Source organism: Pseudomonas sp. xss_4 (assembly GCF_043104125.1).
Taxonomy (GTDB): domain Bacteria; phylum Pseudomonadota; class Gammaproteobacteria; order Pseudomonadales; family Pseudomonadaceae; genus Aquipseudomonas; species Aquipseudomonas parafulva_B.
This window is the reverse complement of record NZ_JBICKJ010000045.1, coordinates 1-47,635: the sequence shown is the minus strand read 5'-3', so window position 1 is coordinate 47,635 and position 47,635 is coordinate 1. Positions and strand designations below refer to the sequence as shown.

Sequence of the window (47,635 nt, the reverse complement as noted above, 5' to 3'; positions counted from 1 at the left end):
GCGCAGCGGCCCCAACGATACGCGCTGCGAAGCTGAAACCCTAAACCGCCGCGCAACCCTTTGACCGGCCCACCAGGCTCAAGCCTCGTGACAGATACGCCCATCGACCAACGTATAGCGCACGGCACCCGGCAGGCAGTGCCCGATGAACGGGCAGTTGTCGCCACGGGAGTACCAATGCTCACCGGCCACGGTCGAGGCCTGTGGATCGAACACCACCAAGTCAGCCGCAGCGCCAACCTTCAGCTGGCCAGCCGGCAGCCGCATGGCATCAGCGGGACCACAGGTCAGGCGCGCCAGCAAGGTCGGCAGGTCGAGCAAGCCATCCTGCACCAACGTCATGGCCAACGGCAGCAACACGTCCACGCTGCTGATACCCGGCTCTGTGGCGCCGAAGGGGGCCAGCTTGGCATCGCGTTCATGAGGCTGGTGATGGCTGGAGATCGCCTGGATCACGCCGGTTTTCACCGCCTCGCGCAGGCCATCGCGATCGGCAGCGCTACGCAGTGGCGGTTGCACGTGGTACAGGCTGGAAAATTCACGCAGCGATTCGTCGGTCAGGATCAACTGGTACAACGCGACATCGGCAGTGACCGGCAAACCAAGGCTTTGCGCCTGGGCAATCAGCCGCGCGCCACGGGCGCTGGTGATCTGGGTGAAGTGGGCGCGGACGCCGGTCTGCTCCACTAGCAGCAGGTTGCGCGCCAACGCCACGGTTTCAGCAGTTTCGGGAATGCCGGGCAAACCCAGGAAGCTGGCCATGGCACCTTCATGGGCAAGGCCGCCTTGGGCCAGGTCGCGGTCCTGGGAGTGGAACACCACCGTCAGGTCGAACGTGGCGGCGTATTCCAGCGCACGGGCCAAGGTGCGGTTGTTGGGGATTTCCTTCAGGCCATTGCCGAACGCGACGCAGCCGGTGTCACGCAGGCCCACCAGTTCGGCCAACTGTTCCCCCTCCAGGCCCTTGGTCAGCGCGCCGATCGGGTAAACCTTGCTGTTGCCCGCCTCGCGGGCGCGGTCCAGGATCAGCTCGGCCACCGCCGAGGTGTCCAGGGCCGGGCGGGTCTGCGGCGGGCAGCACAGGCTGGTCACGCCACCGGCCACGGCCGCGCGGGTCTCGCTGGCGATGGTGCCTTTGCGGCTATAGCCGGGCTCGCGCAGCGACACGCCCAGGTCCACCAGGCCAGGGGCGACGACCAGGCCATCGGCCTGAAGGGTGCGGTTGGCGGTAAAGCCAACGGGCGCGGCGCCCATGGCGGCAATGCGGCCGCCCTCCAGGTGCAGGTCGGTGACCTGGTCAAGGCCGCTTTGAGGGTCGATGACCCGGGCGCCAAGAATGCTGATGCTCACTGGGCGATCTCCTGGTCGAGTTGACGTTGTACGTTTTGCCCGCTCATGGCCATGGACAGCACGGCCATGCGCACGGCGATCCCGTAGGTGACCTGGTTCAGGATCACCGAATGCTTGCCATCGGCCACGGCAGATTCGATTTCCACTCCACGGTTGATCGGACCGGGGTGCATGACGATGGCGTCCGGCTTGGCCCCTGCCAGGCGGGCAGTGGTCAGGCCGAACAGGCGGTAGAACTCGCCTTCGCTGGGCAGCAGGCCACCGGCCATGCGCTCACGCTGCAGGCGCAGCATGATCACCACGTCGACGTCCTTGAGGCCTTCGGCCAGGTCGGTGTACACCTTCACGCCATACTGCTCGATGCCGATCGGGATCAGGGTTTTCGGGCCGATCACGCGAATGTCCGGGCAGCCCAGCGCCTTGAGCGCGAGCATGTCCGAACGCGCCACGCGCGAATGAAGGATATCGCCGACGATGGCAACCGAGAGGTTCTCGAAGCCGCCCTTGTGCCGGCGAATGGTGAGCATGTCGAGCATGCCCTGGGTCGGGTGCGCATGGCGGCCGTCACCGCCGTTGATCACGGCCACCTCCGGGCACACGTGCTCGGCAATGAAGTGCGCCGCGCCTGAATCCGAGTGGCGCACCACGAACATATCGGCGGCCATGGCTTCAAGGTTGCGCAGGGTATCGAACAGCGTCTCGCCTTTGCTGGTCGAGGAGGTCGACACATTCAGGCTGATCACGTCGGCGGACAGGCGCTGGGCGGCCAGCTCGAACGTGGTCCGGGTGCGGGTGGAGTTCTCGAAGAAGACGTTGCACACCGTCTTGCCACGCAGCAGCGGCACTTTCTTCACGGCGCGGGCGCCGACTTCCAGGAAGGAATCGGCAGTGTCGAGGATTTCGGTCAGCAGTTCGCGGGGCAAACCGTCAAGCGAAAGGAAATGGCGCAGCTGGCCCTGATCATTGAGCTGCAGCGGGCGCTTGGCGTCGATTGGCGTCATCGCGGGGGACTCTTAAAGGGCGGTAGCGGGGGCGAGGTCCTGGCGCTCGAGGGCGAGCGGTGCGGGTCCGGTCAATTTTACCCGTTCATGGGCCGCCAGTGACAAGGTGGCGCCGAGCACATTCGGGCGGATGGGCAGCTCGCCTGCATCCAGGTCCAGCAGGCAGACCAGGGTGACGCTGGCCGGACGGCCGTAGTCGAACAGTTCGTTGAGGGCGGCGCGAATGGTGCGACCGCTCATCAGCACGTCGTCCACCAGCACCAGGTGCTGGCCTTCGATCTCAAATGGCAGCTCCGAGGGGCGCACCTGCGGGTGCAGGCCATTCTGGCTGAAGTCGTCTCGATAGAACGACACGTCAAGCGTACCCATGGCACTGGTGTCGTCCATGGCCTGTTGCAACGCCTGGGCCACCCACACGCCTCCGGTGCGAATGCCGATGTAGCGTGGCTCGGCGATGGCACGGCGGGCCAGATGGGCGCGAAGGTCGACAGCCATCTGCCGGATCAGCGCGGCAGGATCAGGTAGGCTCATTGCAGGTTCCTCGGAAGGGTGCGCCGGATGCATCCGGTCGCGAAGATGATCAGGTATTGGCCTCCAGCCAGCCTTGCAGCAGCAGGGCGGCGGCGATGGCGTCGACCGGGTTGTCCCGGTACGTGCCGCGCTGGCCGCCACGGGCCATGCGCTCGCCCTTGGCCTCGAACGTGGTCAGGCGTTCGTCATGGGTATGCACCGGCAGGTTGAAGCGCCCATTGAGGCGGCGGGCGAATTTTTCGGCCCGGGCGCTCATTTCGCTGGGGGTGCCGTCCATGTTCAGCGGCAGGCCGACGACGATGGCGTCAGGCTTCCATTCAGCGATCAGGCGCTCGACCTGGGCCCAGTCCGGCACGCCATTCTGGGCGCGCAACGTACAGAGTTCACGGGCCTGGCCGGTGACCGCCTGGCCGACGGCCACGCCGATCTGCTTGGTGCCATAGTCGAAACCCAGCAACAGTCGGGGTGCGGCAAGCGCGTCGGCCATCAGGCGTGGCCCGCCTGGCTGGTCAGCAGATGCAGGTTGATGCCAAGGCTCGCGGCCGCCGCTTCCAGGCGCAGCTCGCTGGTCATGGCAAACAGGATATCCGGGTCGAACGCACAGTTGAGCCAGGCGTTATCGGCCAGCTCGGCTTCGAGCTGGCCCGCTTCCCAGCCGGCATAACCCAAGGTGATCAGGCTCTTTTCCGGGCCCACGCCCTCGGCGATGGCGAACAGCACGTCCTGGGACGTGGAAAGCGAGAGGCCCTGCAGTTCCACCGTGGCCTGGTAGCTGCACTCGCTGGTATGCAGCACGAAGCCGCGGTCGGTCTGCACCGGGCCGCCTTGGTAGATAGGCACCTGCAGCGTGCTGGCCGGCGGGGTTTCGTCCGGGCGCAGTTGCTCGAGGATGTCGGCCAGGTTCAGTTCCTGCGGCTTGTTCACCACAAGCCCCATCGCGCCATGAGCATTGTGCTCGACGATGTACGTGAGGGTCTGGGCGAAGTTCGGGTCGGCCATGTGCGGCATGGCGATCAGGAACTGGTGCTTGAGGTAGCTCGGCGTGAGGTTCTTCATGGGGGATAGTGTGGCGCCACCCGGCCACCGCTGCAAGCGTGCCGGCTCAGTTGCTGGACAACCGATCACCCCTGGCGAAGCGCCAGGTACGGATGATTTCCAGCCGGTCGTACTCGGCCAGATCACCGGTGAACGGCGCGAACGGTGCGGCCAGGCGCACGATGCGCTGGGCAGCCTGGTCCAGCACGGGCTGGCCGGACGATTCAAGCACCAGCACTTCGTAGAGTGACCCGTCGCGGTTGATCGAGACCATCATGCGCAGGTTGCCGTAGATCTGCTGCCGGCGTGCCTCGTCCGGATAATTCAGGTTACCCACGCGTTCGACTTTCTTGCGCCATTCCTCTTTGTACCAGGCGCCCTTGTCGCGCATGGTCGAGGCCGCATTCAGGCGATGGATACGCGGGCGCTTGGCATATTGCTGCTGCTCATTGGCAAGCTCTGCCTCAAGGCTGGCGATCTGGCTGGACAGCTGCGAGCTGTCGAACTCGCGCACGGGCGTGCTCGGCTTGGGCTGGGGCTTGCTTTCCCGTGGCTTGGGCTCGACCTTCTGCGCCTTCGGAGCCTTGGTCGCGACCGCCGACTTCTGCGGGGGCGGCGGTACCTCGGGCCTGGCGGCAGGTGGCGGGGTGATCTTGTTGATCTTGGTGTCCTGGAAAGGCGCAAGCTCGGTGGTCTTGGGCACGGCCTTCTTGTCCAGGGTGCCGCTGCCTTGCTGGTTGTCTTGCGCCTGGAAGTCGGCCTTTTCCGGCGGCTTTTCGCTTTTGAACGTGGCCAGGGTGATGTCCATGGTGCGGCTGATCTGCGCCGGCTTGACCACGGTAAAGCCCACCCCGAGGATCAACGCCAGGTGCACCAGCGCCGCCAGAAACAGCGTGAAGCCCAGCCTGTCCACCGGGCGAACGCGGGGCGGCAACAGGTCGGCGGGGATGTCAGCGGGCAGCGTCATCAGGTATCCAGGGGCATCGTCGAGCTACAAACGGCACGCAACAGGCAGCAGAGGCACGGGGCGGGCGTACCGGTCTTGCAGCCTGTCGTTTGCGGGTGAGCATGATACCCCACGCCAGTCCGTTACCGAATGTCCGTGGTCAACGCGTCTTGAGCTGGCGATCAATGGCATCCATCAGCTGGCCGCCGATGTCGGTGCCGTAGGCGGCGTCGATTTCGCGGATGCAGGTGGGGCTGGTCACGTTGATTTCGGTGAGGTAGTCGCCAATCACGTCCAGACCGACGAACAGCAGGCCCTTCTGGCGCAATGTCGGGCCTACCTGCGCCGCGATCCAGCGGTCGCGCTCGCTCAGGGGGCGTGCTTCGCCACGACCGCCGGCTGCCAGGTTGCCACGGGTTTCGCCGCTGGCCGGAATACGGGCCAGGCAGTAGTCGATCGGCTCGCCGTCGATCATCAGGATACGCTTGTCGCCGTCCTTGATCGCCGGCAGGTAGGCCTGGGCCATGATCTGCTGAGTACCTAGCAGGGTCAGGGTTTCGAGGATCACCGACAGGTTCGGGTCGCCCGCCCGGTGACGGAAGATCGACGTGCCGCCCATGCCATCCAGGGGCTTGAGGATCACATCGCCATGCTCGGCGGCAAACGCGCGGATGATGTCCGGGCGACGGCTGACCAGGGTGGGTGGCGTACATTGCGGGAACAGCGTGGCGAACAGCTTTTCGTTGCAGTCACGCAGGCTCTGGGGGCGGTTGACCACCAGCACGCCTTCGCTTTCGGCTTGTTCGAGCAGGTAGGTGCTGTAGACGAATTCCAGGTCGAAGGGTGGGTCCTTGCGCATCAGGATCACGTCCAGTTCGGCCAGGGCGCTGTCCTGCTCCTCGCCCAGCTCGTACCAGCGGGCCGGGTCTGCGTGCACCGTCAACGGGCGCATGCGCGCACGTGCCTTGCCTTGACCTTGATACAGGTCGCGCTGCTCCATGTAGAACAGGCTCCAGCCGCGTGCCTGGGCAGCCAGCAACATGGCCAGCGAACTGTCCTTCTTGTAGGAGATGGACGCGATAGGGTCCATGACAATGCCGAGGCGAACGCTCATGGGGTGGTTCCTCTTGGCGGCGTGGCCGCGATGGATCGAAAGAAAAGTGGCTCAGGGTGGCGCCGCCAACGCCGCCGGTCAAGGGGCGCGGCAGATGGAATGGCTACCCGGACTGTGCTAAAAATGCAGCTTCAAGCCTTCGGCTACACGCCTCAAGCGAAAAGCGGCCACGGGCCCATTGGGCTTTCCTGTAGCGTGGCGCTTGCAACGTGCAGCTCAATTCCCCGGGTAGGCGTTTATGGAACAACCCCTGAAAGTGATGGTGATCGACGATTCACGCACCATTCGCCGCACGGCGCAGATGCTGCTCGGTGAGGTGGGCTGCGAGGTCATCACTGCCAGCGATGGCTTCGATGCCCTGGCCAAGATTGTCGATCACAACCCGGCCGTGATCTTCGTCGATGTCTTGATGCCGCGTCTGGACGGCTATCAGACGTGCGCGGTGATCAAGCAGAACAGCACCTTCAAGGACGTCCCGGTGATTCTGTTGTCGTCGCGCGACGGTCTGTTCGACAAGGCCCGTGGGCGTGTGGTCGGTTCTGATCAGTTTCTGACCAAACCGTTTACCAAGGAAGAACTGATCGAGGCGATACAGGCCCATGTACCTGGGTTTGCCACCGCTCAACAAACAGCACCCTGACCGCGCCCTGCCATGGCACGGTCTTTCGAATCCTGATGGGGAACCCGTATGGCCCGCGTTCTGATTGTCGACGACTCGCCGACAGAGATGTATCGATTGACCCAATGGCTGGAAAACCACGGGCACGAGGTACTCAAGGCCAACAACGGCGCCGATGGCGTGGCCCTTGCCCGGCAGGAGAAGCCCGATGCAGTGCTCATGGATATCGTGATGCCAGGCATGAACGGCTTCCAGGCCACTCGCCAGCTCAGCAAGGACCCGGAGACCAAGGGCATTCCGGTCATCGTGGTGACCACCAAGGATCAGGAAACCGACCGCATCTGGGCGACGCGCCAGGGCGCACGTGACTTCCTGACCAAACCTGTGGAAGAAGACGCACTGGTGCACAAGCTCCAAGAGGTGCTGGGGGCTTGACCACACGCCCGCAAGGAGCGTCGCTGACCGCCTTCGAACTGTTGCTGGATATCGATCGGCGCTGCCGCCTGCTGGTAGCCGACCAACCGGCTTCGGGTGACAGGTTGCGGCAGTGGAGCGGCATCGGTTTTCGTGTAGCCGGGCAATGGTTCGTCGCCCCCATGGGCGAGGTGGCCGAAGTGCTGCGTGAGCCCCGCAGTAGTCGAGTACCTGGGGTGCAACCCTGGGTATGCGGGGTGGCCAATCTGCGTGGCCGGTTGCTGCCCGTGATGGACCTGGGCCGTTTCCTCGGCCTGGGCAGTGCTGTGCCCGGCAAGCAACGGCGCGTCCTGGTGCTTGATCACGAGGCGCTTTTCGTTGGCCTGCTGGTGGACGAAGTGGTAGGCCTGCAGCACTTTGCAATCGACAGCCTGCAACCCGCGCTGCCGGTGACCGATGCTGCCGGGCCCTTCGTTCAGGGGCGCTTTGAACGCGACCACGACTACTGGGCGATTTTCAGCCCCTTTGCCCTGGCCCAGGCACCGGGCTTTCTCGATGTGGCGTTATAGGACCTTGCAACCGTGAACCAGCCTGCTCCCCCCGTCACCGCCACTACCGTGAGCCCCCGCACCCGCAGCATTGCGCAGATCACCGTGCTGTTCCTGATCCTGATCCTCTCGATCATTCTGCTGTTCGCCAATTTCGCCTACCTCAACACCCAGTCCAACTACGACAAGCAATACATCGGCCATGCCGGCGAGCTGCGCGTGTTGTCCCAGCGCATCGCCAAGAACGCCACTGAAGCGGCTGCCGGCAAGGGCGTAGCCTTCAGGCTGCTGTCCGATGCACGCAACGACTTCGAGCGTCGCTGGGGCTACCTGCGCGAAGGCGACAAGGCCACCGGGCTGCCCGCGGCGCCAGCCTCGGTACGCGAAGAGATGGAAGCGGTGCGCGATGACTGGGAGAGCCTGCGCAAGAGCACCGACACCATCCTGGCCAGCGAACAGACCGTGCTGTCCTTGCACCAGGTGGCGGCCACCCTGGCCGAAACCGTCCCGCAGTTGCAGGTCGAATACGAAAAGGTGGTCGAAATCCTGCTGCAAAGTGGCGCCCCGGCCAGCCAGGTTGCCGTGGCACAGCGCCAGCTGCTGCTGGCCGAACGTATCCTGGGGTCGGTCAACACCGTACTGGCCGGCGATGCGGCGGCGGCGCAGGCCGCCGATGCCTTCGGCCGCGATGCTGGCCGTTTCGGCCAGGTGCTCGAGGGCATGCTCAAGGGCGATGCTGCCATTGGCGTGACCCGTGTCGAAGACGCCGATGCCAGGGCGCGGCTGGCGGAAATCGCCGAGCTGTTCCAGTTCGTGGCCGGCTCGGTCGATGAAATTCTCGAGACCTCGCCGGAGCTGTTCCGGGTGCGGGAGGCGGCCGGCAGCATTTTCAGCCTGTCGCAGACCTTGCTCGAGGAAGCCTCGCACCTGGCCAACGGCTTCGAGAACCTGGCCAGCGGGCGCACGCTCGATACCGTTGGGGGGTATGCACTGGGCTTGTTGGCACTGGCCTCGATCATCCTCATCGGCCTGGTCATGGTGCGCACCACCAACCGTCAATTGCGTGAGACCGCCGAAAAGAACGAACGCAACCAGCAGGCGATCATGCGCCTGCTCGATGAAATCGAAGAGTTGGCAGATGGCGACCTGACGGTGACCGTCTCGGTGACCGAAGACTTCACCGGTGCCATCGCCGACTCCATCAACTACTCCGTCGACCAATTGCGCGACCTGGTCGCCACCATCAACCACAGCGCAGTACAGGTCGCCTCGGCGGTGCAGGACACGCAGAATACGGCCCGCCAGTTGGCCAAGGCGTCCGAGCAGCAGGCCGAACAGATCAGCGAAGCCTCCGAGGCAGTCGGGGACATGGTCGAGTCGATCGACCGTGTTTCGGCCCATGCCTACGAATCGGCCAAGGTCGCCGAGCGGTCCGTGGCCATTGCCAACAAGGGCAATGAGGTGGTGCACAACACCATCGACGGCATGAACAACATTCGCGAGCAGATCCAGGACACCGCCAAGCGCATCAAGCGCCTGGGCGAATCGTCCCAGGAAATCGGCGATATCGTCAGCCTGATCGACGACATCGCCGACCAGACCAACATCCTGGCCTTGAACGCCGCTATCCAGGCCTCCCTGGCGGGTGAGGCAGGGCGCGGGTTCGCCGTGGTCGCGGACGAGGTCCAGCGCCTGGCCGAGCGCTCGTCCTCCGCTACACGGCAGATCGAAGCCCTTGTGCGGACCATTCAGGCCGACACCAACGAAGCGGTCATCTCCATGGAACAGACCACGGCCGAAGTCGTGCGAGGCGCCAGGCTGGCCCAGGACGCCGGCGTGGCGCTGGCCGAGATCGAAGGCGTTTCGCAGAACCTTGCCGACCTTATCCACAGCATTTCCGACGCGGCCCAGCTGCAAACCTCCTCGGCGGGGCAGATCTCACACACCATGGCCGTCATCCAGCAGATCACCGCCCAGACGTCCGCAGGTTCCGGCGCCACCGCCGACAGTATTCGTCACCTGGCGCGCATGGCCAGCGAGATGCGTCGCTCAGTTTCCGGATTCACCCTGCCGGCACCTGCCGAGCCCCATTGAGAAATGCCCATGTCCACGCCCATGCCCGGCTCCATTGCTGGCCCTGCTCGCCACGATACCGTGGGCTTGGCCTGGACCAAGGCTGCCCTGCTCGATTGCCTGGGGCAGGGGCGCCAGGCGCTGGAACGCTTTGCCGGCGAGCCTGAAGACCTGTCGCTACTCACCTTCGTGGCGGACAACCTGCACCAGGTCCACGGTTGCCTGGTGATGCTGGAGTTGCCTGGGGCCACGCGCCTTGCCCAGGAGCTGGAAATGCTCGTGACCGACCTGGCCAGCGGTAAGGTCACCCCGCGAGGCGACTGCTTAGGCGCGCTGTTCAGGGGCCTGGAGCTGTTGCCTTCGTACCTTGAACGTCTGCGCGGCGCTCGCCATGACCTGCCACTGGTGATGTTGCCGCTCCTCAACCAGCTGCGTGCTTGCCGAGGCGCGGAACCGGTGGTTCATGGCCGCCTGCTCGGCAGTGCAGGCCAGCGTCTGGCAGGTGCCGAGGACCTGGCGAACCTTGACGTGTCGCTGGGCAACTGGCGCGAGCAGTTGCAGGCCGGGGAGGGCCGCGATGCGCTAAGGTCGGTGGTGGCGGCATTGTGTGACGACCTCATGCGCATCAAGGACCGCCTGGACCAGTTCGTGCGCAGCGACCGGCAGCACAATGAACAACTGGAGGTGTTGCTCGCTCCTCTGCGCCACGTGGCCGACACCCTGGCTGTGCTGGGTTTCCAGCAGCCGCGTCGGGTCATCATCGATCAAGTGATGACGCTGCAAGGGCTGGCCCAGGGCGATCGGGCCGTGGATGACGCGGTGTTGATGGATGTGGCGGGGGCATTGCTGTATGTGGAGGCCACGCTCAACGGCATGGTCGGGCCGCTCGAAGAAGGGGGAGAGGCAGGCCTGCCGGGCGCCGATGTCGCCGAGATTCGCCTGGTCGTGCTGCGAGAGTCGCTGAACGTGTTGCAGCAAGCCAAGGACCTGTTGGGCGATTGCCTGGAGTCGGGTTGGCCCCGTCAACACCTGCAGGCCTTGCCAGGTTTGCTCCAGCAGGTGCGCGGCGCCCTTGCCATGCTGATGCTGCCGGCAGCTGCCGAGGTGTTCGCGCGCTGCACGGCGTTTGTCCAGGGCTGGGTACAACAGGCGCAGGCCGACCCCTCCTCCGAGGAGCTGACGCTGCTGGCCGAAGCCTTGAGCGCTGGCGAATGCTACCTGCAATGGCGCGTGGCCGACCCGCTGGCCGACGCCCAGCGCTTCATCGTCATGGCCCGCGAGCGCCTGGGGGCGTTGGGCGTCCACTGTTCCACCGCACAAGAGCATGCCGACCTGGAGGACGGGGACGGCCTTCAGGACGAGTTGCGTGGCGTATTCATCGAAGAAGCCCAAACACTGCTTCAGGACATTGAGCGGCACTGGCTGAACTGGCGTGCCGACCACCAGCAGCAGGACGCGCTGATCGACGTGCACCGGGCGTTGCATACGCTCAAGGGCGCAGCCCGCCTGGTGCATGCCCAGGCGTTGGCAGAGCTGGCTTGGGCCGCCGAGCACCTGCTCAACCGCGTGCTTGCCGGCCGCAACGTGCTTGGCGCAGACGGGCAGATAGCGCTTGAGCAAGCGTTCGCGCAACTGCCCGAGGTGCTCGCCGACTTCGCCGCAGGGCACCTGCCGCACGTGAGCGCAGTACAGCAATTGGTGGGCCGCCTGCATGCCCTTGCCGAGCGCGATTTGCCAGCCGCGGCCAACGCGCAGGGGCTCGACCCGCAGTTGCTGGACATCTTCCGTTCCGAGGCGCAAGGCCACCTGGCCAGCCTCGATACGTTCCTGGCACATGCCCAGCACGGCGTCCCTGTGGACGACGCCCTGCAGCGGGCCTTGCACACCCTCAAGGGCAGTGCGGCCATGGCCGGGGTCTTGCCCATGGCCGAACTTGCCACCGTATTCGATCGGCTGGTGCGTGAGTACAAGGCGCACGACCTGCTGCTCGACGAAACGGAGCTGCGCTGGCTCACGGCCGCCGCGTCGATGTTCGGGCAGGGCCTGGCGCAATTATCCACCACCCCGTTCGCCCCCCTGCCCGGCGCGGCCCAGCTGATCGAGCAGGTTGAGTTGGCCCTGGATACGCGTATTGCCGCCCTGGGTGGCGATGCGCATGCCTCGACCGGCAACGCCCGCGACCCGCAACAGGTCGCCACGTTCCTGTCACAGGCCATGGACCGTCTGCTGGATGCCGAGACGTTGCTGGCCGACTGGCAGCGGCACCCGGCCCAACGGGGGGCCTTGGACACGCTGCTCGATGACATGACCGAACTTGCCCATGCCGCCCATTCAGCCGATCTGTGGCAGGTCGATGAGGTGTGCGAAGCCTTGCTGGACCTGTACGGTGCCGTGGAGGAGGGCAGTCTGCCTGCCGATGGGCAGTTCTTCACCCATGCCCAGCACGCCCACGAAGCGCTGCTGGACATGCTCGACGAGCTGGCTGCTGGCCAGGACGTCGCCCCGCGTACGGCACTGGTGACCCGTCTGCGCGACCTGCAAGGGCAAGGGCTGGCTCCGGATGCCACCGGGCGCGTGGGCCTCGACAGTGTCACACCGCTGCACCCGGACATGGACGTGCAGCTGATCGACACACCGACCCCTGACGTAGCCCTCGATCCGGCGCCAGTACAGCCGTCCCAGGCTCCGGAAAGCGCTGGGGAAGAGCTGATGGAGGTCTTTCTCGAAGAAAGCTCGGACATCGTCGAGAGCGCTGCGGCGGCCCTGGCGCGGTGGCAGGCCGACCCACGCAGCACGGTGGAGGTGGACAACCTGATGCGCGACCTGCACACCCTCAAAGGGGTGGCACGCATGGTCGAAATCGGCCCCATCGGTGACCTGGCCCATGAGCTGGAATTTTTGTACGAGTTGCTCGCGGCAGGGCGCCTGCCACCGAGCGGGGCCTTGTTCTCGCTGTTGCAGAACTGCCACGACCGCCTGGCGCACATGCTCGATGCCGTGCGCCTGGGGCAACCGCTGCACGCTGCCACGGCGCTGATCGATTACATCCGCAACTTCAGCAGCGCAGGGCTGACCGACAGCGCGGCCGGCACCAGCCCGGTCGAAACTGCCGCCAGCGAAGGGCCGGCAGTAACCCCTGAGCGCGTACCGGGGGACATGGTCAAGGTCGATGCCGAATTGCTGGACGACCTGGGCAACCTGGCCGGTGAGCATTCGATCATCCGTGGGCGTATCGAGCAGCAGGTCAACGACGCCCAGTTCACGCTCAACGAAATGGAAACCACGCTCGAGCGCATGCGTGACCAACTGCTACGCCTGGATATCGAAACCCAGGGCCGGATTTCCAGCCGCCAGCAGATCGAAGGCGATGTCTATGAAGATTTCGACCCACTGGAAATGGACCGCCACTCGCAGTTGCAGCAGTTGTCGCGGGCCCTGTTCGAGTCGGCCTCGGACCTGCTGGACCTGAAGGAGACCATGGCCCAGCGCGCCCAGGAAGCCTACGGCCTGCTCCAGCAGCAGGCGCGGGTCAACAGCCAACTGCAGGAAGGCCTGACGGCAACGTTAATGGTGCCCTTCGAACGCCTGGTGCCGCGCTTGCAGCGCGTGGTGCGGCAGGTGGCGAGCGAGCTGGGCAAGCAGGTCGAGCTGGTGGTGGGCAACGCCGAGGGGGAGCTGGATCGCAGCGTGCTGGAACGCATGGTGGCGCCCCTTGAACACATGTTGCGCAATGCCGTCGACCATGGCCTGGAAAGCCGCGAAGCCCGATTGGCCGCGGGCAAGCCCGAGCAGGGCACGATCCACCTGAACCTGCTGCACGAGGGGGCGGACATCGTCATCGAGATGACCGACGACGGCGCCGGCGTGCCGCTGCACGCTGTCCGGCTCAAGGCCATCAAGCGCGGCCTGCTGGACCCGCAGGCGCAGCTGAGCGACCACGAGATACTGCAGTTCATCCTCAGGCCGGGCTTTTCCACGGCCGAAAAGATCACGCAGATCTCAGGGCGGGGCCTGGGCATGGACGTCGTCCACGAAGAGGTCAAGCAGTTGGGCGGCTCGATGACCATCGAGTCGGCCCAGGGCAAGGGGGCGCGTTTCCAGATTCGCCTGCCGTTCACGGTGTCGATCAACCGCGCACTGATGGTGCACCTGGGCGATGAGCAGTACGCGATCCCGCTCAACACCATTGAAGGCATCGTGCGGGTACCGCCCGCTGAACTGGCGGCCTGCTACGAGCAGGAGCCGCCGCGCTACGCCTACGCAGGCCATCAGTACCAGCTGCGCTACCTGGGCGAGCTGGTGCAGGGCGCCCCGCGTCCCACGCTGCTGGGCCAGAGCGTGCCATTGCCCTTGCTGCTGGTGCACTCGCAGGAGCAGTCGTTCGCCATCCAGGTCGACAGCTTGTCGCCCAGCCGGGAGATCGTGGTCAAAAGCCTGGGCCCGCAGTTCGCGGCCGTTGCCGGCCTGTCGGGTGCAACGTTGCTGGGGGATGGGCGAGTGGTGCTGATTCTGGACCTTCTGGGGCAGTTGCGCGGCCAGCAACGGCGGCTTGCTCGTTTGCCTGGAGGCACGCCACGTGGGTTGCTGCCGGCAGCGACCCCGGATCGCACCTTGCTGGTGATGGTGGTGGATGACTCGGTCACGGTGCGCAAGGTCACCAGCCGGCTGTTGGAGCGCCATGGCATGAGCGTGATCACCGCCAAGGACGGGGTCGATGCCATGGCAGTGCTCGAAGGGCATCGGCCCGATGTGTTGCTGCTGGATATCGAAATGCCGCGCATGGACGGTTTCGAAGTGGCGACCCGCATTCGCCAGGACGCCCGCCTCAAGGACCTGCCCATCATCATGATCACCTCGCGTACGGGGCAGAAGCACCGCGACCGAGCCATGGCCATCGGGGTCAACGAATACCTCGGCAAGCCTTATCAGGAGTCGGTATTGCTGCACAGCATCCTCCAGTGGAGCCAGTCCCATGCTTGAACTGATAGCCGGGCAGCGCAGCAGCCTCACCGGGCTGTTGCTGCCCTTGGGCGACCGTACGTTGGTGCTGCCCAATGTGGCCGTGGCCGAACTCAGTGGGCTGCGCAATGTGGCGTGCCAGCGCGGTGACCTGCCCTGGCACCTGGGCTGGGTCGATTGGCGCCAACAGCGCTTGCCCCTGATCGGTTTCGAAGCGGCCTGCGACAGCCATACGCCCTGTGGCGAACGGGCCCGCGTGGTGGTGCTCAACGCATTGGGCGACACGGGCTTGCGTTACCTGGCCTTGCTGCTGCAAGGCATACCGCGCTCGTGCAAGCTCGACAGCCAGCTCAACTACGTCGACGTGGCATTGGCACCCCTTGAGTTGGCCGCTGTCCAGGTAGGGGATCAGGTGGCGCGCGTACCTGACCTGGTGGGGCTCGAGCGCCTGGTCAGGGACGCGCAACGTAGCGGCAGGCTGCAAGCGTCGGGTTAGAGCGTACGGTCGCCGTGCGTCGATTGTCGTGGCTGAAACTAGAGGGGTTTCGAAAGGTCTTTAAGTACATGTATTACGGTGAACGCTTCAATGCCTGGACCCACTTGGTGGGTGCGTTGCTGGCAGGCCTCGGTGCCCTCTGGCTGATCGTCGGGGCCATTTTGCAGGGAGACCCCTGGAAGATCGTCAGTTTCTCCATCTACGGCGGCACGCTGTTGTTGCTGTACAGCATTTCGACGCTGTATCACAGCACGCGCGGGCGGGCGAAGGTGATCATGCGCAAGCTCGATCACCTCTCTATTTACCTACTGATTGCCGGCAGCTACACGCCCTTCTGCCTGATCAGCCTGCGCGGGCCTTGGGGCTGGAGCCTATTCGGCATCGTCTGGGGGCTGGCAGTACTGGGCATGCTGCAGGAAATCAAGCCGCGCTCCGAAGCACGGGTCTTGTCCATCGTGATCTATGCCGTGATGGGCTGGATCGTGCTGGTCGCGGTCAACCCGCTGCTGCAGGCGCTGGGTACCACCGGTTTTGCCTGGCTGGCCGCAGGGGGCGTGTTCTACACCGTGGGCATCATCTTTTTCGCATTCGACCGGCGTTTTCGTCACTGGCATGGCATCTGGCACTTGTTCGTGATTGCCGGCAGCCTGATGCATTTCGTGGCGGTGTCGCACTACGTGCGCTGATCACCCCAGCCTGCGAGCACCGCCCGTGCGCCTGGGAAGGCTTAGAAATCACCCCAGAGCTGTTGTGCCACTGCAAGGGCCACCACGGGGGCGGTTTCGGTGCGCAATACCCGCGGGCCCAGGCGCGCCGCATGAAAGCCCGCTGCCTTGGCCTGCTCGACCTCGGGTTCGCTCAAGCCGCCTTCCGGGCCAATCAGGAACGCCAGGCTTGCCGGTTTGGCATGGCTGACCAGCGGTTCGGCTACCGGGTGCAACACCAGCTTGAGCTGCGCCTGGGTGGCGGCCAGCCACTCAGCCAGGGTGATGGGCGGGTGGATGAGCGGCAGGCTGGAGCGGCCACACTGTTCGCAGGCGCTGATCGCCACTTGCCGCCAGTGGGCCAGGCGCTTGTCGGCGCGCTCGTCCTTCAGGCGCACCTCGCACCGCTCGCTGACGATCGGGGTGATCTCATTGGCGCCCAGCTCGGTGGCTTTCTGGATGGCCCAGTCCATACGCTCGCCCCGCGACAGCCCTTGGCCCAGGTGCACCTGCAGCGGTGAGTCGGCTTGGCCAGCGAATGCCTGGTCCAGGCTCACGCGCACAGCTTTCTTGCCCACCTCCAGCAACTGCCCACGGTATTCCTGGCCGCTGCCGTCGAACAGCTGCACGGGGTCACCCGCCGCCATGCGCAATACGCGGCCGATGTAGTGGGCCTGTGCCTCGGGCAGCTCGTGTTCGCCAAGGCTCAGGGGGGCGTCGATGAAGAAGCGGGACAGTCTCATGGGTAAGCTCTGAAAAGGTAAGGACGACCGGAAGGCCCACGCCGGCATGACGCATGCAGCGCAGGTTCCGGAGCGGTCGCAGGCATGGCCTTTGACTCGCTATCAGCCCGGATCGCGAAAATCCGGGTGGAAGGTGCTGGGCACCGTCACGCGGGTGCTGTCGCGGGTGGCGATGTCGATGCCTTCGCTGGCCACTTCGGCCAGGAAGTCGATCTGTTCGGGCGTGATGATATACGGTGGCAGGAAATACACCACACTGCCCAGCGGGCGCAGCAGCGCGCCACGGGTCAGGGCATGCTCGAACACTTTGAGGCCGCGTCGCGCCTGCCAGGGGTAGGGCACCTTGCCGGCCTTGTCCTGGACCATTTCGATGGCCAGGACCATGCCGGTCTGGCGAATCTCGGCCACGTGGGCATGGTCGGCCAGATGCGCAGTGGCGCTGGCCATGCGCGTAGCCAGCGCCTTGTTGGCCTCGATCACGTTGTCTTGCTCGAAGATGTCGAGGGTGGCCAAGGCGGCCGCGCACGCCAGCGGGTTGCCGGTGTAGCTGTGCGAATGCAAGAACGCGCGCAACGTGCGGTAGTCGTCATAGAACGCCTGGTACACCTTGTCGGTGGTCAGGCAGGCAGCCAGGGGCAGATACCCCCCGGTCAGGGCCTTGGACAGGCACAGGAAGTCCGGGCGAATACCTGCCTGCTCGCAGGCGAACATGGTGCCCGTGCGACCGAAGCCAACCGCGATCTCGTCATGGATCAGGTGCACGTCGTAGCGATCGCAGGCTTCGCGCAAGAGCTTGAGATAGACCGGATGGTACATGCGCATGCCGCCGGCGCCCTGGATCAACGGCTCGATGATGACCGCGCTGATCGAGGCATGATGCTCGGCCAAGGTCTGCTCCATGACCTGGAACAGGGTGCGTGAATGCGCCTCCCAGCTGACGCCCTCCGGGCGCAGATAGCAATCGGGGCTCGGGACTTTTAGGGTGTCGAGCAGCAACGCCTTGTAGGTTTCGGTGAACAACGGGACGTCACCGACGGACATGGCGGCGATGGTTTCCCCGTGATAGCTGTTGGTCAGGGTGACGAACCGCTTCTTGTCCGGCTTGCCGACGTTCTGCCAGTAGTGAAAGCTCATCTTCAGCGCCACTTCGATGCAGGACGAGCCATTGTCGGCGTAGAACACCCGGTCGAGCCCGGCTGGCGTCATGGCCACCAGGCGTTCGGACAGCTCGATGACAGGCTGGTGGCTGAAGCCTGCCAGAATCACGTGCTCAAGCTGGTCGACCTGCTCCTTGATGCGCTCATTGATACGCGGGTTGGCATGGCCGAACACGTTTACCCACCAGCTGCTCACAGCATCCAGGTAGCGCCGGCCTTCGAAATCCTCGAGCCACACCCCTTCACCGCGCTTGATCGGTATCAGCGGTAGTTGCTCGTGGTCTTTCATCTGGGTGCAGGGGTGCCAGAGGACCTTGAGGTCGCGCTGCATCCACTGATCATTGAGGCCCATGAGCACTTCTCCTGGCTTGGCGGCGTGGGGGCGTAAGCCTAAGCAATGGCACGGGTGAGAACAACCCGCCAGAAAATGTCATTTAGCCAGACCACTTGATGTCACTCCACTGGCAGCCCTGGCAGCGGTGACGTATTCTACCGCCTCTCTCGGGGCATCCCGCCTCTCTCTGTTTTTCTGCAACCTTTGACTCGGAGTTCGCCAACATGGCTGCTGCTTGGGTGCGCCTGTGCGCGTTGGTATTGATTGGTGTTTCCAGCGGTGCCGCGCTGGCGAGTGACAAGACGCCCACGGCAATCGTCGTGGGCGGCGGCATGGCGGGCCTTACCGCAGCCTATGAGCTGCAGAACAAGGGCTGGCAGGTGACCCTGCTCGAAGCCAAGACAGGCATGGGCGGCCGCTCGGGCCTGGCCACCAGCGAATGGATCGGCAATACCAAGGCGCAGCCGGTACTCAACCAGTACGTTGATCGCTTCAAGCTCGACACGCTGCCGGCGCCCGAATTCGTGCGCACCCCTGGGTACCTGATCGATGGCGAGTACTTCAGTGCCGCAGACCTGGCCCTCAAGCAGCCGGCCACGGCCGAAGCTCTCAAGCGCTACGAGAAAACCCTGGACGACCTGGCCCGTTCGATCGACGATCCGCTCAACCCCCAGGCGACCAGCACCCTGTTCGCTCTGGACCAGATCAACGTGTCCTCCTGGCTGGACAAGTTGCAGTTACCTGCCACGGCCCGTCAGTTGGTCAACCAGCAGATCCGCAGCCGCTACGACGAACCGTCGCGCCTGTCGCTGCTGTATTTCGCCCAGCAGAACCGCGTCTACCGTGACGTGAGCGACCGTGACCTGCGTGCAGCGCGGCTGCCCGGCGGCAGCCCGGTGCTGGCGCAGGCGTTCGTCAAGCAACTGAAGACCATCAAGACCGGCTCGCCGGTGAGTGCAATCGTTCAGGACAAGGACGGCGTTACCGTGAAAGTCGGCAGCGTGGGCTACCGCGCCGATTACGTGGTGATGGCCGTGCCCCTGCGTGCACTGGCCAAGATCCAGATGACGCCTGGCCTGGATAATCAGCATGTGGCGGCGCTCAAGGGCACCAACTACGGTTGGCGCGACCAGGTGATGCTCAAGTTCAAGAAACCGGTCTGGGAAAGCCGGGCGCGTATGTCGGGTGAGATCTTCAGCAATACGGGCCTTGGCATGTTGTGGATCGAACCGGCCCTCAAGGGCGGTGCCAACGTGGTGATCAACCTTTCCGGCGACAACGCCCGCCTGCTGCAGGCCTTTGGTGACAAGCAGATGGTCGACCAGGTGCTCATTCGCCTGCATACCTTCTACCCTCAGGCCCGTGGCGCTTTCACCGGTTATGAAGTCAAGCGCTACAGCGCCGATGCCGGCACTGGAGGTGCCTACCTGGCCTATGGACCTGGCCAGATCAGCAAGTACTGGCGCCTTTGGGAGCGCCCGGTACAACGCATCGCCTTTGCCGGTGAGCACACCGATGCCTTGTACCCAGGCACCCTTGAAGGCGCACTGCGCAGCGGTCAACGGGCTGCCGGCCAAGTGCAGGACCTGCTGGCCGGCAAGTCGTTCGACCCGGTCAAGGCCGTGCCAGTGGCAGCGACCGCCGCTGCAGGCGCGGCAGCGGCCAAGAGCAAGGGCAATTTCTTCACCAACCTGTTCGGCGGCGGCGCGTCCGACAAGGACAAGGCAGTCGACCAAGCGCCGGCCAAGCCTGAGACCCAATCGGCCGATGCGACGGGCCAGAAAAAACCAGGCTTCTTCGCTCGCCTGTTCGGTGCCAAGGAAACCCCGGCGCCAGCGCCTCAACCGGCGGCCAAGGCAGCTGAAGTAGCCCCTGTGGCGCCACCCGCAGCGCAACCGGCGGCGCAAGCCCCGGCACAGGCACCGGCCAGCCCGGCGCCCGTCGTCAAGGCAGCGCCCACCAAGGCGGCAACCACCAAGGCTGCCCCGGTCAAGCAGGCGCCGGCCCACAAGCCAGCGGCCAAACCGGTGCACAAGCCAGCGCACAAGCCTGCCGACAGCAAAAAAGCTGCTACCAAGCCGGCGCCAGCCAAGAAGCCTGCAACCGATAGCCAGGCCAAGGCGAGCTGATACTGCAGGTCTGTCGGGCACTGCCCGGCAGGCCTGTCAGAAGGGCTCAGCCACTTGACTGAGCCCTGTGTCATGCGCGTTGCTCGAAGCACTCGCTGCCCGTTATCGGCGTTAACGTTTCCTTAATAGCCCGTAGCGAAACTTGCTATCGGATTTGTCGATAATCCAAAGCAAGTTTTTCCGCTTTTATTCGATACGTTTGACGCTAGTCTTTGCATAGCTTTCACGGGGAAGAACGCCAACATGCAAGTGCGCAATTCATCTTCACGCTACGGCGCTGTCAGCATCTTCATGCACTGGGGCGTGGCGCTGACCGTCTTCAGCCTTTTCGGCCTCGGGCTGTGGATGGTCGGGCTCGACTACTATGACCCATGGCGCAAGGCCGGCCCGGACCTGCATAAAAGCATCGGTCTGGTGCTGCTGGCGGTGATGCTGTTGCGCGTGCTGTGGCGCTTTGTGAGCCCCCCACCGCCGGCACTGGCCAGTTATGGCCCGCTCACCCGCTTGGGTGCCAAGCTGGGGCATCTGGCGCTGTACCTGGGATTGTTCGCCGTAATGATCGCCGGTTACCTGATATCCACCGCCGACGGCGTAGGTATCCCGGTGTTTGGCCTGTTCGAGGTGCCCGCCCTGGTCAGCAATCTGCCAGACCAGGCGGACCTGGCCGGCGTCATTCACCTGTGGCTGGCGTGGGGTGTGGTGGTTTTTGCGGGGTTGCACGCCCTGGCCGCACTCAAGCACCATTTCATCGACCGTGACGCGACCCTCATGCGCATGCTGGGCCGCAAAGCTTGACGCTCAACCTCAATCGCAAAGGAAGGAAGTAACGATGTTGAAAAAGACTTTTGCCGCTCTGGCGCTCGGTACTGCTCTGTTCTCCGCTGGCCAGGCCATGGCAGCCGAGTACAAGATCGACAAGGAAGGCCAGCACGCTTTCGTGGACTGGAAGATCAGCCACCTGGGCTACAGCTTCATTCACGGTACGTTCAAGGACTTTGACGGTAACTTCACTTGGGACAGTGCCAAGCCTGAAGCCAGCAAGATCAGCGTCGACCTGAAAACCGCCAGCCTGTGGTCGAACCACGCCGAGCGTGACAAGCACATTGCCAGCGCCGACTTCCTGGACGTGAAGAAGTACCCGGATGCCAAGTTCGTATCCACCAGCGTCAAGTCCACGGGTGACAAGACCGCTGACGTGACCGGTGACCTGACCCTGCACGGCGTGACCAAGCCGGTGACGTTCAAGGCTACCTTCAATGGTGAGGGCAAGGACCCGTGGGGCGGTGAGCGCGCTGGCTTCAACGCCACCACCACCTTGAACCTGAACGACTTCGGCATCAAAGGCCCAGGCCCAACCTCGCAAACGCTGGATCTGGACATCAGCGTCGAGGGCGTGAAGCAGAAGTAATAAACGCCAGCCGAATGAAAAACGGGGCCGCTAGCGGCCCCGTTTTCGTTTACGACCCCTTGCGGGTCAGCAGTGCTGGGCGTTCGCCCCGCGGACGGCTTGGCAGATCGTCCAGTTGCTCGGGAGTCGGATAACGATCCAGCTTGGATTCCTTGCGGATGATCACAGGCTGATGCTGTGGCTGGCGCGTGTTACCCACGGCCGGTTCCTGGCGGGCAGCGGCGTCACGCGGTGGGCGACCACCACGTGCGGCGCCGTCACGGCGGGCAGCGCCGCCATTATTGCCGCGAGGCGGGCGTTTTTCGCCACCGCCAGTACGGGGTTGACCGTTGTTGCGGCCTTGACCACCGGCATTGGTACGCGGCGTACCCCCTTGCGGTTGACCGCCATTACCGGCTGGGCGACGGTTGCGGCCCTGGCCCTTGCCATTCTGGTAGGGGCTTACGTAGTCGGCACGGTTACCGAAGTTGTCCACATCGTCATCCAGAAACTCTTCCGGGTCGCGGTTGGGCTGCATGACCGGAGGGGTAGCGTTACTGGCCTGCTGCTGACGAGGCTTTTTGTTACGTGGCTTGCGCGGCTGTTGCTGCCTGTCGCCGGCCTTTTCCTTGTCAGCGGGTTTGTCCGCAGCCTGCTGGCGGGTCTTGCCCTTGTCCTTGCCCTTGCCCTTGTCCTTGCGGCCACCGTTGGCGTCTTTGCCACCCTCGCCACGGGCCTGCTGACCACGACCGCCGCGGCCATTGGTTTGCTGGCGTTCGCGTACTTCGGGCTTCTCGGCCTCGACCTGGCTGGCATCGAAGCCCATCAGGTCGCCGTCCGCGATTTTCTGACGGGTCACACGCTCGATGCTCTTGAGCAGTTTTTCCTCGTCAGGTGCCACCAGGGAGATGGCCTCGCCCGAGCGACCGGCGCGACCAGTACGGCCAATGCGGTGCACGTAGTCTTCTTCGACGTTGGGCAGCTCGAAGTTGACGACGTGGGGCAGTTGGTCGATGTCCAGCCCGCGAGCGGCGATGTCGGTGGCGACCAGAACGCGAATGTTGTTGGCCTTGAAATCAGCCAGGGCCTTGGTGCGCGCGTTCTGGCTCTTGTTGCCGTGGATGGCGGCGGCAGTCAGGCCGTGCTTTTCCAGATACTCGGCCAGGCGGTTGGCGCCGTGCTTGGTGCGGGTGAAGACCAGCACTTGCTCCCACGCACCCAGGGTGATCAGGTGCGCCAACAGAGCACGCTTGTGGCTGGCCGGCAGGCGGTAGACACGCTGCTCGATGCGCTCGACGGTGGTGTTGGGCGGGGTGACCTCGATGCGCTCCGGGTTGTGCAGGAGCTTGTCGGCAAGGTCGGTGATGTCTTTGGAGAACGTGGCCGAGAACAGCAGGTTCTGGCGTTTGGCCGGCAGGCGGGCCAGCACTTTCTTGACGTCGTGGATGAAGCCCATGTCGAGCATGCGGTCAGCTTCATCCAGGACCAGAATTTCTACATGGGCCAGGTCAACCTTGCCTTGACCGGCCAGATCGAGCAGGCGGCCAGGGCAGGCAACCAGGACGTCGACGCCCTTGGCAATGGCCTGCACCTGCGGGTTCATGCCGACGCCGCCGAAGACGCACGCACTGACCAGCGGCAGGTCGCGGGCGTACAGCTTGAAGCTGTCGTGCACCTGGGCCGCGAGTTCGCGGGTCGGGGTCAGTACCAGGACGCGTGGCTGGCGTGGGCCATGGCGCTGGGATTTGTCAGGGTGACCGGCCGGGAACAGACGTTCGAGAATCGGCAGGGCGAAGCCGCCGGTCTTACCGGTACCGGTTTGTGCGGCGACCATCAGGTCGCGGCCTTGCAACACGGCGGGAATTGCCCGCTGTTGCACGGGGGTCGGCTGGGTATAGCCCGCGGCTTCAATGGCGCGGACAAGAGCCTCGGAGAGACCGAGGGAAGCAAAGGACATGGGCAATCCTGTTCTCGTGTGGGCTGGGCCCGTAGGGATGTTCTGCCTGGCGCGACGGGCATCGGCAAGATGCGATCGCGTCCGGTCCAGCTGGGCGTTCACTGCACATCCGGGAAACGGAGGGCTGACGCCTGAGTGCGTCGATGCCGATCGGGATGCCTGTTGCGAGGCCGAGCGTCCGGGCGTGAGCCGGGCGGGAAGGCCCGAGTATAACAGAGCTAGCGCGCTGTGCTGCTTTCCTGCTGCTCAACGGCGTTCGCAGCGGTCTCAGGGTCGTGTGTGTAATGGTCCATGATGGCCGCATAGGCCGGTTCCTGCTTGAAGCGCCGCAGTTCCTCGGCAAAGGCCTGGGCCAGTGCCTCGCGCCCGGGCTTGCGGGCCAGGCCCAGGTATTGGGGCTGACGGCTGACGACAAGCGGCAAGGCCTCGATCTGTTGCTCCAGGCCCAAGAGCCGGATGACATGCAGGCCGACCCTGCGGTCGGTGATCGCTAGGTCTATACGCCCCAGCGCCAGCTTGCCGATGTTCGCTTCATGGGTCGGCGCCGCTTCGCGCTTGAAGAACTCAGCCTCATTGAAAGCCGCACTGTAGTTGTAGCCTGGCGAGGTGCCGACGGTCAGGCCGGCCAGCTCATCCAGGTTCGATACCTCATGCCGGCGTGCCTTGGTCTGGAACAGGATCAACTCGGCCGTGGACATGGGTTCTGGGACATACAGCAGATAAGGATGGCGGGACTCGACCTGGAAGACATCCATGATGCCGTCGGCCTGCCCTTGCTCGATCATCGCCAGGCAACGTTTGAAGGGCATGAATTGCCATTGGACCTCGTACCCCAGGCGACGCAGCACCTCTGTCGTGACCTCGTAGTCGATGCCTCGCGGCTGACCGTTTTGCTCGTAGACATAGGGTGCCCAGTCATCGCTTACCAGGCGCAAGCGCTCGCCCAGCGCGAACGGGCTGAGGCAAAAGAGCAGCAGGATCCAGATCAGACGGGCGGAGATTGGCATGCCCGGAGATTACGCGCTCGGCCAGGTCAAGACCAGTGCCGGATTGGGTGGAGCAGCGCGCCGCAGGTGGGGCCTGCGACACGTGCGAATGAACCAGGCGCCGGTCAGAAACCAGCACGTGGTTCATCAGGCTTCAACGAGAGGGTTGGAGGTTGTTCCAGATCGCCATGCTCGGTTCTGCCTGGTTCAAGGTGTAGAAGTGCAGGCTCGGTGCGCCGCCTTGCAGCAGCTCCTCGCACATGCGGGTGATGACTTCTTCCCCGAAGGCCTGGATGCTGGCCGTATCGTCCGCATAGGCTTCGAGCTGTTTGCGAATCCAGCGTGGAATTTCGGCGCCACAGGCGTCGGAAAAACGCGCCAGCTTGCTGTAGTTGGTGATCGGCATGATGCCGGGCACCACTGGAATGTCCACGCCCAGCTTCTGGGCCCGCTCGACGAAGTAGAAGTAGCTGTCGGCGTTGAAGAAGTACTGGGTGATGGCGCTGTCGGCACCGGCCTTGACCTTGTGCGCGAAATTGGCCAGGTCGGCTTCGAAGTTGCGTGCCTGCGGGTGCATCTCGGGGTAGGCGGCGACTTCGAGGTGGAAGTGGTCACCCGTTTCCTGACGGATGAACTCGACCAGGTCGCTGGCATAACGCATCTCGCCACTGGCCATGCCCATGCCCGAAGGCAGGTCACCGCGCAGTGCGACGATGCGCTTGATGCCGACTTGCTTGTACTCGGCCAGCAGCGCGCGCAACTCGGCCTTGGTATCGCCCACGCACGAGAGGTGGGGCGCAGCCGGCACCTGCACCTGGCTCTCCAGTTGCAACACGGTGTTGAGCGTGCGGTCGCGGGTGGAACCACCAGCGCCATAGGTGCAGGAGAAGAAATCAGGGTTGCAGGCGGCCAACTGGCGCGCCACGCCCATCAGCTTTTCATGACCTGCGTCGGTTTTGGTCGGGAAGAACTCGAAACTGTAGCGGCGTTCCTGTGACATCACTCGTTCCTCTAACAGCAAGCCCAAAGCTGCAAGCTGCAAGTAGAAGCCAGGTCGGTGATGGCCGACCTGGCCTGGCATCGTTCACGTTTCTTTCAGGCGTGTACTCCAAGCGGCAATGCCACGGTCTGGCACTGCCTGGCGCTTGAAGTGTGCCAATCAGTAACGGTAAGCGTCAGGCTTGAACGGGCCTTCAACGGTTACGCCGATGTAGTCGGCCTGCTGTTTGGTCAACTGGGTAACCACGCCGCCAAAACCGCGGACCATTTCCAGGGCTACTTCTTCGTCGAGCTTCTTGGGCAGCACTTCGACCGTCAGGCGCTCGGCTTTCTTCTCGGCCGACAGGTCGGCGTACTTCTGCTCGAACAGGAAGATCTGTGCCAGGACCTGGTTGGCGAAGGAGCCGTCCATGATGCGGCTTGGGTGGCCAGTGGCATTGCCCAGGTTGACCAGGCGGCCTTCGGCCAGCAGGATCAGGTAGTCGTCGTTCTGAGGATCGAAGCTGCCAGCACCAGTGCGGTGAATCTTGTGCACCTGCGGCTTGACCTCTTCCCATGCCCAGTTCTTGCGCATGAAAGCGGTATCGATTTCGTTGTCGAAGTGGCCGATGTTGCAGACAACGGCACGCTTTTTCAGGGCCTTGAGCATGTTGGCGTCGCAGACGTTGACGTTACCGGTGGTGGTGACGATCAGGTCGATCTTGCCCAGCAGCGCCTTGTCGACACTGGCCTCGGTGCCATCGTTCAGGCCATCGAGGAAGGGCGAAACCACTTCGAAACCGTCCATGCAGGCCTGCATCGCGCAGATGGGGTCGACTTCGGTGACCTTGACGATCATGCCTTCCTGACGCAGCGACTGAGCCGAGCCCTTGCCCACGTCACCGTAGCCGATGACCAGAGCCTGCTTGCCCGACAGCAGGTGGTCGGTACCGCGCTTGATGGCATCGTTCAGGCTGTGACGGCAGCCGTACTTGTTGTCGTTCTTGCTCTTGGTGACCGAGTCGTTGACGTTGATGGCCGGAACCTTCAGCTCGCCCTTGGCCAGCATGTCCAGCAGGCGGTGCACGCCGGTGGTGGTTTCTTCGGTCACGCCGTGGACGCGCTCGAGCACCTGTGGGTATTTCTTGTGCAGCAGCTCGGTCAGGTCGCCACCGTCATCCAGGACCATGTTGGCATCCCAGGGCTGGCCGTCCTTGAGGATGGTCTGTTCCAGGCACCATTCGTATTCCTGCTCGGTTTCACCCTTCCAGGCGAAGACCGGGATACCGGCGGCTGCGATGGAGGCGGCGGCCTGGTCCTGGGTGGAGAAGATGTTGCACGACGACCAGCGCACTTCGGCCCCCAGGGCGACCAGGGTCTCGATCAGCACGGCAGTCTGGATGGTCATGTGGATGCAGCCCAGGATCTTGGCACCCTTGAGCGGTTGCTCGGCCTGGTACTTGCGGCGCAGGCCCATCAGCGCAGGCATTTCCGATTCGGCGATGATGGTTTCGCGACGGCCCCAGGCGGCCAGGGAGATGTCGGCAACTTTGAAATCGGTAAAACCAGCAGGCATGTTTGCAGCGCTCATCAGAGCCTCCATTCGTAGTGTGCGAATGGGCGCCGTTGTGCGTTGAGCGTCCGCGGGAGCGGACAACGCCCCATCCGAGCCTGACAGGTCGAGCCTGCTGCAGCGCCCCTCGGACAGGTGGCGGGCATGGCGCCGCTGTGGACGGCCATGTAAAACGGCCACGATTATAGCCGGGTGCGGCACCATCCCCAAGGTTTTCTGTCGATTAATCGAGACGATAGTCGATGTTGGGTGGAGTGACGCTGGCCGCTCTGCCATCATCGTTTTACGCAAGCCAGGATGCTCAGGAGTCCCGATGAACTTCCATACCCGCAAGTGGGTGAAACCCGAAGACCTCAACCCCAACGGCACGCTGTTCGGTGGCAGCCTGCTGCGCTGGATCGACGAGGAAGCGGCCATCTATGCCATCGTGCAGCTGGGCAACCAGCGCGTGGTGACCAAGTACATGTCGGAAATCAACTTCGTCAGTGCCTCGCGCAAAGGCGACATCATCGAGCTGGGCATCACGGCCACCGAGTTCGGCCGCACCTCGATCACGCTGCGCTGCGAAGTGCGCAACAAGATCACGCGCAAGAGCATCCTGACCGTCGAACGCATGGTCTTCGTGAACCTGGGCGAGGACGGCCTGCCTGCACCGCACGGGCGTACCGAGATCAAGTACGTGCAGGACCAGTTCCCCGACTCTGCCGTGGAGTGACGGTCTGGGGCTGCAGGGTGCAGCCCCGCTTCTTTCAGGGTTGTGCGCTGACCCTGCGCACCACCTTGCCGATGCTCAGGCCCTGGACCAGGATCGAGGACAGCACCACGATGTAGGTGATCGACAGCAGCAGGTCACGCTCTTCACCCAATGGCAACGACAGCGCCAGGGCTACCGATACCCCACCTCGCAGGCCACCCCAGGTCAGCACCCGCACCGTGCCCTTGGGCACCGCACGCCAACGCCGCAGCAACACGATGGCCGGCGCCACGGTCAGCAGGCGCGACAGCAGCACGGCCAGCGCCAGCACACTGCCGGCGGCCATGTGCAGCCAGTTGAACGGCAGCAACAGCAGTTCGAGGCCGATCAACGCGAACAGCAGCGCGTTGAGCATGTCGTCGATCAACTCCCAGAAACCGTCCATGTAGCGACGGGTCATGTCGTTCATCGCCAGGTTGCGGCCCAGGTTGCCGATGATCAGGCCCGCCACCACCATCGCGATGGGGGCCGAGACGTGCAGCTCGTAGCACATCGCCGAGCCACCGATCACCAGTGCCAGGGTCAGCATGACCTCGACCTGGTACTGCTCCACGCTCTTGATCATGCGGTAGGTGGCGTAGCCGATCACACCGCCGAACAGCACGCCGCCGATGGCTTCGCGAGCGAACAGCAGCGCGGTGTCGGCGATGCTCGGGGTTTCACCGAGCTGGATGATGCCCAGCAGCACGGTGAAGACCACAACGGCAGTACCGTCGTTGAACAAAGACTCGCCGACGATGGTGGTCTTCAGGGGTTTTGGAGCGTTGGCCGTACGCAGGGCGCCCAATACTGCAATCGGGTCGGTCGGCGAGATAAGCGCGCCGAACAGCAGGCAGTAGATCAGCGGCACCTGCCAGCCGAACATCGCGAACACCCAGTGCGACAGGTAGCCGATGACCACGGTGGCGATCAGCACGCCCACGGTGGCCAGCAGGCCGATGGGCCAGCGGTAGCTGCGCAGGTCGGACAAGTTCACGTGCAAGGCACCGGCGAACAGCAGGAACGCCAGCATCCAGTGCATCAGCAGGTCATTGAAGTCGATCTGGTTCATCAGGGCTTCGACGCGGGCTTCCAGGCCCGGAAAGCCGATCAGGCTCAATGCCTGCAGCATGAGCGAAAACAGCAAGGCCGTGACCATCACGCCGATCGCAGGGGGCAGGCCGATGAATCGATAGTTCACATACGTGAGCAGGGTGGTGAGGCAGATAAACGCGGCAACTAATTCAAGCATCCCGATTCCTGTAACAGTGGCTTCCAAGTCGTCACCCGAATGACTCGGGCAGCTCTTTGATGACCTGACGAGGGGTTCGGGGCACAGGGTTTGACCGAATTTGCCGTAAACGTTCCCGTTCGAGCCCTCCTAAAGGCGGTGGGCGGGCTGCAACACAGGGACGCAAGGCCGCCTTGTGATTGACGCGTTCACCTGGCCAGGGCTTATAGTCTGCGTCCGGTAACCCATTGAGGACCCACCGCGTGTTGGCCACGTCTCTGGTGCTGATCGCTGCCTTGCTTCATGCCACCTGGAACACCTTGATCAAATTCAGCGGCGAGCGCCTGCTGGTCATTGCGAGCATGGACACGGTGGCCCTGGCACTGGTGTTGCCTGCGGTGGCCTTCGTGGACATCCCACCTGCCGGTATCTGGCCCTGGTTGCTGGCTTCGGTGTTTGCCGAGCAGCTGTATCGCTGGCTGCTGATCAAGGCTTACCGCGTGGGTGATTTGGGCCTGGTCTATCCGCTGATGCGTGGGCTGTCGCCCCTGGTCGTGCTGGCGCTAACCCTGGTGTTCGCCGGAGAACCTCTGAGCCAGCAACAAATCATCGGCATTCTGCTGATTCCCTGTGGCATGGCCTGCCTGTTGTGGCAGGGCGGTGGCGGGGACCGGCTGCCTTGGTCGATGTTGCCGGTAGTGGCCCTGATCGGGCTGTGCATCGGGTGCTATACCTGGTTCGACGGTCAGGCCGTGCGCGAATGGGGCAAGCCCTGGGACTACCTGGTGTGGCTGACGTTGCTCAGCGCCTGGCAATTCCCCGCGTTGGCCGTCGTGGCGCGCCGGGCACCGTTCGTGCTGTTCTGGAAAACCCAGTGGCGGCTGGGCCTGGCCGTTGGGCTGTGCGTGCTGTTCAGTTATGCCCTGGTGCTCTGGGCGATGCACCTGGGGTCGGTGGCCGAGGCAGCGGCGCTGCGCGAGCTGAGCGTGATCCTTGTGGTGTTGCTGGGGATGCGCTACCTCAAAGAACCTTTCGGCGGGCCAAGACTCCTAGCTTGCGGGCTGGTACTGGCAGGTATGCTGGTAATGAAGCTCTGACCGACTGACGAACGAGGAACCCTGTCCATGACCGTTGCCCTGTGGTGCATCCTGATCGCGATGATCCTGCCGCCGCTTTGTGCGCTGATCGCCAAGCTGGCGAGCGGCCGGTTCGGCTTGAAGCACAACCATGACCCGCGCGCCTTCCTCGATACCCTGTCCGGGCTGCCGCGCCGCGCGCACTCAGCCCAGCAGAACGGGTACGAAGCCTTTCCGGCGTTCGCCGCCGCCGTGCTGGTGGCAGACATCGTCGGCAATGCCGAACAGGTGACCCAGGATGTGCTGGGGGTGATGTACATCACCAGCCGGCTGCTTTACATCATCTGCTACCTCGCCGACTGGGCGGCACTGCGCTCGTTGGTCTGGTTCGCCGGCCTTGCGATCATCGTGGCGTTCTTCGTGGTCTCGGCCTGACCCCATCGCCCGATGCCAAGGCCCCGGTCACGGGACCTTGGGCACCTCAGGCAGCGGTTGGCCCTTGGGCCACAGCATCCAGATCTGGCCCTGCTGCTTCATGTTCCCGGCCAGGTCTCCGGCTGCCTGGCCGGTCCCCCAGAACAGGTCGGCGCGCACCTCGCCTGCAATGGCGCCTCCGGTGTCCTGGGCCGCGACCGGGCGCACGACGGGGCTGCCGTCCGGGCGTGTGGTCGATAGCCACAGCAGACTGCCAAGCGGGATGACTTTGCGGTCAATGGCCACACTGTAGCCCGCCGTCAGCGGAACGTTGAGCGAACCACGTGGCCCCTCGTTGCTGTCGGGGCGTGGGCTGAAGAACACGTAGCTGGGGTTGCTGGCCAGCAATTCAGGCACCCGTGAAGGGTTGGCCTGGGCCCACGCATGAATGGCGCCCATGCTCACGTCTTCTTTTTTCAGCTGCCCTTGCTCGACCAACCAGCGGCCAATGGGACGATACGGATGACCGTTCTGGTCGGCGTAACCCAGGCGCAGCTGGCGCCCGCCCTCCAGTTGAACACGGCCAGAGCCCTGGATTTGCAGGAACTGCAAGTCCATCGGGTCGGTCAGCCAGGCCAGTACCGGTGCCTTGGCGCCGTTGCGGTTGATCACCTCTGCGGTGTCGTAGGGCTTGAGCACGCGCCCTTCGAGGCGACCGCGCAGGCGCTTGCCCTTGAGTTCCGGGTACACGCTGGCCAGGTCCACCGTGATCATGTCTTCGGGAGGGCCGTATACCGCCACATGATAGGTGGCAGATGGGGTCAGGCTGCCGGGGTAGACAGGCTCGTAATAGCCGGTGATCAAGCCGTTGGCACTGTTGTCGGCCGAACGCAGGCCGTAGACCTCGAGGTTCTGCTCGAGAAAGGTGCGCACCTGTGCAGCGCTTGCCGGCTGGCTCCCGGCGGCTTCACAGGTGGCGGCCCAGACCGGGTCGCGCTTGAGCTTTTCGCAGCCGCTGCGCCAGGCATAGAAACCGGCGAGCATGTCTTCGTCGCTGACCGTGGGCAGGTCTTTCCAGGCAACAGGCGCGTACGTCGCGATGGCGTGGGGCTCGGGCTTTGCCGTCTGGTCGTTGTCGCAGCCGGCCAGCAACGCCATCAGCGGGAATGTCCAGGCCAAGTGGCGCAAGGCATGTTTCATCGTTGTATTCCTGTCATGGACGAACACGCGGTTCACCCCTGTTTTTTATGTGGCTATTGGTCTTTCGCCTTTTGCCAGCGATACTGGCCGGCCCTTTCTTCCAGGCATGGGTAGGCGAGATGTTTAAGCGGTTGGGCGTTGTGGTGCTTGCAGCATTGACCTTGGGCAGTGGCCTGACGGGGTGCGGGGGGGTTGACCCTGACTCGCCGCTGGGTAAGCGCAAGGCCATCTTCAAGGACATGCTCACGACAAGCGAGGACCTGGGCGGCATGTTGCGTGGTCGACTGCCGTTCGACGCCGGCCGCTTCGCCCAAGGGGCGCAGACACTGGATACGCTGTCTCACCAACCCTGGCAGCACTTTACGCAGGTGCGTGAAGGCGACAGCAGCGCAGCCCGCCCTGAGGTGTGGCAACGGCAGGCGCGCTTTCAGGACCTGGCCCGGCAATTGGAGGCAGCCACTGGCGAGCTCGTACAAGCGACGCGCCAGCCATCGCTGGACGCTGCGCAATTGAAGGCGCCCATGGACAAAGTCGAAGGCGCATGCCGAGCGTGCCATAGCGAATTTCGTAACCATTGAATGGCGAGGCGGGCGGCGGCTGGCCCGTGCGCCGCCTCAGGCGCTGGCCTCAGCGGTCAAGGTCGTCTACCGCGTCCTGCAGTTCCTTGCGGGACTCGGCGAGCTTGTCCTTGCGCTTGTTGATCTTTTCGGCATCGCCTTTCTTCTCGGCCTTTTTCAGGTCCTTCTCTCGCTGGGCCACCTCATGGCGCGCATCGAGCACCTTCTGCTCACGCTCCTTGCGCAGGCTGGCGTCAGTGCAGTTGGCCACGCCACGCAAGGCTTCTTCCAGCCCGGCCGCCTGAGCGGCATTGCCATGCTCACGGGCGATTTTGAGCTGGTTCTCGATCGCGCTGCGCTTGGCGTCGCAACCTGTCAGGCCGGCATCGGGCGCGGCTGCTTGTACAGTGCCTGCGCCCAGGCCCAAGGCCGCGAGCAGAAAAAGGGGGGAAAAGCGTTTCATGAAAAGCCTCCTGGACGGGGCAGGGCAACGAGAAAAATTCTGGATGGAAATCCTGCCTTGGTTTTGGCTATTTAGAAACCCTTGATAAAGCTGGGCCGCTAAATCTCCGGCTTTTCCTACAGTTTTTTTGGTAAATAATCATTGCTCAGGCCTGAGCGGCTGCTCCGAGAACCCGTCTACAGCCTGCCCGGCCAGATGGGCTGCAATGGCTTGCACCTCGGCGCTGGCGAAGAATCGCGCAAGTTCGTCCGCCCTTTTCGAGCCGATGCCAGGCTGGGCTTGCCACTGCACGTGCGTCTGGGCAACCACTGTCGGCCAGTCACCGGGCAGCAGCACACCTTTGCCAATGGGTGCTCCTATACCGCGAACCCATTGGGAAAATGGGCGCGAGCGGGCCTGCTCGAAGGCGGCTAGCAATTGGGCTGCCCTCAGGGTGCTGATGCCTGGCACCTGTTGCAGGCGCCCCTCATCGAGCTCCAGCCAGTCGGTCATCGTCGACACCAGGCCTGCCTCGATCAGGCGCCGCCAGGTCCCTGGGCCCATCCCAGGCAGGGCCAGGCCCTGTTTGCCGGCCAGCCAGCTGAGGCGGGCGATGAACTGCTCATTGCAGCTTTCTCCAGCACGCCAGCAGCTATGGGCATGGTGTTGGTCGACTGCAGGTGCGTTGACTGGCTGGCGTTCGACCGAGTAATGCACGATCTGCTCGAAACGGGGGATGGTCAGCCCCGCCAGGCTAATGGCTATCTGGTCGCCTGGCCGAACGTCCAATGCCTGCCAGCGTGACAGCGAACCCAGGCTGATACGGGTCACGCGTCGGTCATCGAGGGTGACCGGCTCGAGGTGAACGATGGGGGTAACCTTGCCAGTACGGCCGACCTGGAAGCGCACATCGCGCACCTGCGCCAACTTTCGTGCGTAGGGGTATTTCCAGGCTGCGATCCAGTACGGCGCCTTGGCCTGCCAACGTTGGGCGGGCGGGCGTTTGCCCTGGCGCAGGATCACCCCGTCGCTGGCGAAGGGTAGCGGCGTGCTGAACCAGTGGTCCCGCCACCGGGCAGCTTCTTCGGGGGTATTGATCGCAACGCTGTAATGCTGACTGTCCGCAAAACCTAACTGGACCAGCTGCGACAGGCGCTCGGTTTGCTGCTCAGGCCCCTTGGGCCAATCCCACACGAACAGACCGATGCGCGTGCCTTGTTCCTCGTCGATTTGGTGGCGAGCAAGCAGGCCGGCGACCGTGCCACGGGCATTTATACCCCCTGCGCTTGCCTGTATGTGGCCCTCAAGGCGCAAGTAGAGCTCGCCTTGAAGCGACAGATCGAGCGGGTGGGGCAGTCGCCGGACAATCCGTCCGAGTTGTGGGATGTGGCGGCTCCAATCGTGTCCCTGGACCCCGTCGCCTCGGCTGATCAACTGGGTCAGCCGGCCTTGGCGGTAGATCAGTGAAACGGCCACGCCATCGACCTTTGGCTGTATCCATAGGTCAGTCTTGCCAGCCATCCAGCCGGCAACACGCTGGAAGTCGGCCAGCTTCTGCACGCCGGTGTGCGGCACGGGATGGACGACTGGGCCACCTGCGCTGGCCAGCGGCGAGGCCTGGGTCGCAAGGCCAACGCAGCGTTGCAGCATGGCCAGGTGATCGCGGCTCTGGTCATACAGCTCATCGGCCACCAGTGCCACGCCGTCACGGTGATAACGTTCGTCCCAGTGCGCGAGCGTGGCGCTCAGCTGGGCGATCTCAGCGTGTGAGCGCGACGGTGTCCAATCCGGGCACGGGTTGGCCCAGGTCGGCGGCAGGTGGAACACCACCATGATCAGCAGCAATACGATTGGCATGGCCCGCTTCCTTGCGTGGCTGAGGATGTGCCGAGCCTATGGGTTTTTCACGGTGTTCGCCTCGGGCGGTTTGTCAGGCGATATGTCACAAAAAAGCCCCTGCCGATTGCTCGGCAGGGGCTTTCGCTCAGCGCTGTAGGAAATTACAGGCCGGCAGCGTCACGCAGCGCTTCAGCGCGGTCGGTGCGTTCCCAGGTGAAGGTGGTGAAGGTGTCGTCACCCACTGTTTTTTGTTGCGGGGTGCGGCCGAAGTGGCCGTAGGCAGCGGTTTCCTGGTACATCGGGTGCAGCAGGTCGAGCATGGTGGTGATGGCATATGGACGCAGGTCGAAGCACTCGCGCACCAGCTGGATGATCTTCTCGTCCGACACTTTGCCGGTGCCAAAGGTGTTGATCGAGATGGAAGTCGGCTGGGCCACGCCGATGGCATACGAGACCTGGATCTCGCAGCGCTCGGCCAGGCCGGCGGCGACGATGTTCTTGGCTACGTAGCGGCCGGCATAGGCGGCGGAACGGTCGACCTTGGACGGGTCCTTGCCCGAGAACGCGCCGCCACCGTGGCGGGCCATGCCGCCGTAGGAGTCGACGATGATCTTGCGACCGGTCAGACCGCAGTCACCGACCGGGCCGCCGATGATGAAGTTGCCGGTCGGGTTGATGTGGTACTGGGTACCCTTGTGCAGCAGCTCGGCAGGCAGCGTGTGCTTGACGATCAGTTCCATGACCGCTTCCTGCAGGTCTTTCTGCGATACCTCAGGGTTATGCTGGGTGGACAGGACCACCGCATCGATGCCCACGACCTTGCCACCTTCGTAGCGGCAGGTGACCTGCGACTTGGCATCCGGGCGCAGCCAGGGCAGCAGGCCAGACTTGCGTGCTTCGGCCTGGCGTTCGACCAGGCGGTGCGAGAAGCAGATCGGCGCTGGCATCAGCACTTCTGTCTCGTTGCTGGCGTAGCCGAACATCAGGCCCTGGTCACCGGCGCCCTGGTCTTCTGGCTTGGAACGGTCGACGCCCTGGGCGATGTCCACCGACTGCTTGCCGATGATGTTCATCACGGCGCAGGTGGCACCGTCGAAGCCTACGTCCGAGCTGTTGTAGCCGATGTCGATGATGACCTTGCGTACCAGGTCCTCGAGGTCGACCCAGGCCGAGGTGCTCACCTCGCCGGCAATGATCGCCACGCCGGTCTTGACCAGCGTTTCACAGGCGACGCGGGCGTACTTGTCCTGGGCGATGATCGCATCCAGCACGGCGTCAGAAATCTGGTCGGCGATTTTATCCGGATGCCCTTCGGACACGGACTCGGAGGTGAAAAGGGAGTATTCGCTCATCTCGAAGGTTCCTGAAATTTACCGATGGTGTATGTCGCCAGCCGTCCGCTGGAAATGGCGGACCTGGATCTGGAAACCGTTACGCAGGCCTACGTACAGGCTATCCCCGTGGGACAGGCCTGCCGCGTTGGCCCAGCGGGCCAAGTCGTCCTGTTCGAAGCCGAGCCACAGGTCGCCGCAGGCTTCCCGCGCCCACCCCTGGTCATGGCTGCACAACTCGGTGATCAGCAGGCTGCCGCCTGCTTTCACCCGTTTGGCCAGCTGGCACAACGCCAGGGCCGGGTCGCTGAAATGGTGCAAGACCATGTTCAGCACAACGCAGTCAGCGACCACATCCGTTGCACCCAGTGCATCGGCCAACTGCAGGTTCACATTGTCCAGCCCTTCGCGCTGGCAGACCTGGCGGGCGAGTTCGAGCATGGTCGGGCTGTTGTCCAGCGCCGTGACCTGGGCAAAGCGCCGAGCCAGGTCCGGCAGGAACCCGCCATCGCCGGGGCCGACTTCAAGCGCGCTGGCGCTTGGGTCGAAATGCAGTTTGTCGAGCAGCGCCAGCAGGCTCTCGCGGTATTGCGGCAAGCCTGCGATCAGGTCCTGCTGGGCGCGAAAGCGTTCTTCCACACGCAGGAAGAAGTCCTGGCTGGTTGCTGCGCGGCGCTGCTGCACCTGGGCGATGCGGCCCTGCACCTCAGCGGGCAAGGCCAGGTCATCGACCTCGTCGAGCAACGCGGCATGCAAGCGCCCGCCCAAGCGCAGGCTATCGGGCAGGGCACGGCGATAGAAAATGGCGTTGCCTTCCCGACGGGTGGCGACCAGGTCGGCCTGGGCCAGCACCTTGAGGTGGTGGCTCATGCCCGACTGACCGATGTCGAAGATCTGCGCCAGCTCCAGCACGCCGAAGGAATCGTTGGCCAGGGCGCGCAGTACATTCAGGCGCAACTCGTCGCCACTGGCCTTGCACAGGGCGGCCAGTGCCTCGCGTTGTTCCGGGATCGCTTGCGCACGAAGGTTCATGGTGCGGGAGTCTAGACAGGCATCGTTGCCCTAGCAAGGCCTATATCAAAAAGTTTTGATATTGCAGGCCTGCTACCCGATCACCCTCACCCTGGCCTTGCCATTGCGCCGATCATCGGACCAATGCACGCCGACTGCTGCTTAAATGTTTGCCCCAAGCGCCCCAGTGGGCGAAAATGGCCGCCTTTTTCGTACTACCACCTATTTCAAGCCCCCAGGAGATCAGCGATGCCCAGCCGTCGTGAACGTGCCAACGCCATTCGTGCCCTTAGCATGGATGCCGTGCAAAAGGCCAACAGCGGCCACCCCGGTGCCCCCATGGGCATGGCGGATATCGCCGAAGTTCTTTGGCGCGACTACCTCAAGCACAACCCGAGCAACCCGGCATTTCCCGATCGCGACCGCTTCGTGCTGTCCAACGGCCACGGTTCGATGCTCATCTACTCGCTGCTGCACCTGACTGGCTACGACCTGTCGATCGACGACCTCAAGGGCTTCCGTCAACTGCACAGCCGTACCCCGGGCCACCCGGAGCACGGTTACACCCCCGGGGTGGAAACCACCACCGGCCCGCTCGGGCAAGGCATCGCCAACGCCGTGGGCTTCGCCCTGGCCGAAAAGGTCATGGCGGCCCAGTTCAACCGTGACGGCCACACCATCGTCGACCACAACACCTACGTGTTCCTGGGCGATGGCTGCATGATGGAAGGCATCTCCCACGAAGTGGCCTCACTGGCCGGCACCCTGGGGCTGAACAAGCTGATCGCCTTCTACGACGACAACGGCATTTCCATCGACGGCGAAGTGCATGGCTGGTTCACCGACAATACCCCGGCGCGCTTTGAAGCCTACAACTGGCAGGTGATCCGCAACGTCAACGGCCACGACGCCGAAGAGATCAAGACGGCCATCGAGACCGCCCGCAAGAGCGACCGTCCGACCCTGATCTGCTGCAAGACCACCATCGGTTTCGGTTCGCCGAACAAGCAGGGCAAGGAAGAGTCCCACGGCGCGCCGCTGGGCAACGACGAAATTGCCCTGACCCGTCAGGCATTGGGCTGGAACCACGGCCCGTTCGAAATCCCTGCCGACATCTATGCCGAGTGGGACGCCAAGCAAGCCGGTGCCAAGGCCGAAGCCGAGTGGAACCAGCGTTTCGAGGCCTACGCCCAGGCTCATCCGGAGCTGGCCGCAGAGTTCAAGCGCCGCATGGCCGGTGACCTGCCTGCCGATTTCAGCGAAAAGGCCCAGGCCTACATCGAGGAAGTGGCGGCCAAGGGCGAAACCATCGCCAGCCGCAAGGCCAGCCAGAATGCCCTGAACGCCTATGGCCCGATGTTGCCTGAATTCCTTGGCGGCTCGGCGGACCTGGCCGGTTCCAACCTGACCCTGTGGAAGGGTTGCAAGGGTGTGGAAGCCGGCGACGCCAGCGGTAACTACGTGTTCTACGGCGTACGTGAGTTCGGCATGACCGCCATCATGAACGGCGTGGCACTGCACGGCGGTCTGGTGCCTTACGGCGCGACTTTCCTGATGTTCATGGAATATGCCCGCAATGCCGTGCGCATGTCGGCGTTGATGAAACAGCGCGTTATCCACGTCTACACCCACGACTCCATTGGCCTGGGCGAAGACGGCCCGACCCACCAGCCGATCGAGCAGCTGACCAGCCTGCGCACCACGCCGAACCTGGACACCTGGCGCCCCGCAGATGCCGTGGAGTCGGCCGTGGCCTGGAAGAACGCCCTGGAGCGCAAGGATGGCCCATCGGCGCTGATCTTCTCGCGCCAGAACCTGCAGCACCAGGCTCGCGATGCGCAGCAGCTCGCTGCCATCAGCCGTGGCGGCTACGTGCTCAAGGATTGCGCGGGCGAGCCGGAGCTGATCCTGATCGCCACCGGCTCGGAAGTGGGCCTGGCCGTTCAGGCCTACGACAAGCTGACCGAGCAGGGCCGCAACGTGCGCCTGGTGTCCATGCCGTCGACCAGCGTGTTCGATGCCCAGGATGCTGCCTACAAGCAGTCGGTGTTGCCGTTGGAAGTCAGCGCCCGTATCGCCATCGAAGCGGCCCATGCGGACTTCTGGTACAAGTACGTCGGCCTCGAAGGCCGCGTCATCGGCATGACCACCTACGGTGAGTCGGCGCCGGCTTCGGCACTGTTCGAAGAATTCGGCTTCACCCTGGAGAACATCCTGGGTACTGCCGAAGAGCTGCTGGAAGACTGATGTATCAGGGAGGGCAGGATGCCCTCCTGGTCGTGCGAGGGGAGGGCGTCGCCCTCCATCGCGCCATGAGGCCGCTTCCACAGGTACTACCCTGCCAGCAACGGCGTGGTACCTGTGGAAGCGGCCTTGTGCCGCGATAGGCCGCCATGCGGCCTCGAAGCCATCACGCTTAGCGAGTCAACGAATGTCCCACTTGCGTCCCTATAAAGTTGCACTCAACGGTTATGGCCGTATCGGCCGCTGTGTTCTGCGCGCGCTGTTCGAGCGGGGCAGCAGGGCCGATTTCGAGATCGTCGCACTCAACGACCTGGCCGACCAGGCCAGCCTGGAATACCTCACCCGCTTCGACTCCACCCACGGGCGCTTTCCCGGCGAGGTCAAGGTCGATGGCGATTGCCTGCATATCAATGGCGATTGCGTAAAGGTGATGCGCAGCGCCACGCCCGAAGGCATCGACTGGGCAGCCCTGGACGTGGACCTGGTCCTGGAGTGTTCCGGGGCCTACAACACCCGTGCCGATGGCCAGCGCTTTCTTGAGGCGGGTGCGCCACGGGTGCTGTTTTCCCAGCCCATGGCCAGCGAGGCCGACGTCGATGCCACGGTGGTCTACGGTATCAACCAGGATTGCCTGACCGGCACTGAGCGCCTAGTCTCCAATGCTTCGTGCACCACCAACTGCGGTGTACCGCTGCTGAGGGTGCTGGATCAGGCATTTGGCATCGACTACGTACAGATCACCACCATTCACTCGGCCATGAACGATCAGCCGGTGATCGACGCCTATCACCATGAAGACCTGCGCCGTACCCGTTCGGCGTTCCAGTCGGTGATTCCGGTGTCCACCGGGCTTGCGCGCGGCATCGAGCGCCTGCTCCCGGAACTTGCCGGGCGAATCCAGGCCAAAGCGGTACGCGTGCCGACGGTCAACGTCTCGTGCCTGGACATCACCTTGCAGACCGCTCGCGACACCACCGCAGCCGAGGTCAACAGGGTGCTGCGCGAGGCCGCGCTGACCGGGCCGCTCAAAGGCCTGCTGGCCTATACTGAGCTGCCCCACGCCAGTTGTGATTTCAACCACGACCCGCATTCGGCCATCGTCGATGCCAGCCAGACCCGTGTATCAGGCCCGCGCCTGGTCAACCTGCTGGCCTGGTTCGACAACGAATGGGGGTTTGCAAACCGTATGCTCGACGTCGCCGGACATTTTCTGCACGTCGTCCACCCAAACCGCAACAAACAGCCCTGAAGGACCGCATTCATGACCGTGTTGAAGATGACCGACCTCGACCTGCAAGGTAAGCGCGTACTGATTCGCGAAGACCTGAACGTGCCTGTCAAGGACGGTGTGGTGACCAGCGATGCGCGCATCCAGGCGGCGCTGCCGACCATCAAGCTGGCCTTGGAAAAGGGCGCGGCGGTGATGGTCTGCTCGCACCTGGGCCGCCCCACCGAAGGTGAATTCTCTGCCGAAAACAGCCTCAAGCCGGTTGCCCAGTACTTGAGCCAGGCGCTGGGCCGCGACGTACCACTGGTGGGTGACTACCTCGATGGCGTCGAGATCAAGGCCGGCGAGCTGGTGCTGTTCGAGAACGTGCGCTTCAACAAGGGCGAGAAGAAGAACGCCGATGAGCTGGCCCAGCAGTACGCGGCATTGTGCGACGTGTTCGTGATGGACGCCTTCGGCACGGCGCACCGCGCCGAGGGTTCTACCCATGGCGTTGCCAAGTTCGCCAAGGTCGCGGCGGCTGGCCCGTTGCTGGCAGCTGAGCTGGATGCCCTGGGCAAGGCGCTGAAGGCCCCGGCCAAGCCAATGGCCGCCATCGTTGCCGGTTCCAAGGTTTCCACCAAGCTGGACGTGCTCAACAGCCTGAGCTCGGTATGCGATCAGCTGATCGTCGGTGGCGGCATCGCCAACACCTTCCTGGCGGCTGCCGGGCACCCGGTCGGTAAGTCGCTGTACGAGCCTGATCTGGTCGAAACGGCCAAGGCCATTGCCGCCAAGGTCAGCGTGCCGCTGCCTGTCGATGTGGTGGTTGCCAAGGCCTTTGCCGAAGACGCCGAAGCCACCGTCAAGGCCATTGCCGATGTCGCTGCCGACGACATGATCCTGGACATCGGCCCGCAGACCGCCGCCCAGTTCGCCGACTTGCTCAAGTCCTCCAAGACCATCCTGTGGAATGGCCCGGTCGGCGTATTCGAGTTCGATCAGTTCGGCAATGGCACCCAGGTGCTGGCCAAGGCGATCGCCGACAGCGCCGCGTTCTCCATTGCCGGTGGCGGTGATACCCTGGCGGCCATCGACAAATATGGCGTCAGCCAGGATATCTCCTACATTTCTACCGGTGGCGGCGCCTTCCTCGAATTCGTCGAAGGCAAAGTCCTGCCAGCGGTGGCCATGCTCGAAGAGCGGGCCAAAGCCTGATGAACACGGCGCCTGGCAAAAGGAGTGGCCTGGTGGCCAAGCAGTTGCCTGTGTTGCTGCTGGCCGGGCTGCTGAGCGCCTGCGCCGGCAGCCCGGATGCCCAGGACGACCCGGCGCAACCGCCCAAGGGCGGGTGCTATCAGTCCGAATGGCAAGCCGAAACCGTGCCGGTGATCAGCAAGCGCGTAGGCCCGGAAGGCCTGGAAAAGTACGACGAAGAGCACCAGCGCAAGGCGCCAGGCTGCCCTTGATCGGGCCGCCGGCAACCTGCAGGCCGGTTTGTGGTCTTGGAGAAGGGCCGTGTGCTGCCCATCGAGGTAATTGAATGAAAGCGCTCTTGGCCGTAATGGCCCTGGCGACACTGGCAGGATGTTCACTGCTGCAGCCGGCGCAGACCGCGCCGGCGGACAACTGGACCCGCTGGGTCTGCGACACCCAGGCCGAAGTGCTGTGGCGGTTTGCCGACCCGCAGCGGGACCAGGTCGACGTGCGTCTTGGTGGCGGCGACCAGGTGTACCGGCTCAAGGCCGAGCCCGGCGCGTCCGGCGCGCTGTACAGCGACGGCATGCTGGCGTTCCACACCCAGGGTGAGGAAGGCCTGGTGTACTGGGTGGCGACCAACGATCTGATAGGGCGGGGCTGCAAGGCACCGTGACTGGCCGGGCCGCTAGGCTCTGTGTGAAAAGCCTAGGTGGCCCACACTACTTGAACAGCAACCGCCCCTGCGGCAGGCTTGCACGAAACAACGACGCTTGTCGGGAGAGAGATACACAATGGCACTCATTAGCATGCGCCAGATGCTGGACCACGCCGCCGAGTTCGGTTACGGCGTACCGGCTTTCAACGTCAACAACCTCGAGCAGATGCGCGCCATCATGGAAGCGGCTGACAAGACCGACTCCCCTGTGATCGTCCAGGCCTCGGCCGGTGCGCGCAAGTACGCGGGTGCGCCGTTCCTGCGCCACCTGATCCTGGCGGCCATCGAAGAATTCCCGCATATCCCGGTGTGCATGCACCAGGATCACGGCACCAGCCCGGATGTCTGCCAGCGTTCCATCCAGCTGGGCTTCAGCTCGGTCATGATGGACGGCTCGCTCGGCGAAGACGGCAAGACCCCGACCGACTACGAATACAACGTGCGCGTCACCCAGCAGACCGTTGCCATGGCCCATGCCTGTGGTGTGTCGGTAGAAGGCGAACTGGGTTGCCTGGGCTCGCTGGAAACCGGCATGGCCGGTGAAGAAGACGGTATCGGTGCCGAAGGCGTGCTCGACCACAGCCAGATGCTGACCGACCCTGAAGAAGCGGCCGACTTCGTCAAGAAGACCCAGGTCGATGCCCTGGCCATCGCCATCGGCACCAGCCATGGTGCGTACAAGTTCACCAAGCCGCCTACCGGTGACGTGCTGGCCATCGACCGCATCAAGGAAATCCACAAGCGCATCCCCGACACCCACCTGGTGATGCACGGCTCTTCCTCGGTACCGCAGGAGTGGCTGGCGATCATCAACCAGTACGGCGGCGACATCAAGGAAACCTACGGTGTGCCGGTCGAGGAAATCGTCGAAGGCATCAAGTACGGCGTGCGCAAGGTCAACATCGACACCGACCTGCGTCTGGCGTCCACCGGTGCCATCCGTCGTCACATGGCCATGAACCCAAGCGAGTTCGACCCGCGCAAGTTCTTCGCTGAAACCGTAAAAGCCATGCGCGACGTGTGCATCGCCCGTTACGAAGCATTCGGCACTGCCGGCCATGCCTCGAAGATCAAGCCGATCTCCCTGGAAGGCATGTTCCAGCGCTACGCTAAAGGCGAGTTGGCTGCAAAGGTCAACTAAGCCACCCGGCCTCGAATAAACCCGCAGCGATGCGGGTTTTTCGTTTCTGGCAGTGGCTGCGAAACCGATCTGCCGTTGCGTATCACAGAATGTCAGCGAAACCGCTATCGGTCGGCTACCTTCAGTCAGTGACTGATGGTTTTGGCGTGTGATGCGTGCTATCAGCTCATGCCTGGGGTAAAACTGGATCCAACGGCCAGTTTGTAGTCGGTCATATAACAGAGATGCAGCATGGATGGCGCTCACCTTCAACTCATGCCACAGGATGGCAGCTCGGTGCTTCTGGTAGTCGACGATTACCCGGAGAACCTCATCAGTATGCAAGCCTTGTTGTCGCGCCAGGATTGGCAGGTGCTGACGGCAAGTTCGGGCCGAGAAGCCCTGAGCGCGTTGTTGGAAAACGATGTCGACCTGGTTTTACTCGATGTGCATATGCCCGAGATGGACGGCTTCGAAGTCGCTCGTCTGATGCGTGGCAGCCAGCGAACCCGGCTTACGCCCATCATTTTCCTGACAGCCAACGAGCAGTCCCAGGCCGCCGTGTTGAAAGGCTATGCCAACGGCGCCGTGGACTACATGTTCAAGCCGTTCGACCCTCAGATTCTCAAGCCCAAGGTTCAGGCCCTGCTCGACCAGCAGCGCAATCGGCGGCGTTTGCAGGCGCTGACCCGTGAACTCGACGAAGCCCGCGCCTTCAATGCATCCATTCTGGACAATGCGGCCGAGGGTATTGTGGTGGTGGATGCAGGCGGCATCATCCGCTTCGCCAACCCGGCTGTCTGTTCCCTGCTGGCAACGCCTATCGAACTGTTGCAGAACGTCGACCTGCTGGGGCTGTTGCAGCTGAGCACGCCGAGTACGTGGCAGGATTCGGCGTTTTACCAAAGCTACCTGGCCAGGCGCATCTACCGCCTGCACGACGCCCAATTGCGTCGCCCGAGCGGCGAGCTGCTGCCGGTGGCCCTGTCCTGTGCGCCCCTGCCTGCCGAGCAGCAGGCGATGGTGGTGACCGTGCTGGACATGTCGGCGGTGCACAACCTGCACCAACAGCTCGAATACCAGGCCATTACCGACCCACTTACCGGCCTGCTTAACCGCCGTGGGTTCTACCAGGCGGCCGAAGGGGCATTGCTGCGCAATGAGCGCTCCGACCGGGCGCAGGCCTTGATGTACATGGACCTGGATGGCTTCAAGCGTATCAACGATTCCCTCGGCCACGATGCAGGTGACCGGGTATTGTGCTGGGTGGCCGAGCAGCTCAAGGATTGCCTGGGCAGTGAAGCCCTGCTGGCACGCATGGGCGGAGACGAATTCACCGCGCTGTTCGACGGCTTGCCCTATGCCGAGCAAGCCGGGCGCTACGCCGAGCGGCTGCTCGAGCGCATTGCCATCAGCCACCAGATCGATGGGCTGGACGTATGCCTGGGCGTGAGCATCGGCATCGCTACCTACCCCGACTGCGGTGGCAACGTCGAAGGCTTGCTGCGCGCAGCCGACGCGGCCATGTACGCTGCCAAGCAGGCAGGGCGCCAGCAGTATCGCTTCTACGACCAGGAGCTCAATGGCCGCGCCCGTTCCCGCCTGATGCTCGAAGACGGCGTGCGTACGGCCATCGAGCAGCAGGATTTTACCTTGGTGTATCAGCCGCAAGTGGCCTTCGCCGATGGTCGCCTGCGCGGCTTCGAAGCCCTGCTACGCTGGCAGCACCCCAGCGTTGGCGATGTGCCGCCAGGCCTGTTCATTCCCCTGCTCGAGGAAGCGCGGCTGATCAACCGCCTGGCCGGCTGGATCTACGGACAGAGTGCTGCCCAGCGCCAGGCCTGGTACCAATGCTTTGCGACCGACATTGTGTTGGGCATAAGCCTGAGCCGGGCCCAGTTCGTCTCGCCAAGCCTGGTCGAGGAGCTGCAACGGGTCATCCAGCGCTATAGCCTGCAGCCAGCGCACCTGGAAGTGGAAGTGGCCGAAACCTCGCTCATGTACAACATCGATGCGGCGGTCAAGCAGGTCGACCGGTTGCGCGCGCTGGGTGTACGTGTGGCGCTGGACGATTTCGGCGCCGGTGACTGCTCACTGCGTATGCTGCGCGATTTGCCCATCGATACCCTGAAACTCGATCGCCACCTGGTGGCGCGCCTGCCGGAGGCGTCGGCCGATGCGGCGCTGGCACGCAGCGTCATCGGGCTGTGTGCCGATTACGGGATCACCGTGATTGCCGAGGGCGTGGAAACCCAGGCCCAGGCTCAATGGCTCAAAGCCGCAGGCTGCCAATACGTTCAGGGCTTCTTGGTAGCGCACCCTATGACAGCTGCCGATGCCGGCAACTTCCCGGCAATTTTCCCCTGGCCTGCCCCGCCAGCGGGTTAGAATTGGCGTTCGTTACGCCGACTGTACTGCCATGACCGTCCTACGCTACCTGCAAGCTTACCCACCGCACCTGCAACAACAGGTGCGGCAGATGATCGACAGCGACCGCCTTGGCGAATACCTGCACAAGCGCTACCCCGAGCGCCACGAGGTACAAAGCGACAAGGCCTTGTACGGCTACGCCCAGGAACTGCGCCAGCGTTTTCTGCGCAGTGCACCGCCACTGGACAAGGTGCTGTTCGACAGCCGGCTGGACCTGACCCACCGGGCGCTGGGCCTGAACACTGCCGTCTCTCGCGTGCAGGGCGGCAAACTCAAGGCCAAGAAGGAAATCCGCATCGCCTCGCTGTTCAAGGAGGCTGCGCCGCAGTTTCTGCGCATGATCGTGGTGCATGAGTTGGCCCACTTGCGCGAGCGTGACCACAACAAGGCGTTCTACCAGCTCTGTCAGCACATGGAGCCGGACTACCATCAACTGGAATTCGACCTGCGCGTCTACCTGACCTATCGGGAGTTGCCGGGTAACGCTTGAGGACCCGCAGCATGGAAGTAAGCAAGACCAAGAGCAGTTTCTACCGCCGTCTTTATGTCGCCTGGCTGATCGACAGCCAGGCCGCTACCAGCGTGCCTGCGCTGATGGAGGCTACGGGCATGCCCCGGCGCACGGCCCAGGACACCCTTGCAGCGCTGGCCGATCTGGACATCGTCTGCACCTTCGAGCAGCAAGAAGGCGCGCGCAATCACGCAGGCCATTACCGCATAAAGGACTGGGGGGCCATCGACCGGCAGTGGATCGAGCGTCACCTGAATCAAATACGCAAGGTACTGGGTTATCCCTGACCTGTACCCGTTAAGTCCACTGCAATAAAAACCGTAGGTTCGGCCAGAATAGAGGCTAGATGACACTATTGGCCGCTGCCCCGACCAGAGCCTTTGTGTAAGCTCACCCGCAGTGTACGTTTCTTCACCGCGCAAGGGCTTGGGCATGCGGCTGATGCTTTGTGTTCTCGGGTTACTGGCCACTGTCATGGCGCCTCCGGCCGCCGCCTCCGGCAAGCTGCGCCTGGTATCGGATCATTGGCCGCCCTTCACCGACGCCAGTATGCCTGGCGGCGGTCTGGCCATCAGCATCGTGACCACGGCGCTGACGCGGGCGGGGTACAGCAGCAGCTTCGAGGAGGCACCCTGGGCTCGGGCCCTGGCAGGCGTCGGGGACGGTCGTTACGACATACTGATCAACGCCTGGCACAACGAATCGCGCGCGCGCATCGGACTTTTTTCCAGCGCCTACCTGAACAACCGTATCCGCCTGCTGCAGCGTAAGGGTGCGGGCCTGCATTATGAGCACATCTCGGACCTGTATCCCTACAGCATCGCCGTGGTGCGTGATTACGCCTACTCGAGCGCGTTCGACGGCAATACCCGCTTGCACAAGGTAGCGGTGAGTACATTTTCGTCCGCCGTGCGCATGCTGGCGGCAGGGCGTGTGAGCCTGGCCGTGGAGGACGAGTACGTGGCCCGCTATCACCTGCAGCGCGAGCCGGACAATGTGCGTGACAAGGTGGAGCTGGTGGAGCCTGCACTGGGCGAAAACCCGCTGCACATTCTGGTCAGCTTGAAGCACCCGGATCACCAATTGATCGTCGCTCGCTTCGACGCGGCCATCGCCGCCATGAAGGCCGATGGCAGTTATGAACGGTTACTGCATCAGTATGGTTTCTAGGCGAGCAGGGGTGGCGTTACGATGCGCCGGCTTGGCAATGGCTTCAGGATTGCAGCTTCGCAGCTCATGGTGCCGGGGGCCGCTCTGCGGCCCATCGCGGCACAAGGGCCGCTCCTACAAAGATCGCGTTTGCCTGCAAGTCGGTGCATCCAAAGGCAATCGATTTCTCG

43 protein-coding genes and 1 riboswitch are annotated in these 47,635 nt (G+C 63.7%); of the genes, 24 read left to right on the top strand and 19 right to left on the bottom strand.

Annotation, left to right across the window (positions count from 1 at the left end; genetic code table 11):
- Positions 1 to 78: 78 nt before the first annotated feature.
- From ACF8GB_RS08985 to gshB, 7 genes are all read right to left on the bottom strand, one after another.
- Positions 79 to 1,350, bottom strand: coding sequence for a dihydroorotase (locus tag ACF8GB_RS08985; RefSeq protein ID WP_058638867.1), 1,272 nt, complete (start codon positions 1,348 to 1,350; stop codon positions 79 to 81).
- Positions 1,347 to 2,351, bottom strand: coding sequence for an aspartate carbamoyltransferase catalytic subunit (locus ACF8GB_RS08980; protein ID WP_058604064.1), 1,005 nt, complete (start codon positions 2,349 to 2,351; stop codon positions 1,347 to 1,349). Before ACF8GB_RS08980 ends, ACF8GB_RS08985 begins: the two co-directional genes overlap by 4 nt.
- A gap of 12 nt (positions 2,352 to 2,363) precedes the next feature.
- Positions 2,364 to 2,882, bottom strand: a complete 519-nt coding sequence (gene pyrR, locus ACF8GB_RS08975) for a bifunctional pyr operon transcriptional regulator/uracil phosphoribosyltransferase PyrR (protein WP_144964735.1) — start codon at positions 2,880 to 2,882, stop codon at positions 2,364 to 2,366.
- A gap of 49 nt (positions 2,883 to 2,931) precedes the next feature.
- Positions 2,932 to 3,369, bottom strand: a complete 438-nt coding sequence (gene ruvX, locus ACF8GB_RS08970; protein WP_058604062.1) for a Holliday junction resolvase RuvX — start codon at positions 3,367 to 3,369, stop codon at positions 2,932 to 2,934.
- A complete protein-coding gene (locus ACF8GB_RS08965; RefSeq protein ID WP_023532990.1) occupies positions 3,369 to 3,938 on the bottom strand; it encodes a YqgE/AlgH family protein in 570 nt (189 codons plus the stop codon). Before ACF8GB_RS08965 ends, ruvX begins: the two co-directional genes overlap by 1 nt.
- A gap of 46 nt (positions 3,939 to 3,984) precedes the next feature.
- Entirely contained in the window at positions 3,985 to 4,884 is a 900-nt protein-coding gene (locus ACF8GB_RS08960) for an energy transducer TonB (protein ID WP_027914038.1), read from the bottom strand.
- A gap of 139 nt (positions 4,885 to 5,023) precedes the next feature.
- The gene (gene gshB / locus ACF8GB_RS08955; RefSeq protein ID WP_058638871.1) at positions 5,024 to 5,977 is read right to left on the bottom strand and encodes a glutathione synthase; all 954 of its coding nucleotides are present in this window, start codon (positions 5,975 to 5,977) and stop codon (positions 5,024 to 5,026) included.
- 238 nt (positions 5,978 to 6,215) lie between these two features.
- Here gshB and ACF8GB_RS08950 point away from each other — a divergent pair, with 238 nt between their 5' ends.
- The 7 genes from ACF8GB_RS08950 (at position 6,216) to ACF8GB_RS08920 (ending at position 15,772) form a co-directional block, all read left to right on the top strand.
- The gene (locus tag ACF8GB_RS08950; protein ID WP_058604060.1) at positions 6,216 to 6,617 is read left to right on the top strand and encodes a PleD family two-component system response regulator; all 402 of its coding nucleotides are present in this window, start codon (positions 6,216 to 6,218) and stop codon (positions 6,615 to 6,617) included.
- A gap of 48 nt (positions 6,618 to 6,665) precedes the next feature.
- Positions 6,666 to 7,031, top strand: coding sequence for a twitching motility response regulator PilH (pilH, locus tag ACF8GB_RS08945; RefSeq protein WP_058638872.1), 366 nt, complete (start codon positions 6,666 to 6,668; stop codon positions 7,029 to 7,031).
- Positions 7,028 to 7,579 (top strand): chemotaxis protein CheW, encoded by a 552-nt coding sequence (locus ACF8GB_RS08940; protein WP_058638873.1) that lies wholly within the window; start codon positions 7,028 to 7,030, stop codon positions 7,577 to 7,579. The genes pilH and ACF8GB_RS08940 overlap by 4 nt, the downstream gene beginning before the upstream one ends.
- Before the next feature lie 48 nt (positions 7,580 to 7,627).
- Complete coding sequence (locus tag ACF8GB_RS08935; RefSeq protein ID WP_241493095.1) at positions 7,628 to 9,652, top strand: methyl-accepting chemotaxis protein; 2,025 nt, start codon at positions 7,628 to 7,630, stop codon at positions 9,650 to 9,652.
- 9 nt (positions 9,653 to 9,661) lie between these two features.
- Complete coding sequence (locus ACF8GB_RS08930; protein WP_392526897.1) at positions 9,662 to 14,611, top strand: Hpt domain-containing protein; 4,950 nt, start codon at positions 9,662 to 9,664, stop codon at positions 14,609 to 14,611.
- Positions 14,604 to 15,086 (top strand): chemotaxis protein CheW, encoded by a 483-nt coding sequence (locus ACF8GB_RS08925; protein WP_182139338.1) that lies wholly within the window; start codon positions 14,604 to 14,606, stop codon positions 15,084 to 15,086. The genes ACF8GB_RS08930 and ACF8GB_RS08925 overlap by 8 nt, the downstream gene beginning before the upstream one ends.
- Before the next feature lie 68 nt (positions 15,087 to 15,154).
- Positions 15,155 to 15,772 (top strand): hemolysin III family protein, encoded by a 618-nt coding sequence (locus ACF8GB_RS08920; protein WP_196126754.1) that lies wholly within the window; start codon positions 15,155 to 15,157, stop codon positions 15,770 to 15,772.
- Positions 15,773 to 15,813: 41 nt separating this feature from the next.
- On the opposite strand, the gene ACF8GB_RS08915 is transcribed toward ACF8GB_RS08920, so the two are convergent.
- A complete protein-coding gene (locus ACF8GB_RS08915) occupies positions 15,814 to 16,533 on the bottom strand; it encodes a 16S rRNA (uracil(1498)-N(3))-methyltransferase (RefSeq protein ID WP_392526896.1) in 720 nt (239 codons plus the stop codon).
- Between the two features lie 102 nt (positions 16,534 to 16,635).
- Positions 16,636 to 18,042: an adenosylmethionine--8-amino-7-oxononanoate transaminase gene (locus ACF8GB_RS08910; RefSeq protein ID WP_058638876.1), complete on the bottom strand. Its 1,407-nt coding sequence runs from the start codon at positions 18,040 to 18,042 to the stop codon at positions 16,636 to 16,638.
- Positions 18,043 to 18,248: 206 nt separating this feature from the next.
- Between ACF8GB_RS08910 and ACF8GB_RS08905 the strand changes: the two genes are divergently transcribed.
- The 3 genes from ACF8GB_RS08905 (at position 18,249) to ACF8GB_RS08895 (ending at position 21,561) form a co-directional block, all read left to right on the top strand.
- Positions 18,249 to 20,153 (top strand): FAD-dependent oxidoreductase, encoded by a 1,905-nt coding sequence (locus ACF8GB_RS08905; RefSeq protein WP_392526894.1) that lies wholly within the window; start codon positions 18,249 to 18,251, stop codon positions 20,151 to 20,153.
- A 243-nt stretch (positions 20,154 to 20,396) separates the two neighbouring features.
- Positions 20,397 to 20,948 carry a cytochrome b gene (locus tag ACF8GB_RS08900; RefSeq protein ID WP_058638878.1) on the top strand — a complete coding sequence of 184 codons (552 nt, stop codon included), beginning with the start codon at positions 20,397 to 20,399 and terminating at the stop codon, positions 20,946 to 20,948.
- Positions 20,949 to 20,982: 34 nt separating this feature from the next.
- A complete protein-coding gene (locus ACF8GB_RS08895; RefSeq protein ID WP_058604050.1) occupies positions 20,983 to 21,561 on the top strand; it encodes a YceI family protein in 579 nt (192 codons plus the stop codon).
- 49 nt (positions 21,562 to 21,610) lie between these two features.
- On the opposite strand, the gene ACF8GB_RS08890 is transcribed toward ACF8GB_RS08895, so the two are convergent.
- From ACF8GB_RS08890 to ahcY, 4 genes are all read right to left on the bottom strand, one after another.
- On the bottom strand, positions 21,611 to 23,497 hold the full coding sequence (locus ACF8GB_RS08890) for a DEAD/DEAH box helicase (protein WP_392526892.1): 1,887 nt from the start codon (positions 23,495 to 23,497) through the stop codon (positions 21,611 to 21,613).
- 218 nt (positions 23,498 to 23,715) lie between these two features.
- Positions 23,716 to 24,504, bottom strand: a complete 789-nt coding sequence (locus tag ACF8GB_RS08885; protein ID WP_392526891.1) for a substrate-binding periplasmic protein — start codon at positions 24,502 to 24,504, stop codon at positions 23,716 to 23,718.
- 133 nt (positions 24,505 to 24,637) lie between these two features.
- Positions 24,638 to 25,483, bottom strand: coding sequence for a methylenetetrahydrofolate reductase [NAD(P)H] (metF, locus tag ACF8GB_RS08880; RefSeq protein ID WP_058638928.1), 846 nt, complete (start codon positions 25,481 to 25,483; stop codon positions 24,638 to 24,640).
- Between the two features lie 159 nt (positions 25,484 to 25,642).
- Positions 25,643 to 27,052: an adenosylhomocysteinase gene (gene ahcY, locus ACF8GB_RS08875; RefSeq protein ID WP_027914022.1), complete on the bottom strand. Its 1,410-nt coding sequence runs from the start codon at positions 27,050 to 27,052 to the stop codon at positions 25,643 to 25,645.
- Between the two features lie 20 nt (positions 27,053 to 27,072).
- A riboswitch (S-adenosyl-L-homocysteine riboswitch) is annotated at positions 27,073 to 27,169 on the bottom strand.
- 178 nt (positions 27,170 to 27,347) lie between these two features.
- Here ahcY and ACF8GB_RS08870 point away from each other — a divergent pair.
- Positions 27,348 to 27,749, top strand: coding sequence for an acyl-CoA thioesterase (locus ACF8GB_RS08870; protein ID WP_023533000.1), 402 nt, complete (start codon positions 27,348 to 27,350; stop codon positions 27,747 to 27,749).
- Between the two features lie 34 nt (positions 27,750 to 27,783).
- Here ACF8GB_RS08870 and ACF8GB_RS08865 read toward each other — a convergent pair whose 3' ends face one another.
- Complete coding sequence (locus ACF8GB_RS08865; protein ID WP_058604046.1) at positions 27,784 to 29,019, bottom strand: sodium:proton antiporter; 1,236 nt, start codon at positions 29,017 to 29,019, stop codon at positions 27,784 to 27,786.
- A gap of 242 nt (positions 29,020 to 29,261) precedes the next feature.
- On the opposite strand from ACF8GB_RS08865, the gene ACF8GB_RS08860 reads away from it, so the two are divergent.
- A complete protein-coding gene (locus tag ACF8GB_RS08860; RefSeq protein WP_196126749.1) occupies positions 29,262 to 30,095 on the top strand; it encodes an EamA family transporter in 834 nt (277 codons plus the stop codon).
- A 27-nt stretch (positions 30,096 to 30,122) separates the two neighbouring features.
- Positions 30,123 to 30,509 carry an MAPEG family protein gene (locus tag ACF8GB_RS08855; RefSeq protein WP_100850657.1) on the top strand — a complete coding sequence of 129 codons (387 nt, stop codon included), beginning with the start codon at positions 30,123 to 30,125 and terminating at the stop codon, positions 30,507 to 30,509.
- A gap of 27 nt (positions 30,510 to 30,536) precedes the next feature.
- On the opposite strand, the gene ACF8GB_RS08850 is transcribed toward ACF8GB_RS08855, so the two are convergent.
- Entirely contained in the window at positions 30,537 to 31,688 is a 1,152-nt protein-coding gene (locus ACF8GB_RS08850) for a murein transglycosylase A (protein ID WP_392526890.1), read from the bottom strand.
- 119 nt (positions 31,689 to 31,807) lie between these two features.
- Here ACF8GB_RS08850 and ACF8GB_RS08845 point away from each other — a divergent pair, with 119 nt between their 5' ends.
- On the top strand, positions 31,808 to 32,266 hold the full coding sequence (locus ACF8GB_RS08845; RefSeq protein ID WP_196126747.1) for a cytochrome c: 459 nt from the start codon (positions 31,808 to 31,810) through the stop codon (positions 32,264 to 32,266).
- Positions 32,267 to 32,315: 49 nt separating this feature from the next.
- Here ACF8GB_RS08845 and ACF8GB_RS08840 read toward each other — a convergent pair whose 3' ends face one another.
- The 4 genes from ACF8GB_RS08840 to ACF8GB_RS08825 form a co-directional block, all read right to left on the bottom strand.
- Positions 32,316 to 32,708, bottom strand: coding sequence for a DUF1090 domain-containing protein (locus ACF8GB_RS08840; RefSeq protein ID WP_058604041.1), 393 nt, complete (start codon positions 32,706 to 32,708; stop codon positions 32,316 to 32,318).
- Between the two features lie 138 nt (positions 32,709 to 32,846).
- Positions 32,847 to 34,544 (bottom strand): NAD-dependent DNA ligase LigB, encoded by a 1,698-nt coding sequence (gene ligB, locus ACF8GB_RS08835; protein WP_392526889.1) that lies wholly within the window; start codon positions 34,542 to 34,544, stop codon positions 32,847 to 32,849.
- A gap of 143 nt (positions 34,545 to 34,687) precedes the next feature.
- Positions 34,688 to 35,878 carry a methionine adenosyltransferase gene (gene metK, locus ACF8GB_RS08830; RefSeq protein ID WP_023532964.1) on the bottom strand — a complete coding sequence of 397 codons (1,191 nt, stop codon included), beginning with the start codon at positions 35,876 to 35,878 and terminating at the stop codon, positions 34,688 to 34,690.
- A gap of 18 nt (positions 35,879 to 35,896) precedes the next feature.
- Complete coding sequence (locus ACF8GB_RS08825) at positions 35,897 to 36,889, bottom strand: metalloregulator ArsR/SmtB family transcription factor (RefSeq protein WP_027914015.1); 993 nt, start codon at positions 36,887 to 36,889, stop codon at positions 35,897 to 35,899.
- A gap of 228 nt (positions 36,890 to 37,117) precedes the next feature.
- On the opposite strand from ACF8GB_RS08825, the gene tkt reads away from it, so the two are divergent.
- The 10 genes from tkt to ACF8GB_RS08775 all read left to right on the top strand — a co-directional run bounded on the left by tkt (position 37,118) and on the right by ACF8GB_RS08775 (position 47,465).
- Positions 37,118 to 39,115 carry a transketolase gene (gene tkt, locus ACF8GB_RS08820; protein ID WP_392526887.1) on the top strand — a complete coding sequence of 666 codons (1,998 nt, stop codon included), beginning with the start codon at positions 37,118 to 37,120 and terminating at the stop codon, positions 39,113 to 39,115.
- Between the two features lie 184 nt (positions 39,116 to 39,299).
- Positions 39,300 to 40,361, top strand: a complete 1,062-nt coding sequence (gene epd, locus ACF8GB_RS08815; protein WP_058604038.1) for an erythrose-4-phosphate dehydrogenase — start codon at positions 39,300 to 39,302, stop codon at positions 40,359 to 40,361.
- 12 nt (positions 40,362 to 40,373) lie between these two features.
- Positions 40,374 to 41,537, top strand: a complete 1,164-nt coding sequence (locus ACF8GB_RS08810; protein WP_058604037.1) for a phosphoglycerate kinase — start codon at positions 40,374 to 40,376, stop codon at positions 41,535 to 41,537.
- A complete protein-coding gene (locus tag ACF8GB_RS08805) occupies positions 41,537 to 41,788 on the top strand; it encodes a hypothetical protein (RefSeq protein WP_058604036.1) in 252 nt (83 codons plus the stop codon). Before ACF8GB_RS08810 ends, ACF8GB_RS08805 begins: the two co-directional genes overlap by 1 nt.
- Positions 41,789 to 41,862: 74 nt before the next feature.
- Positions 41,863 to 42,192, top strand: a complete 330-nt coding sequence (locus tag ACF8GB_RS08800; RefSeq protein ID WP_058638886.1) for an MliC family protein — start codon at positions 41,863 to 41,865, stop codon at positions 42,190 to 42,192.
- 118 nt (positions 42,193 to 42,310) lie between these two features.
- Positions 42,311 to 43,375, top strand: a complete 1,065-nt coding sequence (gene fba, locus ACF8GB_RS08795) for a class II fructose-bisphosphate aldolase (RefSeq protein ID WP_023533056.1) — start codon at positions 42,311 to 42,313, stop codon at positions 43,373 to 43,375.
- A gap of 231 nt (positions 43,376 to 43,606) precedes the next feature.
- The gene (locus ACF8GB_RS08790) at positions 43,607 to 45,742 is read left to right on the top strand and encodes a putative bifunctional diguanylate cyclase/phosphodiesterase (protein WP_392526884.1); all 2,136 of its coding nucleotides are present in this window, start codon (positions 43,607 to 43,609) and stop codon (positions 45,740 to 45,742) included.
- Between the two features lie 31 nt (positions 45,743 to 45,773).
- Positions 45,774 to 46,274, top strand: coding sequence for a M48 family metallopeptidase (locus tag ACF8GB_RS08785; protein ID WP_058638888.1), 501 nt, complete (start codon positions 45,774 to 45,776; stop codon positions 46,272 to 46,274).
- Positions 46,275 to 46,285: 11 nt separating this feature from the next.
- On the top strand, positions 46,286 to 46,582 hold the full coding sequence (locus ACF8GB_RS08780) for a helix-turn-helix domain-containing protein (RefSeq protein WP_058638889.1): 297 nt from the start codon (positions 46,286 to 46,288) through the stop codon (positions 46,580 to 46,582).
- Between the two features lie 145 nt (positions 46,583 to 46,727).
- Entirely contained in the window at positions 46,728 to 47,465 is a 738-nt protein-coding gene (locus ACF8GB_RS08775; protein ID WP_078477884.1) for an ABC transporter substrate-binding protein, read from the top strand.
- The last annotated feature ends 170 nt before the right edge of the window (positions 47,466 to 47,635 follow it).

Coding starts and splice junctions, on each gene's coding strand:
- ACF8GB_RS08980 (WP_058604064.1), bottom strand. CDS start 2,351: ATGACGCCAATCGACGCCAAGCGCCCGCTGCAGCTCAATGATCAGGGC.
- pyrR (WP_144964735.1), bottom strand. CDS start 2,882: ATGAGCCTACCTGATCCTGCCGCGCTGATCCGGCAGATGGCTGTCGAC.
- ruvX (WP_058604062.1), bottom strand. CDS start 3,369: ATGGCCGACGCGCTTGCCGCACCCCGACTGTTGCTGGGTTTCGACTAT.
- ACF8GB_RS08965 (WP_023532990.1), bottom strand. CDS start 3,938: ATGAAGAACCTCACGCCGAGCTACCTCAAGCACCAGTTCCTGATCGCC.
- ACF8GB_RS08960 (WP_027914038.1), bottom strand. CDS start 4,884: ATGACGCTGCCCGCTGACATCCCCGCCGACCTGTTGCCGCCCCGCGTT.
- gshB (WP_058638871.1), bottom strand. CDS start 5,977: ATGAGCGTTCGCCTCGGCATTGTCATGGACCCTATCGCGTCCATCTCC.
- ACF8GB_RS08950 (WP_058604060.1), top strand. CDS start 6,216: ATGGAACAACCCCTGAAAGTGATGGTGATCGACGATTCACGCACCATT.
- pilH (WP_058638872.1), top strand. CDS start 6,666: ATGGCCCGCGTTCTGATTGTCGACGACTCGCCGACAGAGATGTATCGA.
- ACF8GB_RS08930 (WP_392526897.1), top strand. CDS start 9,662: ATGTCCACGCCCATGCCCGGCTCCATTGCTGGCCCTGCTCGCCACGAT.
- ACF8GB_RS08925 (WP_182139338.1), top strand. CDS start 14,604: ATGCTTGAACTGATAGCCGGGCAGCGCAGCAGCCTCACCGGGCTGTTG.
- ACF8GB_RS08920 (WP_196126754.1), top strand. CDS start 15,155: ATGTATTACGGTGAACGCTTCAATGCCTGGACCCACTTGGTGGGTGCG.
- ACF8GB_RS08915 (WP_392526896.1), bottom strand. CDS start 16,533: ATGAGACTGTCCCGCTTCTTCATCGACGCCCCCCTGAGCCTTGGCGAA.
- ACF8GB_RS08910 (WP_058638876.1), bottom strand. CDS start 18,042: ATGGGCCTCAATGATCAGTGGATGCAGCGCGACCTCAAGGTCCTCTGG.
- ACF8GB_RS08905 (WP_392526894.1), top strand. CDS start 18,249: ATGGCTGCTGCTTGGGTGCGCCTGTGCGCGTTGGTATTGATTGGTGTT.
- ACF8GB_RS08900 (WP_058638878.1), top strand. CDS start 20,397: ATGCAAGTGCGCAATTCATCTTCACGCTACGGCGCTGTCAGCATCTTC.
- ACF8GB_RS08895 (WP_058604050.1), top strand. CDS start 20,983: ATGTTGAAAAAGACTTTTGCCGCTCTGGCGCTCGGTACTGCTCTGTTC.
- ACF8GB_RS08890 (WP_392526892.1), bottom strand. CDS start 23,497: ATGTCCTTTGCTTCCCTCGGTCTCTCCGAGGCTCTTGTCCGCGCCATT.
- ACF8GB_RS08885 (WP_392526891.1), bottom strand. CDS start 24,504: ATGCCAATCTCCGCCCGTCTGATCTGGATCCTGCTGCTCTTTTGCCTC.
- metF (WP_058638928.1), bottom strand. CDS start 25,483: ATGTCACAGGAACGCCGCTACAGTTTCGAGTTCTTCCCGACCAAAACC.
- ahcY (WP_027914022.1), bottom strand. CDS start 27,052: ATGAGCGCTGCAAACATGCCTGCTGGTTTTACCGATTTCAAAGTTGCC.
- ACF8GB_RS08870 (WP_023533000.1), top strand. CDS start 27,348: ATGAACTTCCATACCCGCAAGTGGGTGAAACCCGAAGACCTCAACCCC.
- ACF8GB_RS08865 (WP_058604046.1), bottom strand. CDS start 29,019: ATGCTTGAATTAGTTGCCGCGTTTATCTGCCTCACCACCCTGCTCACG.
- ACF8GB_RS08855 (WP_100850657.1), top strand. CDS start 30,123: ATGACCGTTGCCCTGTGGTGCATCCTGATCGCGATGATCCTGCCGCCG.
- ACF8GB_RS08850 (WP_392526890.1), bottom strand. CDS start 31,688: ATGAAACATGCCTTGCGCCACTTGGCCTGGACATTCCCGCTGATGGCG.
- ACF8GB_RS08845 (WP_196126747.1), top strand. CDS start 31,808: ATGTTTAAGCGGTTGGGCGTTGTGGTGCTTGCAGCATTGACCTTGGGC.
- ACF8GB_RS08840 (WP_058604041.1), bottom strand. CDS start 32,708: ATGAAACGCTTTTCCCCCCTTTTTCTGCTCGCGGCCTTGGGCCTGGGC.
- ligB (WP_392526889.1), bottom strand. CDS start 34,544: ATGCCAATCGTATTGCTGCTGATCATGGTGGTGTTCCACCTGCCGCCG.
- metK (WP_023532964.1), bottom strand. CDS start 35,878: ATGAGCGAATACTCCCTTTTCACCTCCGAGTCCGTGTCCGAAGGGCAT.
- ACF8GB_RS08825 (WP_027914015.1), bottom strand. CDS start 36,889: ATGAACCTTCGTGCGCAAGCGATCCCGGAACAACGCGAGGCACTGGCC.
- tkt (WP_392526887.1), top strand. CDS start 37,118: ATGCCCAGCCGTCGTGAACGTGCCAACGCCATTCGTGCCCTTAGCATG.
- epd (WP_058604038.1), top strand. CDS start 39,300: ATGTCCCACTTGCGTCCCTATAAAGTTGCACTCAACGGTTATGGCCGT.
- ACF8GB_RS08810 (WP_058604037.1), top strand. CDS start 40,374: ATGACCGTGTTGAAGATGACCGACCTCGACCTGCAAGGTAAGCGCGTA.
- ACF8GB_RS08805 (WP_058604036.1), top strand. CDS start 41,537: ATGAACACGGCGCCTGGCAAAAGGAGTGGCCTGGTGGCCAAGCAGTTG.
- ACF8GB_RS08800 (WP_058638886.1), top strand. CDS start 41,863: ATGAAAGCGCTCTTGGCCGTAATGGCCCTGGCGACACTGGCAGGATGT.
- fba (WP_023533056.1), top strand. CDS start 42,311: ATGGCACTCATTAGCATGCGCCAGATGCTGGACCACGCCGCCGAGTTC.
- ACF8GB_RS08790 (WP_392526884.1), top strand. CDS start 43,607: ATGGATGGCGCTCACCTTCAACTCATGCCACAGGATGGCAGCTCGGTG.
- ACF8GB_RS08785 (WP_058638888.1), top strand. CDS start 45,774: ATGACCGTCCTACGCTACCTGCAAGCTTACCCACCGCACCTGCAACAA.
- ACF8GB_RS08780 (WP_058638889.1), top strand. CDS start 46,286: ATGGAAGTAAGCAAGACCAAGAGCAGTTTCTACCGCCGTCTTTATGTC.
- ACF8GB_RS08775 (WP_078477884.1), top strand. CDS start 46,728: ATGCGGCTGATGCTTTGTGTTCTCGGGTTACTGGCCACTGTCATGGCG.